The organism is Mucilaginibacter sp. PPCGB 2223 (assembly GCF_001705515.1).
Classification (GTDB): Bacteria; Bacteroidota; Bacteroidia; order Sphingobacteriales; family Sphingobacteriaceae; genus Mucilaginibacter.
Window position 1 is genome coordinate 288358 of the sequence record NZ_MDJS01000005.1, and the last position, 57671, is coordinate 346028.

62 protein-coding genes (2 of these 62 only partly in view) are annotated in these 57671 nt (G+C 46.4%); 20 read left to right on the forward strand and 42 right to left on the reverse strand.

Annotated elements, in window-relative coordinates; genetic code table 11:
* The 4 genes in view from pfkA to BEL04_RS22650 are tightly spaced (at most 9 nt apart) and all read right to left on the reverse strand, a layout consistent with a single transcriptional unit that may run on beyond the window.
* Nucleotides 1–395: the 5' portion of a 6-phosphofructokinase gene (pfkA, locus tag BEL04_RS22635; RefSeq protein ID WP_066007841.1), read on the reverse strand. The gene continues 583 nt to the left of window position 1, outside the view; only the first 395 of its 978 coding nucleotides appear in the window; it begins with the start codon at nt 393–395; the stop codon falls past the left edge of the window.
* The gene (locus tag BEL04_RS22640; protein ID WP_254659620.1) at nt 382–2163 is read right to left on the reverse strand and encodes a protein-disulfide reductase DsbD; all 1782 of its coding nucleotides are present in this window, start codon (nt 2161–2163) and stop codon (nt 382–384) included. The genes pfkA and BEL04_RS22640 overlap by 14 nt, the downstream gene beginning before the upstream one ends.
* Complete coding sequence (locus BEL04_RS22645) at nt 2163–2609, reverse strand: protein-disulfide reductase DsbD N-terminal domain-containing protein (protein ID WP_066007843.1); 447 nt, start codon at nt 2607–2609, stop codon at nt 2163–2165. Before BEL04_RS22645 ends, BEL04_RS22640 begins: the two co-directional genes overlap by 1 nt.
* 9 nt (nt 2610–2618) lie before the next feature.
* Nucleotides 2619–3458 (reverse strand): biotin--[acetyl-CoA-carboxylase] ligase, encoded by an 840-nt coding sequence (locus BEL04_RS22650; protein WP_254659621.1) that lies wholly within the window; start codon nt 3456–3458, stop codon nt 2619–2621.
* Between BEL04_RS22650 and rsfS the strand changes: the two genes are divergently transcribed.
* From rsfS to BEL04_RS22665, 3 genes are all read left to right on the forward strand, one after another.
* Nucleotides 3440–3814, forward strand: a complete 375-nt coding sequence (rsfS, locus tag BEL04_RS22655) for a ribosome silencing factor (protein WP_066007846.1) — start codon at nt 3440–3442, stop codon at nt 3812–3814. The two genes, BEL04_RS22650 and rsfS, sit on opposite strands and share 19 nt — an antisense overlap.
* Nucleotides 3815–3872: 58 nt before the next feature.
* Nucleotides 3873–5957, forward strand: a complete 2085-nt coding sequence (gene ftsH, locus BEL04_RS22660) for an ATP-dependent zinc metalloprotease FtsH (RefSeq protein ID WP_066007847.1) — start codon at nt 3873–3875, stop codon at nt 5955–5957.
* A gap of 92 nt (nt 5958–6049) precedes the next feature.
* The gene (locus BEL04_RS22665; protein WP_066007848.1) at nt 6050–6688 is read left to right on the forward strand and encodes an LUD domain-containing protein; all 639 of its coding nucleotides are present in this window, start codon (nt 6050–6052) and stop codon (nt 6686–6688) included.
* Nucleotides 6689–7057: 369 nt separating this feature from the next.
* On the opposite strand, the gene BEL04_RS22670 is transcribed toward BEL04_RS22665, so the two are convergent.
* Genes BEL04_RS22670 through BEL04_RS22685 form a run of 4 tightly spaced genes read right to left on the reverse strand, consistent with a single transcriptional unit; the run spans nt 7058 to nt 11079 of the window.
* Nucleotides 7058–7555, reverse strand: a complete 498-nt coding sequence (locus BEL04_RS22670) for a GNAT family N-acetyltransferase (RefSeq protein WP_066007849.1) — start codon at nt 7553–7555, stop codon at nt 7058–7060.
* 14 nt (nt 7556–7569) lie between these two features.
* Nucleotides 7570–8268 (reverse strand): ABC transporter ATP-binding protein, encoded by a 699-nt coding sequence (locus BEL04_RS22675; RefSeq protein WP_066007851.1) that lies wholly within the window; start codon nt 8266–8268, stop codon nt 7570–7572.
* 1 nt (nt 8269) lies between these two features.
* Entirely contained in the window at nt 8270–9751 is a 1482-nt protein-coding gene (locus BEL04_RS22680; protein ID WP_066007853.1) for a DUF5687 family protein, read from the reverse strand.
* A gap of 47 nt (nt 9752–9798) precedes the next feature.
* Nucleotides 9799–11079 carry a replication-associated recombination protein A gene (locus tag BEL04_RS22685; protein WP_066007855.1) on the reverse strand — a complete coding sequence of 427 codons (1281 nt, stop codon included), beginning with the start codon at nt 11077–11079 and terminating at the stop codon, nt 9799–9801.
* Nucleotides 11080–11219: 140 nt separating this feature from the next.
* Here BEL04_RS22685 and BEL04_RS22690 point away from each other — a divergent pair, with 140 nt between their 5' ends.
* From BEL04_RS22690 to BEL04_RS22735, 10 genes are all read left to right on the forward strand, one after another.
* Nucleotides 11220–11525 carry a type II toxin-antitoxin system HigB family toxin gene (locus BEL04_RS22690; RefSeq protein ID WP_066007857.1) on the forward strand — a complete coding sequence of 102 codons (306 nt, stop codon included), beginning with the start codon at nt 11220–11222 and terminating at the stop codon, nt 11523–11525.
* A 3-nt stretch (nt 11526–11528) separates the two neighbouring features.
* A complete protein-coding gene (locus tag BEL04_RS22695) occupies nt 11529–11906 on the forward strand; it encodes a helix-turn-helix domain-containing protein (protein ID WP_066007858.1) in 378 nt (125 codons plus the stop codon).
* Entirely contained in the window at nt 11907–12566 is a 660-nt protein-coding gene (locus BEL04_RS22700; protein ID WP_066007860.1) for a DNA-3-methyladenine glycosylase, read from the forward strand.
* A 96-nt stretch (nt 12567–12662) separates the two neighbouring features.
* A complete protein-coding gene (locus BEL04_RS22705; protein WP_139113151.1) occupies nt 12663–13268 on the forward strand; it encodes a hypothetical protein in 606 nt (201 codons plus the stop codon).
* Nucleotides 13269–13288: 20 nt separating this feature from the next.
* Entirely contained in the window at nt 13289–13912 is a 624-nt protein-coding gene (locus BEL04_RS22710; protein ID WP_066007864.1) for a response regulator transcription factor, read from the forward strand.
* Between the two features lie 159 nt (nt 13913–14071).
* Nucleotides 14072–16276, forward strand: a complete 2205-nt coding sequence (locus BEL04_RS22715) for a carboxy terminal-processing peptidase (protein ID WP_083228037.1) — start codon at nt 14072–14074, stop codon at nt 16274–16276.
* Between the two features lie 263 nt (nt 16277–16539).
* Complete coding sequence (locus BEL04_RS22720; RefSeq protein WP_139113152.1) at nt 16540–17196, forward strand: hypothetical protein; 657 nt, start codon at nt 16540–16542, stop codon at nt 17194–17196.
* A 77-nt stretch (nt 17197–17273) separates the two neighbouring features.
* Nucleotides 17274–18386, forward strand: a complete 1113-nt coding sequence (locus BEL04_RS22725; protein WP_066008052.1) for a ligase-associated DNA damage response exonuclease — start codon at nt 17274–17276, stop codon at nt 18384–18386.
* Complete coding sequence (locus BEL04_RS22730; RefSeq protein WP_066007869.1) at nt 18383–19993, forward strand: ATP-dependent DNA ligase; 1611 nt, start codon at nt 18383–18385, stop codon at nt 19991–19993. The genes BEL04_RS22725 and BEL04_RS22730 overlap by 4 nt, the downstream gene beginning before the upstream one ends.
* Before the next feature lie 84 nt (nt 19994–20077).
* Nucleotides 20078–20611: a YceI family protein gene (locus tag BEL04_RS22735; RefSeq protein ID WP_066007873.1), complete on the forward strand. Its 534-nt coding sequence runs from the start codon at nt 20078–20080 to the stop codon at nt 20609–20611.
* A 339-nt stretch (nt 20612–20950) separates the two neighbouring features.
* Here the strand turns inward: BEL04_RS22735 and BEL04_RS22740 are convergent, their stop codons facing one another.
* Nucleotides 20951–22066, reverse strand: a complete 1116-nt coding sequence (locus tag BEL04_RS22740; RefSeq protein ID WP_066007875.1) for a reverse transcriptase family protein — start codon at nt 22064–22066, stop codon at nt 20951–20953.
* A gap of 200 nt (nt 22067–22266) precedes the next feature.
* On the reverse strand, nt 22267–23541 hold the full coding sequence (locus BEL04_RS22745) for a hypothetical protein (protein WP_066007877.1): 1275 nt from the start codon (nt 23539–23541) through the stop codon (nt 22267–22269).
* Between the two features lie 382 nt (nt 23542–23923).
* On the opposite strand from BEL04_RS22745, the gene BEL04_RS22750 reads away from it, so the two are divergent.
* From BEL04_RS22750 to BEL04_RS22765, 4 genes are all read left to right on the forward strand, one after another.
* Nucleotides 23924–24907: a terminase small subunit gene (locus BEL04_RS22750; RefSeq protein WP_066007879.1), complete on the forward strand. Its 984-nt coding sequence runs from the start codon at nt 23924–23926 to the stop codon at nt 24905–24907.
* Between the two features lie 393 nt (nt 24908–25300).
* On the forward strand, nt 25301–26359 hold the full coding sequence (locus tag BEL04_RS22755; RefSeq protein ID WP_066007881.1) for a cell wall metabolism sensor histidine kinase WalK: 1059 nt from the start codon (nt 25301–25303) through the stop codon (nt 26357–26359).
* Between the two features lie 51 nt (nt 26360–26410).
* Entirely contained in the window at nt 26411–27061 is a 651-nt protein-coding gene (locus BEL04_RS22760; protein WP_066007883.1) for a DUF47 domain-containing protein, read from the forward strand.
* Nucleotides 27062–27175: 114 nt separating this feature from the next.
* Nucleotides 27176–27916, forward strand: coding sequence for a DUF4197 domain-containing protein (locus BEL04_RS22765; protein WP_066007885.1), 741 nt, complete (start codon nt 27176–27178; stop codon nt 27914–27916).
* 179 nt (nt 27917–28095) lie between these two features.
* Here the strand turns inward: BEL04_RS22765 and BEL04_RS22770 are convergent, their stop codons facing one another.
* The 29 genes from BEL04_RS22770 to BEL04_RS22915 form a co-directional block, all read right to left on the reverse strand.
* Nucleotides 28096–28596 (reverse strand): biotin/lipoyl-containing protein, encoded by a 501-nt coding sequence (locus BEL04_RS22770; protein WP_066007892.1) that lies wholly within the window; start codon nt 28594–28596, stop codon nt 28096–28098.
* Between the two features lie 3 nt (nt 28597–28599).
* Nucleotides 28600–29256: a DUF4159 domain-containing protein gene (locus BEL04_RS22775; RefSeq protein ID WP_066007894.1), complete on the reverse strand. Its 657-nt coding sequence runs from the start codon at nt 29254–29256 to the stop codon at nt 28600–28602.
* Nucleotides 29253–29960 carry a 16S rRNA (uracil(1498)-N(3))-methyltransferase gene (locus BEL04_RS22780; RefSeq protein WP_066007896.1) on the reverse strand — a complete coding sequence of 236 codons (708 nt, stop codon included), beginning with the start codon at nt 29958–29960 and terminating at the stop codon, nt 29253–29255. Before BEL04_RS22780 ends, BEL04_RS22775 begins: the two co-directional genes overlap by 4 nt.
* A gap of 10 nt (nt 29961–29970) precedes the next feature.
* A complete protein-coding gene (locus tag BEL04_RS22785) occupies nt 29971–31314 on the reverse strand; it encodes a hemolysin family protein (RefSeq protein WP_066007898.1) in 1344 nt (447 codons plus the stop codon).
* On the reverse strand, nt 31315–31863 hold the full coding sequence (locus BEL04_RS22790) for an inorganic diphosphatase (protein ID WP_066007900.1): 549 nt from the start codon (nt 31861–31863) through the stop codon (nt 31315–31317).
* A complete protein-coding gene (locus tag BEL04_RS22795; protein WP_066007902.1) occupies nt 31860–32528 on the reverse strand; it encodes a DedA family protein in 669 nt (222 codons plus the stop codon). Before BEL04_RS22795 ends, BEL04_RS22790 begins: the two co-directional genes overlap by 4 nt.
* A gap of 52 nt (nt 32529–32580) precedes the next feature.
* Nucleotides 32581–33969, reverse strand: a complete 1389-nt coding sequence (locus tag BEL04_RS22800; RefSeq protein WP_066007904.1) for an NADH-quinone oxidoreductase subunit N — start codon at nt 33967–33969, stop codon at nt 32581–32583.
* A 3-nt stretch (nt 33970–33972) separates the two neighbouring features.
* Entirely contained in the window at nt 33973–35436 is a 1464-nt protein-coding gene (locus BEL04_RS22805) for a NuoM family protein (protein WP_066007906.1), read from the reverse strand.
* Between the two features lie 22 nt (nt 35437–35458).
* A complete protein-coding gene (gene nuoL, locus BEL04_RS22810; RefSeq protein WP_066007908.1) occupies nt 35459–37378 on the reverse strand; it encodes an NADH-quinone oxidoreductase subunit L in 1920 nt (639 codons plus the stop codon).
* An 82-nt stretch (nt 37379–37460) separates the two neighbouring features.
* Entirely contained in the window at nt 37461–37790 is a 330-nt protein-coding gene (gene nuoK / locus BEL04_RS22815) for an NADH-quinone oxidoreductase subunit NuoK (protein ID WP_066007910.1), read from the reverse strand.
* A gap of 3 nt (nt 37791–37793) precedes the next feature.
* Nucleotides 37794–38291: an NADH-quinone oxidoreductase subunit J gene (locus tag BEL04_RS22820; RefSeq protein WP_066008056.1), complete on the reverse strand. Its 498-nt coding sequence runs from the start codon at nt 38289–38291 to the stop codon at nt 37794–37796.
* 60 nt (nt 38292–38351) lie between these two features.
* On the reverse strand, nt 38352–38849 hold the full coding sequence (locus BEL04_RS22825) for an NADH-quinone oxidoreductase subunit I (RefSeq protein ID WP_066007912.1): 498 nt from the start codon (nt 38847–38849) through the stop codon (nt 38352–38354).
* A 20-nt stretch (nt 38850–38869) separates the two neighbouring features.
* Complete coding sequence (nuoH, locus tag BEL04_RS22830) at nt 38870–39916, reverse strand: NADH-quinone oxidoreductase subunit NuoH (protein WP_066007914.1); 1047 nt, start codon at nt 39914–39916, stop codon at nt 38870–38872.
* A gap of 3 nt (nt 39917–39919) precedes the next feature.
* Nucleotides 39920–40918, reverse strand: coding sequence for a 2Fe-2S iron-sulfur cluster-binding protein (locus BEL04_RS22835; RefSeq protein WP_066007915.1), 999 nt, complete (start codon nt 40916–40918; stop codon nt 39920–39922).
* A 127-nt stretch (nt 40919–41045) separates the two neighbouring features.
* A complete protein-coding gene (gene nuoF, locus BEL04_RS22840; RefSeq protein ID WP_066007916.1) occupies nt 41046–42407 on the reverse strand; it encodes an NADH-quinone oxidoreductase subunit NuoF in 1362 nt (453 codons plus the stop codon).
* Nucleotides 42408–42412: 5 nt separating this feature from the next.
* Nucleotides 42413–42592: a hypothetical protein gene (locus BEL04_RS22845; protein ID WP_066007918.1), complete on the reverse strand. Its 180-nt coding sequence runs from the start codon at nt 42590–42592 to the stop codon at nt 42413–42415.
* A 4-nt stretch (nt 42593–42596) separates the two neighbouring features.
* Nucleotides 42597–43121, reverse strand: a complete 525-nt coding sequence (gene nuoE, locus BEL04_RS22850; protein WP_066007919.1) for an NAD(P)H-dependent oxidoreductase subunit E — start codon at nt 43119–43121, stop codon at nt 42597–42599.
* Nucleotides 43114–44325 (reverse strand): NADH-quinone oxidoreductase subunit D, encoded by a 1212-nt coding sequence (locus BEL04_RS22855; protein ID WP_066007920.1) that lies wholly within the window; start codon nt 44323–44325, stop codon nt 43114–43116. Before BEL04_RS22855 ends, nuoE begins: the two co-directional genes overlap by 8 nt.
* A gap of 15 nt (nt 44326–44340) precedes the next feature.
* The gene (locus tag BEL04_RS22860; RefSeq protein ID WP_066007924.1) at nt 44341–44838 is read right to left on the reverse strand and encodes an NADH-quinone oxidoreductase subunit C; all 498 of its coding nucleotides are present in this window, start codon (nt 44836–44838) and stop codon (nt 44341–44343) included.
* The gene (locus BEL04_RS22865) at nt 44838–45380 is read right to left on the reverse strand and encodes an NADH-quinone oxidoreductase subunit B (protein ID WP_066008057.1); all 543 of its coding nucleotides are present in this window, start codon (nt 45378–45380) and stop codon (nt 44838–44840) included. Before BEL04_RS22865 ends, BEL04_RS22860 begins: the two co-directional genes overlap by 1 nt.
* Before the next feature lie 105 nt (nt 45381–45485).
* Nucleotides 45486–45857: an NADH-quinone oxidoreductase subunit A gene (locus BEL04_RS22870; RefSeq protein ID WP_066007926.1), complete on the reverse strand. Its 372-nt coding sequence runs from the start codon at nt 45855–45857 to the stop codon at nt 45486–45488.
* A gap of 64 nt (nt 45858–45921) precedes the next feature.
* Complete coding sequence (locus tag BEL04_RS22875) at nt 45922–47673, reverse strand: tetratricopeptide repeat protein (protein ID WP_066007928.1); 1752 nt, start codon at nt 47671–47673, stop codon at nt 45922–45924.
* A 56-nt stretch (nt 47674–47729) separates the two neighbouring features.
* Nucleotides 47730–48638, reverse strand: a complete 909-nt coding sequence (locus tag BEL04_RS22880) for a PstS family phosphate ABC transporter substrate-binding protein (protein WP_066007930.1) — start codon at nt 48636–48638, stop codon at nt 47730–47732.
* Between the two features lie 224 nt (nt 48639–48862).
* Nucleotides 48863–49693 (reverse strand): energy transducer TonB, encoded by an 831-nt coding sequence (locus tag BEL04_RS22890; RefSeq protein ID WP_066007933.1) that lies wholly within the window; start codon nt 49691–49693, stop codon nt 48863–48865.
* A 51-nt stretch (nt 49694–49744) separates the two neighbouring features.
* A complete protein-coding gene (locus BEL04_RS22895; protein ID WP_066007935.1) occupies nt 49745–50284 on the reverse strand; it encodes a biopolymer transporter ExbD in 540 nt (179 codons plus the stop codon).
* Nucleotides 50285–50296: 12 nt separating this feature from the next.
* Nucleotides 50297–50911, reverse strand: coding sequence for a biopolymer transporter ExbD (locus tag BEL04_RS22900; RefSeq protein ID WP_066007937.1), 615 nt, complete (start codon nt 50909–50911; stop codon nt 50297–50299).
* A 73-nt stretch (nt 50912–50984) separates the two neighbouring features.
* Nucleotides 50985–51815: a MotA/TolQ/ExbB proton channel family protein gene (locus BEL04_RS22905; RefSeq protein ID WP_066007939.1), complete on the reverse strand. Its 831-nt coding sequence runs from the start codon at nt 51813–51815 to the stop codon at nt 50985–50987.
* A gap of 315 nt (nt 51816–52130) precedes the next feature.
* Nucleotides 52131–52472 (reverse strand): translation initiation factor, encoded by a 342-nt coding sequence (locus BEL04_RS22910; protein ID WP_066008058.1) that lies wholly within the window; start codon nt 52470–52472, stop codon nt 52131–52133.
* A 135-nt stretch (nt 52473–52607) separates the two neighbouring features.
* On the reverse strand, nt 52608–53495 hold the full coding sequence (locus tag BEL04_RS22915) for a diacylglycerol kinase family protein (RefSeq protein WP_066008059.1): 888 nt from the start codon (nt 53493–53495) through the stop codon (nt 52608–52610).
* A 221-nt stretch (nt 53496–53716) separates the two neighbouring features.
* On the opposite strand from BEL04_RS22915, the gene metK reads away from it, so the two are divergent.
* A complete protein-coding gene (metK, locus tag BEL04_RS22920; protein ID WP_066007940.1) occupies nt 53717–54967 on the forward strand; it encodes a methionine adenosyltransferase in 1251 nt (416 codons plus the stop codon).
* Between the two features lie 54 nt (nt 54968–55021).
* Here the strand turns inward: metK and BEL04_RS22925 are convergent, their stop codons facing one another.
* A complete protein-coding gene (locus BEL04_RS22925; protein WP_066007941.1) occupies nt 55022–55225 on the reverse strand; it encodes a YqaE/Pmp3 family membrane protein in 204 nt (67 codons plus the stop codon).
* Nucleotides 55226–55311: 86 nt separating this feature from the next.
* On the opposite strand from BEL04_RS22925, the gene BEL04_RS22930 reads away from it, so the two are divergent.
* Together BEL04_RS22930 and BEL04_RS22935 are read left to right on the forward strand one after the other, a co-directional pair.
* Nucleotides 55312–55875, forward strand: a complete 564-nt coding sequence (locus BEL04_RS22930; protein WP_066007942.1) for an NUDIX hydrolase — start codon at nt 55312–55314, stop codon at nt 55873–55875.
* Nucleotides 55876–55920: 45 nt separating this feature from the next.
* Nucleotides 55921–56658 carry a 1-acyl-sn-glycerol-3-phosphate acyltransferase gene (locus BEL04_RS22935; protein ID WP_066007943.1) on the forward strand — a complete coding sequence of 246 codons (738 nt, stop codon included), beginning with the start codon at nt 55921–55923 and terminating at the stop codon, nt 56656–56658.
* 219 nt (nt 56659–56877) lie between these two features.
* Here the strand turns inward: BEL04_RS22935 and BEL04_RS22940 are convergent, their stop codons facing one another.
* A complete protein-coding gene (locus tag BEL04_RS22940) occupies nt 56878–57093 on the reverse strand; it encodes a VF530 family DNA-binding protein (RefSeq protein ID WP_066007944.1) in 216 nt (71 codons plus the stop codon).
* 262 nt (nt 57094–57355) lie between these two features.
* Nucleotides 57356–57671: the 3' portion of an NADPH-dependent FMN reductase gene (locus BEL04_RS22945; protein WP_066007946.1), read on the reverse strand. 221 nt of this gene lie beyond the right edge of the window; the window shows 316 of its 537 coding nt (coding positions 222–537); the start codon falls outside the window, past its right edge; its stop codon occupies nt 57356–57358.

Below are 57671 nucleotides of genomic sequence, written 5' to 3' on the forward strand. Positions count from 1 at the left end.
TTATCGATAGTGCAGGGCAGGCCAACCATGGGTATGTCATACTCCTTACCGAAAACTTTAGCGCCGGTAAATGTGCCATCGCCGCCGATAGCGATCAAGGCATCAATTTTATGCTCAACTAAATGATCGTATGCTTTTTTACGGCCTTCGGGTGTTTTAAAGGCATCACTGCGGGCGGTTTTTAAAATAGTACCGCCCCGTTGGATAATGTTACCCACCGATTTACGGTCCATCGGTATCATTTCGCCGTTGATCATGCCTTCGTAACCGCGGCGGATGCCGGTAACCTGCAAATCGTAATATAATGCTGTACGTACCACTGCCCTAATGGCAGCGTTCATGCCCGGCGCATCTCCGCCGGAGGTAAAAACACCTATATTTTTAATTTGAGCCATTGTTCTTTTTGTATTCCGCTAATCCGGCCTGCAAAAATTTAATGTAATTATCCGGGTTATAATCCGCGCCTTGCCGCGGTATAATTAAAGCTCCGTTTTTGTCTTTAAACTCATTTCCGTTGCTATCTAATATGATGTAGTCGGGCTGTGAGTTCGAATTAAATCTTGCTGCCTGGATATCGCTCCATTTTGCGCCCAAAAGTGTGATTTTTTTCCCACTAAACGAAGAAATGTATTGCTGATCTTTTTCCAATTCCACTTTTTTATCATCAACATAAGCTTCAACAAGCACATATTCGTTCTTTAAAAGCTTGTGGACTTCGGCGTTGCTCCATACGTTGTTCTCCATTTTGCGGCAATTAACGCAGTTCCAGCCGGTAAAATCGAGCAATATAGGTTTGCGGGTGATCTTTGATACGGCCAGGGCCTGGTCGTAATCGTACCAGCCATCCAGGTCCATTACTTTGGCGCGTGTAAAACCCTCTTCATATTTTTTTGGGCCAATGCTGCTGATATCGGCAGTTGGCCTGGTATTGCCTCCGCTAAGCTGCAGGTTATACAGGTTAAAATCCTGTGTGGCGGGCGGAGGTAAAAATGCGCTGATGGATTTTAACGGCGCGCCCCACAGCCCCGGGATCATATAAACCACGAACGATAATACGATGATGGAGATGAATATGCGCGGAATGGATATGAACGGCACATCGCTATCGTGCGGGAACTTGAGCTTGCCTAATAAATAAAGCACCATTAATATGCCTATAGCTATCCAAAGCGACAGGAAGATCTCACGATCGAACCAGTTCCAGTGGTAGGCGAGATCGACATTGGATAAAAATTTTAATGCGAAGGCCAGTTCGATAAACCCTAAAAACACTTTGATGCTGTTTAACCAACCGCCTGATTTTGGCAATGATTTAAGTGCTGACGGGAACAAGGCAAATATGACGAACGGGATAGCCAAAGCGATTGAAAAGCCAAGCATACCGATGGCCGGGCCCGAACGCTCGCCCTTTGAGGCTGCCTCAACCAGCAAACTGCCGATGATTGGGCCGGTGCAGCTAAACGATACCACAACCAGGGTTGCAGCCATAAAGAAAATGCCGGTTAAACCGCCTTTGTCCGAATTGGCGTCGAGCTTATTGGCCAGCGAACTGGGCAGCGTGATTTCGAAAGCTCCCAAAAAGGAGATACCGAAAACAACCAACAGTAAAAAGAAGAACATATTGAAAATACCGTTGGTGGCCAGATCATTCAGGGCGCTGGCTCCGAAAAGGATGGAGATGAGCATCCCCAGGCCCACATAAATAGCAATAATGGATAACCCGTAAAGCAGCGATTGCGAAATGCCTTTGGCCCGGCTGCCCGCTTTCTTGGTAAAAAAGCTGACGGTAAGCGGCAATAATGGATAAATGCAGGGCATTGTTACTGCCAGTAAACCGCCTAAAAAGCCTTCGATAAATATTTGCCACAAAGTTTTGGGTATTTCTGCCTTAACAATGGTAACACCTGGTACGCTTTTGCCATTGGCAACGGCCTGGGTGATGGCCTGCGCGTGTTTGGCAGCCGAATCAGTGGCCAGCTTTGCCCTGCGCAGGGCTAAACTGTCGGCAGCGGTTGGTATGCTGGTAAACTGCACATCTTCGGTAGATACCGTGTCGGGTTTTTTGCTTTGTGCGATGCTTCTATCCGCCGAAAGGCAAAAAAAGGCGAGTAACAATAAAACGAGGCTTAATTGCTTTTTCATCATAGCTTGGGCTGTGGGCATTATTTAATAGCTACGGTAAAGTCGATATCCTCGGGGGGCAAACATTTCTGATCGTTACAGGTCATGAACTCTATTTTACCTTTAACGGTTGTCTGTTTAGCTTTTAATTTAACTTTTTGCTGAAAAACGACCGAGTTTTCAAAATAGCTTACATTCATGCCGAATGATTTTTCAAATTTGGTGACCGGCGTTGGCTCGGTTGTTTTGCCAACGGCGGCATAATCTTTCGAAGGGCTGATGGTAATGCTGGTTTTTATGGGGCCGCCGTCTTTTTGGTTAACCGAGTAAACATGCCAGCCTTCATCAATCGTGGCTTTAATCAGAATTACTGCTTCGGTTGCGCTCACTTTTTTAACACCTTCGGCCCATTTTACATGGCTTTCGATCTGTGCATAAGTGCTCGTGCTGAATAAAATGGCTGCACAGGCAGCAAATAGGTACTTCATGTTCTTTGTTTATGATTTATTTAAAAATTCAATTTCTTTAAAGCTGTATAGTCGCAATTCGCCGTCGATGCTTACAGCCAATTGTCCGGTCTGTGTCACATCTTTTATTATACCGTTAAAAACATGTTCGCCTGTTTTAAACGGCCGCAATTCATCCAGCCAATATAAATTCTGCATAAAAAACGCTTTTAATCGGGCAATATTACCGGCTTTAAGAATGAGATATGCAGCTTCAATACAAGCGCAAATGTCTGATAATAAAAGTTTCAGTTCATAATCTTTCTGTAAGATTTGCTTTACAGAGATCGGATTGGGTACCCAACCGGCAAATTCGGTTTGGTTAACGTTTAAACCGATGCCGACTATCGAGTTTTTAATGGATTGGCCCTGGATGATATTCTCAATTAAAACCCCGCCTAACTTTTTATCGTTAAAATAAACATCATTTGGCCATTTTATTTTCACGCCTGTACCTAAAACCTTTGTTAATGCGTTTATTATTCCAACACTAATAGCTAAATTTAAATTAAATTGTTGATTAACCGGTAAAAACGTGGGTTTAAGCAGTATACTGAAGGTAAGGTTTTTGCCAGGCTCGCTATGCCATTTGTTTTGCTGCTGGCCACGGCCGGCAAATTGGCTTTCTGCCATAATGACCGTTCCGTCGGTTAATGGCGTGGAATTTGCCAATGCTTGTTTAAGGAAATTGTTAGTTGAATCAACTTCGGTTAATGTCACCAAATTTTGTCCAACAAATAATCCTGAAAATGTGTTATTTTGCAATGTCGAATTATAATATTTGTCAGCTCGTCCAAAACTAAATCTTTTTGATGGTAAAAAATAAATCAATTAACGAATCGTCTCAAATTTCGGAAATGGCCGTTTACGGCATCCAGGAAAAAAAAGGAAATGATATTATCAGGCTCGATCTCAGAAATATCCACAGCTCAGTAGCCGATTATTTTGTAATATGTCATGCCGATTCGGCCACACAGGTTAGGGCAATTGCCAATAGTGTTGAAGAAGAGATTTATAAGGCCCTCGGTACGGAGCCCATACGTAAAGAAGGTTTGGAGAACTGCGAATGGATATTGCTGGACTACTTTGACGTGGTGGTGCACATTTTCAGGACAGATAAACGCGAATATTATGGCGTTGAAGATTTGTGGGGCGATGCGGAAATTAAATTTTACAAAAGCGCTTAACCGCTCATTTTCCCCTACCTGAAAATTCACAAAGAATGATGTTTGAGCTCGTAAAAAAATGAAAGAAACTAAAGCAGATAAACCGAGAATTACCCGGAAAAACCCGAATAAAAAACTTAACCCCAAAGCGCCTAAGTTTAATATTGTATGGATATATGGTTTAATAGTACTGGCGCTGGTGGTAGCTTCTACCATTTTCAATACATCCAACGTTAAAGAAACCACCATGCAAAACTTCAGCAAAATGCTGAGGGCGCACGATGTTGAAAAACTGGTTGCCTATAAAGGCGGCGACCTGATCTACGTTGAAGTTTACATTAAAAAAGAGAGCCTTCAAAAACCCGAATATGCAGATGTGAAAGACAAAAACACGTTTGGCGTTTCGCAGGCCTCGGCACCACAATATATTTTTACCGCAGGCTCGTTTGATAGCCTGCAAACTTTTATAGCCGGAATCGAGAAAGATTGGGATGCGAAGGACCAGATAACCCCGGTACTTGAACCGCGCGAAAGCATCTGGTCGAACTGGCTGGTGCAATGTGTGATCATGATCGTGCTGTTTGCCGGTATGTGGATATTTATTATGCGCCGCATGTCGGGCGGTTCGGGCGGCGGCCCGGGAGGCCAGATATTCAACATCGGTAAATCAAAAGCTACTTTGTTTGATAAAGAAGCCCAGGTAACCGTTACCTTTAACGATGTTGCCGGATTGGAGGAAGCCAAAACCGAGGTGATGGAGATCGTCGATTTCCTGAAAAACCCTAAAAAATACACTAACCTGGGTGGTAAAATACCCAAAGGCGCGTTGCTGGTTGGTTCGCCGGGTACCGGTAAAACCCTGTTAGCAAAAGCAGTTGCAGGCGAAGCCCATGTACCGTTCTTCTCGTTATCAGGTTCTGATTTCGTGGAAATGTTTGTCGGTGTGGGCGCGTCGCGTGTGCGCGACCTGTTCCGCCAGGCAAAAGATAAGGCCCCATGTATCATCTTTATCGATGAGATTGACGCTATCGGCCGCGCCCGTGGTAAAAACAACATGATCGGCGGTAACGATGAGCGCGAAAACACCCTGAACCAGTTATTGGTTGAGATGGATGGCTTTGGTACCGATTCGGGTATCATCATCCTGGCAGCAACAAACCGCCCCGACGTATTAGACTCGGCCCTGCTGCGCCCCGGACGGTTTGACAGGCAGATATCGATCGATAAACCCGACCTGAACGGGCGCGAGCAAATATTTAAAGTTCACCTGGCGCCTGTTAAAACAGCACCCGATGTGGATGCGAAAAAACTATCGGCACAAACACCAGGTTTTGCCGGTGCCGAGATAGCTAACGTTTGTAACGAAGCTGCCCTGATAGCCGCCCGTAAAGATAAAGAGTCGGTTGATATGCAGGATTTCCAGGATGCTATCGACCGGGTGATCGGTGGTTTGGAAAAGAAAAATACGCTGATATCGCCTGAAGAAAAACGGGTGGTTGCTTACCACGAAGCGGGCCACGCCATTGCAGGCTGGTTTTTGGAACATACCGACCCGCTGGTTAAAGTATCCATCGTTCCGCGCGGCGTTGCAGCTTTGGGATATGCACAATACCTGCCAAACGAAAGGTTTTTAGTGGCCAAAGAAGAGCTCATGGATGATATGATCTTATCGATGGGCGGCCGTGCTGCTGAAGATATTGTGTTCGGTAAGATAACCACCGGCGCTTTGAGCGACCTGGAGCGTATTACGCGCCTGGCCTACGGCATGGTGAAGATATATGGCATGAATGATAAAGTGGGTAACCTTTCGTTCTACGATCCGCATGGCGAGAACCAGTTCAGTAAGCCATACTCCGACACGACAGCCGAACTGATCGACTCGGAAGTACGTAACCTGGTCGACCAGGTTTATATTAAAACCAAGGCGCTGATCAATGAGCATCGCGATGGCTTAGAGAAAGTTGCGGCCAAGCTGCTCGAAAAAGAAGTATTGTTCCAGAGCGACCTGGAAGACCTGTTAGGCAAACGCCCGTTCGAGACGCGGACCAACTACGATAAGTTTGTTAACGGCGAAGCGCCGGCAAATGCAACGCCTGATACGAACGCCATACCCGAAACACTCACGGATCCGGCGAACGACCCGATGGCGGGAGATGTAGCATAAAACAACGAAATATATTTTGAAGGCTGCTGTGAAAAACATAGCGGCCTTTTTTATGCAATTTTTATTCATATTTGCCTACCGGGTTTTGACAGATGAAGAACAGCACCACCAGTAAAGAAAAACTGCTCAAAAAAATACGTAAGGCTTTGCTCGAAAGGCGCGACAACCCCTATCCGAACCTCGAGGATTTGCCGTTATACCACCCTGCGGAAGATTTGCCCGAAGTTTTATTTGCCGAACAATATACTAAAGTTAATGGTCAGTTTGTTTTTTGTGAGGATGAGGTGCAGTTTATCGAAAACCTGCTTACCCTTGCCGAAGAGCGTAACTGGCGCAAAATTTATTGTTGGGAAAAATCGCTGCAGGATATACTGACAAAATACGAATACCCGTTTTTTGAAACCGATAAAGATTTCGAACAGGCTGAAGTAGGCCTTACGTTATGCGAGGCGCTTATTGCGCGCAACGGCAGCATCCTGATATCAAACGGAAATGCAGCAGGGCGGCGGTTAAGCATTTATCCGGGCGTGCACATTGTATTGGCATACGCATCGCAATTGGTTATGGATCTGAGCGATGGGTTTAAATTGATCAAACAAAAATACGGGAATAATTTACCATCATTAATATCAACAGTAACGGGCCCAAGCCGTACTGCTGATATTGAAAAAACTTTAGTTTTAGGTGCGCATGGCCCTAAAGAGCTTTTTGTTTTTTTGTTAGATGGTTAATTAACCATTAACATATTAAAATGGCTTTACCTATCCCTTTTGGGGAGTAACTGGATAGCGATAAATGTCATAACAATTCCTGGAATTGCCGAGACAATAACTTGTAGTATCAACATGTTAGTTAGTTAAAGGGGTTAAAAAAAGTTTATAAAAAGGGTTTTACTATTTTATACGATACACTCGTTAAAATAGTTTTTCAAGCTAATAAAATTGCAATCAAATTACACGACGGGTTTATAAAAATAATGTTACACGCTAATTTTTAATTTTATACGAATAACAGAGGGTATTTGTAAGAGGGTTTGTAATTTTAATGCAAGTATTTTAATAGATTGTTATCGGCAGGTGCTATACCGCATCATCAAACAGCTAAACAAGCTGTTTTCTCATCACAAAATCGTTCATCCAATAAGGGCCGATGGGGATATCTTCTTCGTAAACTACCTCAAAGCCCATTTTTTCATAAAAACTCCGGGCTTTATTAAAGCGGTTTACATTGAGGTCGAGCGTTGATTTACCGGCAAGCCTGACTTTATCAGCTACGGTTTCGATCAATATCTTACCAAAGCCTTTACCCTGGGTTTTCGGCAAACAGTATAGTTTGTGGAGCTTGTATATTTCGGGATCTTCATCGCGGGGCGAATAGGCGGCGAAGGCTACCGGCTCATCGTTCTCGGTCAACAGCAAAAAGGTTTGCTCGTTATGATCTATTTGCTGATGTATCTTTTCGGAACTGTAAAGTAAGCCCAACATGTAAGTTATTTGTTCTGGGCTTAAAATAGGCCCGTAAGTTGGCCACCAGGTTTCATGAGCTATCCGGCGTATGGTTTCGGTATCTGCGATGACGGCTTCGCGAATAATATACATGATAATAGAATCGCTTAAACAACAGCAAAATAATCTTCCAGTTCTTTCAAGGTGCCGGAGCTGGTTGCGATATCTTTAATGATCTTCCCCTTTTCCATCAGCAGGATGCGGTCGCAAACCTCGGTTATGTGGTTCAGATCATGGCTGGATACAATGGTCGTTATCCCGCGCCCGCGGTTCAGATCTTTTAGCAGGTTCTTGAGCCTGATCTGGGTGCTGGGGTCGATATTGGCAAAAGGTTCGTCGAGCATCAGCAGCTCCGGGTTTTGCAGCATACATGCAGCTACGCCTACCTTGCATTGGTTACCCTTGCTCAAATCGCGGATATATTTGCCGCGTTTCAATATCTCACCGTTAAAAAAATCGGCGAACGAAGCCATGAATTCATCAACCTGCGCGCGGGTTTGCTGGTGCAGGCCGCCGATGAAATAAAAATATTCCTCAGGTGTCAAATGGTCGATCAGGAAGCTTTCGTCGAGATAGGCGGCGGTATAATTCTTCCAGTTTTCGCTTTGAGCAACATTTTCGCCGTTAGACAGCACTTCGCCTTTTTCGGGGCGGATCAGATCCAGGATAGCGCGAAAAAGCGTAGTTTTACCCGCGCCGTTATTACCAACAAGGCCAATGCTTTCGCCTTTGCTGATATTTAAATGCGGCACATCTACAACGATCACTCCGCCATAAACCTTTTTAAGCTCTTTAATCTCTATCATTTTATTTAGCTCTGAAGCCTTCGGCTATTTTATATTTCTTTTCGTAAAAATCGGTTTCGAGTAATTTAATCCAGTAGTTGCGGGTTATCACAAACACAAGGCCGACAATAAACAAAACGGCCAGGCCCATATCGGCGTGTTTAAAAAGCGCGAACGGGCCATAAATAACGAACGGCAGGATAAACAACGGGAAACCCAGCAGCAGTTGCGTAGCTCCCACACCCTCCCAGTTGAATGAGGCCCCTTTGCTCAGGTCGATGCGTTTGTAATTGCGATTGGCAAAAAACAATACGATGGTTGTATTAACGCCGATGTTCCATACGAGCATTACAAAATGCACCAGGATAATATGCCAGCCAAAATAGGCGTAAGGCGTGGTGAGTAAAAAGGCAACAAATGAAACGGCCGTAAACAAAAGATATTTAGCCTTCAAAAAATCGCGGAAGCGGGTTTTGCTCACCAGGATGCCGTCGAAATGCCCGGCCTGCCAGCCATACATAAACTGCCCGTAGTTAATGATGAAGATGCCCGTCATAAACATGCCGCAGAATACCTTCCAGCCATCGCCGTTATAGGCCGCTATTTTACCGGTATAAAACAACAAACCGTAAAACATAAACATCAAGGTCATCACCAGTGCCGACCGGGGTCGTTTATTGCGGAGGATGAGCTTCACCTCGTTAGCCGCCAGGTCGCCAATCTGCCCGAATTTATCCAGCAGCGGGATCTCGGTACTGCTTTTGTAACTGACTTTGCGCGTAGTTAACTCTTCGAGATACAGGTTTTGTTTAAGATATAAAAAGTTGATATAAAACATGGCCACAGCCATTGCGATGGGGATGAGCACCCAGGCAGGCTGGGTTAGCAGGTGGCCGAAATACAAAAAGGATATTTTGCTGAACGATAGGATATGCCAGGCAAAATCGGAAGCGCCGAGCAGGATAAGGAGCGCTAAAAAACCAAGCGATACCCAACCGTTTAAATTTGATTTGCGTTTAATGTACAGGCTTAAATAGTTGTTAAACACCGTTAAACCTAATATAGCTGCAATAAATAACCAGGCAATACCGGCGCCGTGCTCCGGCCGTATAACCTTGACAATAAACGGTGTAAAAAGGATTAAAGGTGTAAGATTGAAAAAGGACTGCAGCGACACAAACGACAAATACCTTACAATGGTATTTTTACGAACAGGCAGCATTAAATAAGGTTGCACCCGCAGCGTAGGTAATTCCTGAAGTTGGAAACGCATCAACAGATCGATTAAAAAATAAAAAAGCAGTATCCCGCAAAATGAGGTTACCGGATCCTGTGTGGGGAAGGATTTTTCAAGAATCTTATTTAAAGCAAAAGCAACTAACAGAACACAGGCCAGCAGGTATAAAATCAATAAACCCATTACAATGCGGATGGTGAGGGTTTTACCCGCATTTTTTGACCTCCAGAATGATTTGAGCTCGTGACTGATAAAGGTACGCGTCATGGATCAGTGTTAAGTTACAGATACTTGTTTGCTTAAGCGGATGTAAGTTAATACTTATATCTATCGCCCCAAAGCTTTTTCAGTTTCTCTTTAGATTCGTTTTCGCGCGGATTGTTACCCGGATCGTACAATTTTGTTCCGCGTACGGCATCGGGTAAAAAATCCAGATCAACAAAATTGCCTTCAAAACTGTGGGCATATTTGTAATCCTTACCATAGCCGATATTTTTCATCAGTTTGGTCGGCGCGTTGCGCAGGTGCAGGGGTACAGGCAGATCGCCGGTTTCGCGCACCAGGGCCATTGCCGCGCCGATAGCCGTAGTGGCCGAGTTGCTTTTGGCCGATGTGGCCAAGTAGATCACCGTTTGCGACAGGATGAGCTGCGACTCGGGCATGCCGATAACCTGCACCGCGTTAAAACAGCTTTGCGCCAGCAGCAAGGCGTTAGGGTTAGCGTTACCGATATCTTCGGAAGCGAGGATAAGCATACGCCGGGCGATGAACAAAGGGTCTTCGCCGCCGGCTATCATCCGCGCAAGCCAGTAAACGGCGCCGTTCGGGTCGCTGCCGCGCATGGATTTGATGAAGGCCGAAATGATATCGTAATGCTGTTCGCCGGCCTTATCGTACAGGGCCATGTTTTGCTGTACGTTTTCGAGCACAACCTCGTTGGTAATGTTGATGTTATCCGAATCGATAGCGTTGACCAGCAGTTCGAATATGTTGAGCAGCTTGCGCGCATCGCCGCCCGAAAGGCGGATAAGCGCTTCGTAATCTTCGATGCTGATGTTGCGCTTCTGCAACACTTCGTCGCGCTCGCGGGCTGTTTGCAGCAAATGGATGAGGTCGTCTTCGCTCAACGGTTTTAAGATATAAACCTGGCATCGCGACAGCAAAGCCGAAATGACCTCGAACGAAGGGTTTTCGGTAGTAGCGCCGATTAAGGTAACAATGCCGCGTTCAACGGCGCCCAGCAGTGAGTCCTGCTGCGATTTGGAGAAGCGGTGAATCTCATCGATAAACAGCACCGGTAAATTTTGCCCGCTTTGGCGCAGCAGCGATGCCCTGTCGATCACCTCGCGCACATCTTTCACGCCGGAGTTGATTGCGCTGAGCGAAAAAAAGGGCCTGTCGAGCGATTGCGAAATGATATAGGCCAACGTGGTTTTACCCACACCGGGCGGCCCCCAGAAGATCATGGAGGGTAAATTGCCCGATTCGATGGCCTTGCGTAAAACCGCCCCCGGGCCGACCAGGTGTTTCTGGCCGACATATTCATCCAGGTTTTTGGGGCGCATGCGCTCGGCCAGTGGTGGTAACGTACTCATCGAACGTAAAATTAGGAAAATAAGCGGAGTTGATCCTAAAAAAATTAGTAATTTTAGCTTTGAAGAGTATAAGACACACACAAGGAGCATTTCATTTTTTGAAACAATGTTTTTAAAATTAAAATTGTATATTTGAATAAATGGTTATCATTTCAAAAAGTATCATTAAAGATTTTATTGAAGTCCATCATGAAGCCGAAACCCAATTGGAAAATTGGTATGATGTTACCAAAGTTGCTGAATGGCGTAATTTTAGTGATGTTAAGAACAGCTTTAATAGTGTTGATGCGGTTGGAAATGACAGGTATGTATTTAACATCAAAGGAAACAAGTACCGGCTGATAGCCTTGATAATTTTTAAGGTAAGAACGGTGTTTATTCTATTTATCGGGACACATAGTGATTACGATAAAATCGATGCTTCAAACGTTAAGTTTAAAAAGTAATAAATGAAAGATCTGACAATAACGGATAAAAACTATCATGAAACAATGATAGCCATATATGAACTGATGGATAAGGGTGAACAAAACCTGACAGAAGACGATATTGCCAGGTTACGGCAAATGACTATCGCAGCCGAAAAATATGAAGACGAAGTTTTACTGCTGAAGCCAACAAAAAAGCCCAATACTTTGGCAGAGGCTGTCGAGTTGTTTATGTTCGAAAACAAGTTATCACAAGCCAAACTGGCTGATAAATTAGGGATCGGTAAGCCCAAACTATCGCAAATTCTTAGCGGAAAACGACAACCGGATGTGTATTTCTTAAAATCGCTTTACGATAAGCTGAACATCGATCCTAAATTTATTTTAGAGCATGTTTAAATGAGCCGGCACTTCGATCGATCTAACCTGCGCCAACTTTGCGATAACATCGCAGCCATAGATACCGATCTCCATCAAATCATCCAAACCTATGGATACCCGCCTTTATGGCAACGGCCCAATACGTTCGAATCGCTGGTGCATATTATTTTGGAGCAGCAGGTATCGCTGGCCTCGGCACTATCTGCATTGAATAAACTCCGGAAAAAAATACAGGAGATAACACCCGCACGCGTGCTGCTTTTAACCGATGAGGAACTGAAAGCCTGTTATTTCAGCAGGCAAAAAACAATTTATGTAAGGCACCTGGCCGAATGCATAGCGGAGGGAAAGTTATCTTTACCGGCACTCGAATTCGTGCCGGATGACGAAGTGCGCCGCCAATTGACAGCCGTTAAAGGCATCGGCAACTGGACAGTGGATATCTACCTGATCTTTATTTTACACAGGGCAGACATTTTCCCGGCGGGCGACCTGGCCGCGGTTAACGCACTGAAAAAGATCAAAAAACTGCCTGCAGATGCGTCGACGCAAGATATTTTACCGATTGCCGAAAGCTGGGTACCATACCGTACGCTGGCAACCATGCTGTTATGGCATTTTTACCTCGAAGAAAGGAAACCTGTTAATAAATTAAAGCGTAATAAACAGCAGGTTTAATCTATCCGAAATTTTTACAAGCCCCGGTTAAAGCCAATGGTTTTAAATGTATATTTGTAACATACCGAAAAAATAGTGTTTAAAAAGACGAGAGTATTGATACTCGCCCCCCTATGTTTGTTTTTTGCTTTATCTGCCGATGCACAATGGTGGAAAAAGAAAACCGTTGTACGCTTGCCTTTGCTGGAAAGCGCGAAACGTTTGTCGTTTAATTTTAATAAAACGCAAAAAACCGCTGTAACCATCATAAGCGATAATGTTAAATTTGAGCTAAGCCAGTTTGGCTACGAAATTGCAGAGGCCGCCATCATGAAATCGCTTTACCATACGCTGAGGTTTCATATGTACTCGGAGAGCATTGACAATTTTAATATCCTGATAGGCTTATACATGGGGCAGCAGCGCTACTCGGAAGCCAAATGGTATTTTTTGCAGATCAATAATTTGGCGCGCCAAAAAGGCGATGACACAAACATCATCGCATCGCTGGTGGGTTTGGGGATGGTAAAATCGGAGATCGGGGATTTTGCGCAAGCTAAAGATGACCTGAATGCCGCCGTTGATTTTGCAGCAGGCAGGGGCCGGTTAAACGATGTGGGCGAGATCAGAAAAAAACTTGCCATTGTTGAACATAAGCGCAGCCTGAACATCAAAAGCGATATCAAGTATGCCGAACTCCTCCCCGAAGACAAAAAGAACTAAACACACCAAACAGATAATCTATGTCTTCCTCGCATAAACGCAGGATATTTATTGTCGACGATCATTTCCTGATACCGCAGGGGCTAACCGCCCTGCTTTCGGACCTGGACGGATTCGAGATAAGCGGCGCCAGTAACAACCCCAACGAGGTGATGGCCCTGCTGAACAGGAACCCGACCGATATTTTGATCACCGATATCAGTATGCCGCAAATGTCGGGCATCGACCTTACCCGGCTTGTGCTGGAAAAATATCCAAAAATGCGCGTACTGGCCCTGTCTATGCACTGCGAGCCGGCCACGGTAAAGCAAATGATCGATGCAGGCGTTAGCGGATATTTAATGAAAGATACAACCAAGGAAGAGATGGTATCGGCGCTGAATGCCATAGCTAACGGCGAACAATACTTTTCGGCCGAAGTGCAGATGGCTATAGCCAGGATAAACAGCATGATCAGGTTTACCGAGCGCGAAACCGAGATCATTAAACTGATAGCAAAAAATTACAGCAGCCGCGAAATTGCCGATAAGCTGGCGATAAGCGAACGTACCGTCGAAACCCATCGCAGCAACATCTTACGTAAAACTTCGTCGACCAATACGGTTGGCCTGTTGCAATATGCCTATCAAAACAACATTATTTAAGCAGCAGCGCAGCGGGCATTTGTAATCTGAATTTAAAAAAGCTGCCGGGCCATAAACAAATAAAACATTTTTGTAATATTGTTATTGTTATTTAGGAAACAGCTGCAGGGCTGTTTCTTTTTTATATATAGATTAGCAATTAATTACGTTATAAAATAAATGTTCAGTCGAAAAGTTGATGTAAACTCTGTTAAGGATATGTTTAAAAAGATATATATGTTACTGCTGCTTGGTGCAACCCTGGCCTGTACAGCAGCCCCAAGAAAACCCATGGTTAAGGTTCCGGGATCTACCGATATTACGCCCGACGAAAGACAAAGCGTAGTAGTACACCTTGTTTCGGAGATGTTGCAGATCAATTATAAAAAGATCCCGCTGGACGACTCGCTTTCGGTGGTGATTTATAACCGCTACCTGAAGAGCCTGGACGAAAATCATAATTACCTGCTGGCGTCGGATGTAAAAAGCTTTGAGCAGTTTAAAACCAAGCTCGATGACGATATTAAGGCGGGCGACCTGGCCGATGTGTTCTATATGTTCAACGTTTATCAGAAACGCTACCTCGAGCATGTAAAATACTCGCTGGCGCAACTCGATAAAACCTACGATTTTACCAAAAACGAAACTTTCACCTTCGACAGGGACAATTTACCGTACATCGGTACCCAGGCCGAGATGGACGATCTGTGGAGCAAACGGGTTAAATACGACCTGCTGAACCTGAAACTGGCCAACCCCGATATGGCCAAAAACAAAGAGACGCTGAAAAAACGTTACGAAAACCTGCTGAGCAACGCCAATAAGCTATCTAATAAAGATGTTTTTCAGCAGTTTATGGATGCTTTTACCGGTGCGGTCGACCCGCATACCAGTTACTTCACGCCGTTCAACGCATCGCAGTTTAATATGGAGATGTCGCGTTCGCTGGAAGGGATAGGCGCAACACTGGCTACCGAAAATGATTACGTGACCATTAAAACCATCGTACCAGGCGGGCCGGCGTATAAAACCAAGGAGGTAAACGTTGACGACCGCATCGTAGCGGTAGCTCAAGGTAAGGACGGCGAATTTAAAGATATTGTGGGCTGGCGCATTGATGATGCCATATCGCTCATCCGCGGCCCGAAAGGCACGACCGTAAAGCTGAAATTACTGCCAAAAGGCGCCAAAGCTTCCGATCAGCCGAAAGAGATCGATATTGTGCGCGAAAAAATCGTGCTCGAAGACCGTTCGGCTAAGTCGGAGATCAAAACGTACAATACCAATGGCAAGATCACCAGGATCGGTATCATCAACATCCCCGATTTTTACATGAACTTTGCCGATTACCGGGCCGGTAATCCCAACTACAAAAGTGTTACCCGCGATGTGAAGCGGATATTGGACACCTTAAAGCAGAAAGGGGTTGACGGTGTGGTGATAGACCTGCGCGAGAACGGCGGCGGATCGTTGCCCGAAGCCATTAATCTGACCGGTTTGTTCATCAAATCAGGCCCGGTTGTTCAGGTTCGCGACAGCCGTAACCGTGTTGAAGTTGAGCGCGACGAGGACCAGGGCGTAGCTTACTCCGGTCCGCTGGCTGTAATGGTCGACCGTTTCAGCGCCTCGGCATCCGAAATTTTTGCCGGCGCCATACAGGACTATGGCCGTGGCCTGATCATCGGGACACAAACCTATGGCAAAGGCACCGTGCAAAACGAGATCGACCTTGACCAGCAGATAGAGCCAGGCAAGATGGAAGAGTTGAAAGCCCTGTTCGCTAAAACCAAAACACCAGTGCCCGATGGATCAGGTAACCAAAGCATATTTGGCCAGCTGAACCTGACTGTTGCCAAATTTTACCGCATCAACGGTACATCGACACAGCATAAAGGCGTTACCCCTGATATCAAATTCCCGTCGCTTATCCCGATGGATAAATATGGCGAAGATACCGAACCATCGGCCCTGCCTTACGATATCATCGCGAAAAGCAACTATGTTAAAGCCGGCGATTTTAGCGCCGTTATACCGAAACTGAACCAGATGTTTGCCGAGCGCATGGCCAATAACCCGGCATACAAATACCTGGTAAATGCCATGAACGATTACCGTAAGCACGATGCCGAAAAAAGCATTTCGCTGAACGAAGAGCAGCTGAAAAAACAGCGCGACCAGGACGAGGCCAAAACTGCCGAAGGCGAAAACGCAGAGCGTGTTGCCCTGGGCTTACCGGTATTGAAAAAAGGGCAGAAAAAGCCAAGGAACGAAGACCTCGACTTTTTGAAATATGCAGGCGGCCAGATACTGACCGATTATATTTTGATGGATAATAAGCTCACCAAAAATACCACGGTAACACCTGTGCCCGCAAATAAGCTGTAAGTAATATTACGGCGATTATATATCTTGACCCTGTACGACGTTCGTACGGGGTTTTTTGTTTTAATAGCTTGTCTGGCGACTATATTTTCAACAATACCTGCGCCGTTACAGAAATTCACTTATTTTAATAACTTCAAAACCTTAATCTATTCACAATTAATTTTATGAAAAAAACACTACTTAATTTATTCCTTATCTCTGCTGTTTTATTAATGCTTAGTTCATGCGGTTCGGTCAAGAGCTATAATTTTAAAACGAGCGGTATGAGAGGCTCCGATTCGAGCTACCTGATAACCACATCCGGAAAACGTATTGATGCAGCAACTATCGATGTAAAGCCAGGCCAGCTAACTGTAGATGGCAAACCGTATCCCCTCAATGATGTATCTTCCATCCGGTCGAAAAAAATGTATTTTGGTGTAAGTAATGGAATGCTCTATCAGGGAGAAAGCGTTGGCAGGATAAACGTTCTGTACGATGTGATGGAAGTGCCGACTTATACGCCAACCTATGGCACGCCTGGATACGGATACGGGGCAACATCTTCAGCTTTACCAACAGGGCATACAACCACGCGGAAATATTATATACAAAAACGTGGTTCGAGCCGGATTGATAAAATGACAGTTGGGATTGTAGCAGACTATGTTGCCGATAACCCGGAAGCTTTAGCTATAGCGAAGGGTGCCAAACGTTGGAAAGCGGGCTATTTAGCTTCTTTCGGCGGAATTGGAGTGGGTGCCGTGGCTGCTTTTGCGTCGATATTTGGTTCGGGAGGTACAGATGCGAGCGGACGCGTAAAAGAACCTTCAATTGTTGGCCCGGGCATTGTTTGTACCGTATCGCTGGTGGCGGCAGAAGTAAGCTATGTTACTTACAACGTTCGAATGATAAAAGCAATTGAAGTTTACAACCGATAAGACACTTCGCAATAAAACATTGCTAATTGCTTTACGTTATCCAAAAGGCTTAGCTTTATGCTAAGCTTTTTATGTTTATGGCCAAAAAACCGCTCCTCGAATTTACAGACCGCGGCATATACTGCCCCGTCGGCCGGTTTTATATCGACCCCTGGCTGCCTGTGGATGATGCGGTGATCACCCATGCGCACAGCGACCACGCACGCGTTGGGCACAGGCGCTACCTTGCTCACGAGTATTCGGAGCAGGTACTGCGCTACCGTTTAGGCGAAATACAACTGCAAACCGTACCTTATGGCGAAACCCTGATGAAGAACGGCGTGCAGATCGGCCTGTACCCCGCCGGGCATGTTATCGGCTCGGCGCAGGTTCGGGTTTGTTATCAGGATGAGGTTTGGGTAGTAAGCGGCGATTATAAAGTGGATGATGACGGTATATCAACCCCGTTTGAGCCGGTACGTTGCCATCATTTCATCTCCGAATGTACCTTCGGCATGCCGGTTTACAGGTGGAAGCCCCAGGCCGAAACTTTTGCCGAGATCAACAACTGGTGGCGGAAAAACGTTGAAAATGGCCTGGCGACGGTAATTGTGGGCTATAGCCTGGGCAAAGCGCAGCGCGTTTTACAAAACCTCGATCTTTCTATCGGTAAGGTATATACCCATGGGGTGATCGAAAATACCAACGAAGCTTTGCGGCGGAATGGCATCGCCCTCAACCCGACGCACCGCATCACGACTGATTTGGCTAAAGAAGAAATCCGCAAAGGGATCGTTATAGCTCCGCCTTCGGCAGTCGGCTCGCCCTGGATGCGGCGCTTTAACCCCTACGATTTCGGGTATTGCTCGGGCTGGATGAGCATACGCGGCGCCAAGCGCCGCCGCGCTGCCGACCGTGGTTTTGTGCTGAGCGACCATGCCGACTGGGACGGCCTGATCAGCGCTATTGACGCTACGGGCTGCGAGAAAGTATATCTTACACACGGCTATACCGCAAGTTTTGCCCGGTATCTCAACGAGATCGGTTTTGATGCGCACGAAGTACATACACTTTATGGGGGCGACGAGTTGACGGCGGCAGATGAGGAAATAGCGCCCACTCAACCTCCCCCGGAAGGGGAGGCTTTAGTGCCGGACGATGAATCAAAAGTCCTCCCTTCCGGGGAGGATTTAGGAGGGGCTGGTTTATGAAAGCCTTCGCCCAACTTTTCCTCTCGCTTGACGAAACCAACAAGACCAACGAAAAGGTACGTGTGCTGAAAGATTATTTTCTTTCGGTACCCGATAGCGATAAGATGCATATGCTGGCCCTGTTTACCGGCCGCCGGCCAAAACGGCCCATCAACGCTACATTGGTGCGCACCTGGGCCATGGAAATGGCGCATATCCCCGTATGGCTGTTTGAAGAGAGTTACCAGGTGGTGGGCGACCTGGCCGAAACCATTACCTTGCTCCTGCCTAAAAGTACCAGCAGCAGCAATAAAACCCTGACCGAGTGGATAGCCGAGATCAACGCCATCGCAACCCAAACCGAAGAAGGGCGCAAACAATGGCTGCTCTCATCGTGGGAAACGCTGGATACACAGGAAAGATTCGTATTCAACAAGCTGCTGACCGGGGGTTTCCGTATCGGGGTATCGCAAAACCTGGTAGTGAAAGCTTTGGCCGATATTTCGGGGTTGGATGCGGCTACGGTCACGCACCGCATCATGGGTAACTGGATGCCCGAAAACTACCAGTTTGCCGACCTGGTGGCCGCCGAGGGCTTGTCGGACGATGTATCGCGCCCTTACCCTTTCTTCCTGGCTTACCCGATACAGGAAACCTCCGAAAAGCAAAAAACTGCCGGCGAATTGCAGGTAGCTTTAGGCGATGCTGCCGAATGGCAGGCCGAGTGGAAGTGGGACGGCATCCGCGCACAGCTGATCAACCGCAACGGGCAGATCTTTATCTGGAGCCGGGGCGAAGACCTGGCTACCGAAAAGTTCCCGGAGCTGCACCCTTTTTTAAAAGCCCTGCCGCACGGTACGGTGCTTGATGGTGAGATACTATCGTTTAAAGATGGGCTGCCGATGCCTTTCAACGTTTTACAAACCCGTATCGGGCGGAAGAATTTAAGCAAAAAGATACTGGAAGAAAGTCCGGTAGCGTTGATCGCCTACGACTGCCTGGAGCATAACGGCGAAGACATCAGGCATAAACCCCAGGCCGAACGACGGCTATTGCTGGAGCAATTGCAGGCCGCAACCGCACACCCGGATATTTTCCGTATCTCGGTGCTCATTGGTTTTAACAGCTGGGGCGAGCTGGCCGAAATACGCGGGCAATCGCGCAGTATGATTGCCGAGGGGGTAATGCTGAAACGCAAAAACGCCGCTTACCAGGTTGGCCGCCGCCGGGGCGACTGGTGGAAGTGGAAGATCGACCCGCTATCCGTCGACGCGGTGATGATCTACGCGCAAAAAGGACATGGCCGCCGGGCCGACCTGTATACCGACTATACCTTTGCCGTTTGGGACGGCGATAAGCTGGTGCCGTTTGCAAAAGCCTATTCGGGGCTGAGCGACGAGGAGATCCGCAAGGTGGATAATTTTGTGAAACGCAACACCCTGGAAAAATTCGGGCCGGTGCGCACCGTGAAACCCGAACTGGTCTTCGAGATCGGGTTTGAAGGCATCAATTATTCAACGCGGCATAAATCGGGCGTGGCGCTGCGTTTCCCGCGGATACTGCGCTGGCGCACCGATAAACCGATGGAAGAAGCCGATACACTGGAAACCCTGAAGGCCCTGCTTTAAACCTGCGGGCAAATCCATCGTCTTAAATTGTAAAATAGCGTGCAAAAGACTATACTTGTTTGTTTCGCGTTTACTTATACAATAATGAAAAAGCTATCCCTGATTATATTGTTGCTCGGCACAACCCTGGCTGCCGCAGCGCAAACCAAAAACACGGTTACCAGGTCATCCGTTACCTACCAGATCAAAAACATGGGTTTTACTACCGACGGCAAGTTTGGCCCTGTTGAAGCTACCATCCTGTTCGATAAGGCGCACCTGGCTACCAGCAGTATCGATGCCTTGGTTGCGGTAAAAACGCTCGACTCTGACAATGAGGGCCGCGACGAGCACCTGCGCAAGCCCGATTTTTTCGACGTGGACCATTACCCCAATATGACCATGAAATCGGTATCGCTTAAACCAAAGGGCGGCAATAACTTCACCGGCGATTTCGATCTCACCATCAAAGGCAAAACCAAACGCATTACCGTGCCTTTTACCTACGTGGTAAAAGGCAATACCGCAACCTTTGCCGGCACGTTCAAGATCAACCGCCTCGACTTTGGCGTGGGCGATACCAGCGTGGTATTAAGCAACGAGGTGACGGTGTTTTTGAATGTTGAGGTGAGTATCTGATTTCGAATTTTTCGCTGTTGTTTGTTCTTAATGGTGCTCATGAGGGCTGCACCGTTTAGGATTTCGGAATTTCGATTTTTCGCTTGTGTTTGCTTTTTACTGGTGCTCAAGAAGGCTGCGCCGTTTCGGATCTATTCTTTTTACTGGCGCAAGTTTAAGCGCTGGGTGGTGTTATGAGTTAACTTTTGACTGTGCGTACCACAAGCCGAGGACGCTTGCGGTAGCGGAGGGGATGAGGATTGTTTTGATGTGCAGATACGTGGATGTGCAGATGTGCAATTGCTATTGAAGCGGCTTTTACTGTGTACCACAAGCCGAGGACGTTGCGGTAGCGGGGGGTTAATTTGAGTTCTCAAAACTCCAATTAATTTTGTCAAACTCCTTGAACATCTTTGTTCCAATGATCTTATCAATAGAATAGATAAACGAAATTTTTCCGAGTAACCAATCTTGAAATCCATAAGGTTCTCTGTTTAAGCCATTTTTTTTACTCCAGTTTTTTAAATGTTCATTTGGCCCCAATTTTTTACAAAAATGCAAATGCATAAAAATATCTTTACGGTCTTTTTTTGAAACATGAACACCGTGTGTAACAGTTAATCCAGTTACATATTGCTTCATCCCTCGAGAAAAAATTTTGGTTTTTGAATCGTTCATGAAAAACCCCTCTTCCTCGATAATCTTCTTAATTACACGTGTAAATGGTAACTGCCCTTCTTCTGTAATGGAAAAAGTCAAATCGTCTGCATACCTCGAATATCTAAAATTTAATTTTTGGGACAATATGATAAATCTTTCATCCATTCTCGACGCAAGCAGATTGGCTAACATTGGACTTGTTGGCGCACCCTGTGGTAAAACAGGAGAATTGCTATTAGCGATATCTGCTAATTGAGGACAGTTGTCTTTTGAGACAAAATCCCAATAACTTTTTTTATGCCGTGCAGTTACTAATTTAGCTAAATCATATGAAAGCGGCTTTAAGTATCCTAATGATTTAAAATACCCATATACTCGTCGATCAGTAATGGTATCAAAAAAACGCAATAAATCCACTTTCAATACCATCTTGGAATTCGCGTGAATATTAGCATTTGTTAGTATTGAATAATTTGGTCTAAAGCCAGTACAGACTTTTTCAAGAGGTAACTTTTGTAGAATATTAAAATTAATCCATCGCTGCACATATTTTAATTTTTCATTGGGTACCATTATTTCACGAAACCCTCCGCTTCTTTTGTGTAAATTAAAAAAAGTGTAGTTGTATGATTTCAATAAAGAATTGAGAATGTTTGAGGGAATCTTTAGCTCAATTGCAAGATGAACAGTTGAAAATATTACTGGCAAATCTTTTTTATTTAATTTTTCAGCATACTTTATTGTCTCAAATATATATTCCTCGGAATGATTATTTGATTTGGCAATTTTCCTAAATTCTTCAAAGTCAAAGGGCATAATGGATTACTTTTTGTATGCAGAGCATTTAAATACATGTCTGTTAAACTGTAGTGTATTATATAAGCTTGATTTTTGTTGACTTCCTTAAAAAAATAAATCAACGGAAACAAAAATTAAGCTTATATAATATTGTTAAGTAACTTTAGCATATCTCGACCAAATTGCCCGAGATTTAATAGATTAATACAGCTAATCCATTATACGACCCCTTTAAAACTATTAGGCACGTAAATTAAGTTATTTCGTTCAAAGTTTCTAATAGCTTTAGAACGAAATTTTTGTTTTTTTGCCTTATTTATTAATTCAGATATGAATGATGAACCGGATAATGTTAAAGTATTTTTTGAATCCAATAACCGTCTCTGTTTTCCGTATTGATAAATCGCCGTTAATTCTTTGATTGTGATGCCCAGTATTTGACAGATGATTATTTCATTATATTTTTTATTCAATAAAAACATAACTGTCACTAACGAATGATCTAACCTTGAATCATACTTATAAGTCGCACCAGAAATTAGTACATTGTAATCCGTGTATAGGCTTAAGCCTAACATTTTCATAATGCCAATATAGAAAGCAACACTTTTTTTTATTGCTGAGGATTGCGCAATTTTATCATCTGCGATTCTCGGAAATATTGGATGCCAACTACTAGCAGAGCTCCAAAAAATCGGCAAAGTATTGTTAGGTGGACCGTAATCAAAGGAAATAAGCGCTTCACAGTTTCCATAACCAAGAGGATAATATATATCTTGCTCACCTCTCCGCAGCACGCGTAAGCCAGTCCCGTACTTAAGAGCGAGTGCTTTCATTTTTTTTGCTCCTTGGGAAATTAAAAAAGGTGAATTTTGTGTGCAAAAACAGTTGAATCTTTTTTCGGCAAAAATTACTAATTCAGGGATTTTATATTTTAGATATTCACTCCCTTTATTCATTATAATAGCTGCTAATAAATAAATATCATTGTTTATTAACTCATCATTGTTTCCAATGAATTGACCAATTTTTCTATTGCGGTAACTTTTTAAGAATGAATCACCTGTTCCAATAAAATCATCTATAAACAATAAAGAAGTTTTCTTAGAGTATTTATATGATTCAAAATCCCTTGTTATATCCATTCTCCCGGATGCCTGCATATGAGAATAACTTCTAAGTTTGCTAATCAAATATGCTATAATATCATTGCTTTTAGGGTAGCTGGTAAATGGGATGAGTAAGATCAAATGCTCTCTGGGAATATTTGAATTAGCATTTGATATTTGTTCTTCTAAACGGGATTGAAGTTCATTTAATGGAATATATTCAAAGAACATTAAAAAGTCTATTGCTAACTCTATTTCTGCTGTCTCAAAATTTTCCAACCACTTTATTACGTTTCCGATGTAGCTTGAATATTTAATTTTAGGAAGGATATATTCGATTTTGCGAATATTTTCTGGGGTAAATTTAAACGCGTGTCTCTTCATTAAGAATATGGGGTATAATCAAAGTTATTATTTATTCATTTAATATTTATACTCGAAGACTGTTTATCCTTGTAGTATCGCTCCACGGGGAATCAATTATTAATGAGCAGAGCGGCTCAGTAAGTCAAGGATTGCTTCGTTCCTCGCAATGACGCGGGATGACGCGTTTGTAATAACTAAAACTTGGTTTTCTGCAAAAATTTCACTATTTTTATATCTAAACATTACTACTGTAATTTTAATATTAAGTAGTTAGTATATCGTATTTAGACAGCGCGCTGACTATTTCCTGACCCGTGTTGTAGCCGTTTCTCTTTTTCGCCGTGCTTCGGCGGACGGGCGGCTGATCCTTTTCTTTAAACCTTTTAAACCCCATACCCAAATGGAAAACACCACCACCGGGCTGCTTACGCCCAAGCAACAGAAATTTTGTGACGAGTATTTAATTGACATGAACGCTACCCGGGCCGCGCTGCGGGCGGGGTACAGCAGCAGTACGGCGCTGAGCGGCGCGCTGATGCGGATACCTAAAATTGCTTATTATTTACAGGAGCGCACCAACGCCGCGGCACGGCAAGCGCAGGTGACGCATCAAATGATACTGACCGAGCTGAGCAAGATCGCCTTTGGCAATATGCGCAATTACTACCGCAGCGACGGCACTTTAAAGGGCGTGCACGAACTGGCCGACGATGAGGGCGCGGCTTTATGGAGCATGCGCATAACCGAAACGGCCGAAGGTAAAACAACTTTTATACGCCTGAACAGCAAGCTTGGCGCTTTGGAAAAAATGGCGAAGCACCTGAGGTTTTATACCGAACCGGAAGAGGCGCCGAAAAACGTTGTTTACGTAGATACGGCAAGGCTGACGGAGGAGGATAAGTTTGAGGACGATAGTTTTGATGAGCCGGAGGAAGATGATGATTACAAGGATGAATATGACGAATTTGAAGATGAAAAGGAACGGGAGCGCATTTGGCGGATGGAAAGCGAACGCAACAGCTTAGTGTATTTTTACCCGAAACTTGAAAAGATATTGCCACCGGCTAAATTTATGACGGACGAGATGATCGTACATTGCCTTAAACAACTAACCGCCAAAAGGGCAGACGAACCGGGCTGGATAACCCAAAGAAGGAGCGGCACGGACGAGCATCAGCCGGTGTTCGACCCGGACGCGCCCAGGCTGTTTGAACGGGATGAAGAGGAAGCGGGAAGCGAAAGTACGGAAGATGCGGCGGCGGGGGTTAGCCAGGCGGGTGCGCCCGGGCAGCTTGGTGGGACGATTGACTTTGGATCGGCTAAAAAGGGAACCTGCCGGGTGCCGCTCATGATGGGGAACAGCAGGGAGTACCGTAGCTGGTAGCAAGGATTGAATAGGCACAAGTAAAAAGGAATGGAAACAAGAATGAAAATACCGAAGAATACCGATGTTTTACGGAACCGCGTTAGGGATGGGAGTGGATACCGGCCGGGTGCTGGCTTGGGAATAGGCCGCGGCTAATGCCTGAAGGCGTATGAACGGACAGCCCGGGCCGCAGGCAACGCCCTTATTGAGCTTGAAGCATAAAGCTTCTGCAATGCCAGGCACAAGTTAGCCCATCACATCACCAGCCCTTAAACCTGCGCCGGTAAAAAGGAAAATCAAAAAACCCGAATGACCACATCCGGATTCCGAAATCCCCCCCCACATTATCTTTATGTTAAATGCTTAACAAATACGTGCTTATCGGCTGCATAAACGTATATTTACGTTGAAATGAAACTTCGTGTACTTGTTTTTATCAATGCGCTTGCCGTATCCATCACCATATCGGCGGTAAACTATTATTTCAGGCATAGCTGGTACGATGTGGCCATCACCTTTTCGGTAAGCATGGCATCGAGCTTTGTGTTTATTTATTATATGATAGAGCGGTACATTGTGGCCAAGATCAAGATCATTTACAAGCTTATCCATAACCTGAAGCTGGGTAAGGACCTGAAGGACGCCATTGGCGACCACGTAAGCTCCGACCCGATAAACGATGTGGAGGCCGAGGTGAAAGAGTGGGCGCGCGAAAAAAAGACCGAAATTGAGGAGCTGAAAAAGCAGGAGCAGTTCCGCCGCGATTTTTTATCGAACGTTTCGCACGAGTTTAAAACACCTTTGTTTGCCATACAGGGATACATTGAAGCCTTGCAGGACGATATGGACGACCCCGAAATGGCAAAGCAGTTTTTGGATAAGGCTGCAAAAAATGTCGACAGGCTGAGCTACCTGGTGAAAGACCTGGACGAGATATCCAAACTGGAGTCGGGCGAGATACCGATCAATTACTCCAAGTTCAGGATCAATGAGCTGATCAAGGAAGTGATAGAATCGCTGGAGCTAAAGGCTAAGCAATACAAAATAAAGCTCGAGTTTAAGGATAAATACGACGAACACATTATGGTAAATGCCGACCGTGAAAAGATACGCCAGGTATTGGTAAACCTGATTGACAACTCGTTTAAATATGGTAAAGAAGGTGGCTGCACATCGATAAGGCTGTATGATCTGCACGAACAGGTTTTGGTTGAAGTTACCGATGACGGCATAGGGATTGAAGAAAAATACCTGCCCCGTTTGTTCGAGCGCTTTTTCCGCACGGATAGCAGCCGCTCGCGGCAGATAGGCGGTTCGGGCCTGGGTTTAGCGATTGTGAAACACATCATCGAGTCGCACCAGCAAACCATCAACGTGCGCAGCACCGAGGGTATAGGCTCGACATTTGGTTTTACGCTGCAAAAAGTTCGTCAGTCGCCGTTTCCGGCGTTACCGGTATTAAAAAATTAACAATTGTTTAATAATGCTCAAGTAAATTTGTATAAATCAAACAATCCCGCCATGTCATTAAACAGCATTTTCCAGTATTTTGTCCCGAAGGATAAAAAAGTGTTTTTTCCTTTGTTTGAACAGGCCGCCGGCAACGTGGTTGCCATGTCGAAACTATTGGTTGAGGCTGTAGCTATTGACGGGGCGGCCGAGCGCGTTGGCTTGTTTAACCAGATAGATAAGCTGGAGAACCTGGGCGATGAGATTACCCACCAGATATACCTCGAACTAAGCAAAAACTTCATCACCCCGTTCGACAGGGAAGACATCGCCTCGCTGACGGGCGCTATCGATAACGTAGCCGATTATATACAGGGCTCGGTAAACCGGATGAACCTGTACAATATGGAGGAGATGACGCCGGCGATTAAAAAACTATCCGAACTGATATTGAGCGGGGCTATTGAAATGGAAAAAGCCATCAAGGAGCTGAAGGATATGAACAACGTACGCAGCATTGCCGATTCGTGCATCCGTATCAACAGTATCGAAAACCAGGCCGATGACGTTTTTGACCGTGCCGTGGCCGATCTGTTTCTGTATGAGAAGGACGCCGTTAAACTCATCAAATACAAGGAGATATTGGCAGGCCTCGAAACCGCCACCGATATGTGCGAAGATGTGGCCAACGTAATGGAAACCATTTTGGTGAAGAACGCGTAACAATACACCGCCGGGCCGGTATTCCGGCCTGACGTTTAGGTATGATCGCGTTTATTTATTAGTTTCGTACAGACTAAATATTTATCATTGCCGTTTTAGAGCAAATAGCACATTATGACCAAAGCATTCCGTATACCTGTATTCGCCTTACTTTTATTATCATCAGCTGCTTCGGCACAAATAAAGCTGCCTGCGTCGATCAAGTCGCTAACCGGCGGGTCGTCAGGCTCGGGTACGCCGACAACCCTGGAGATCGGTACCGCGCTTAAAGATGCGCTGACGCAGGGTACTACCAAAAGCTCGGATAAACTATCGGCCGTCGACGGGTTTTTTGGTGATGCCGCCGTGAAGATATTGTTCCCACCCGAGGCGCAAAAGGTTGAGAGCCGCTTGAGGCAATTAGGCCAGGGGGCGCTTTGCGATAAGATCATCCTGTCGCTAAACCGTGCCGCCGAGGATGCTGCCGGGCAGGCCAAGCCGATATTTATCGACGCGATCAAGCAAATGACTTTGGATGATGTGCAAAAGATATTACTGGGGAGCAACGATTCGGCAACGCAGTATTTCAGGCGCACTACTACAACGGCCCTTGTTGCCGCCTTTAAACCTGTTATTGAAAAAAGCCTGGGTAAAACCGGCGCTACCCAATATTACAGCCAGGGTGCAACCATCTACAACAAAATACCATTTGTAAGCAAGGTTAACCCGGATATTGTGGATTATGCCTGCCAGAAAACGGTCGACGGCCTGTTCATCAAAATAGCGGCCGAAGAGCTGAATATCCGCACCAACATCGGCGCCCGCCCGAACCCGGTAATGCAAAAAGTATTCGGCTTTGCGGCAACGAAGATGTGATTGTGTTTACTACCGTGTCATTTCGATAGGGCAAGGGTAGGAATGTGTGCAGGTGCGAGAGAGAAATCTTCTGCTATTAGTAAAATTTCGCGCATATCGCTGTAGGTTTCCCCTCATCCCATTCCCTGATCCCTAACTATATTCGTCGAAATGTCAGGGGGTAATTAGAGGGAACTATCTTAGCTGAACAAAATCAGCAACTGCCCTTTCTCAACTTTATCAGCAGGTTTTATTTTAATGCTTTTGATGATAGCGTCGGCAGGGGCTTTGATGATGTTTTCCATTTTCATGGCTTCGAGCACGAACAGGTTATCGCCTTTTTTCACCTCAGCGCCTTCGGCAACTAAAACTTTCAATACCAGGCCCGGCATCGGAGCTTTGATATCGGCCACCTTATTGCTGTTGAGGTTGCTCATGCCGAGCTGCTCGAGCAGGGCGTCGAACTGGTCCTTGGCTTTTACCTGGTAAGTATTGCCGTTTACTTTGATCTCGGCTGTCTTGACCGCGCGATCCAGGCTAACCACCTCAACCCTGTACGATTGGTTTTTGCTGATGATATGGTACATACCGGCGCCAAGCTTGCTGATATCGGCTTTTACCTCATTATTGTTGATGCTGAGCACGTCTTTTTTCAGGGTGGTTTCGAAGCTGAAACTATCGTTTACTTTGATGCTGTACATGGTTTATTGGGTTAGTACGTACTGAACTAAATTAGCGCCCATTTTTAAGGCTTTTAAGCGCGATTCCTGCGTATCGTTAGGGTAAGTGCCGAAATCTTCCCAGCCGTTGCCTAAATCGCATTCGTAAGTGTAAAAGCAAACCAGCCGGCCTTTATAGATCAGCCCGAAACCCTGGGCGCGTTTGCCGTCGTGCTCGTGTATTTTGGGAAGGCCGTTCGGGAAATCGAACTTTTGGTGATAGATGGGATGGTTGACGGGTAGTTCGGCAAACTCCAGTTCGGGGAATACCTTTTTCATTTCGCGGCGGATAAATTTATCGAGGCCGTAGTTATCGTCGATATGCAGAAAGCCGCCGCCGATCAGATACTTGCGCAGGTTGGCTGCCTCCTGGTTGGAGAAGATGACGTTTCCGTGCCCCGTGAGAAAAATGAAAGGATAGTTGAACAGCTCGGCGCTGCCTACCTCAACTGTTTCATCCTGCTGCTGAAAATTGGTTTTGAGGTTTTCGTTGCAAAAGGCGATGAGGTTGGGCAGCGCGGTACGGTCGCCATACCAATCGCCGCCGCCATTGTATTTTACCTTGGCCATTTTATAGGTAGGCACGCTGAAGCCGCTGAACAGCAACAGGCAAACTATAGCGATGACCGGGTATATCCTCATGGGCGGTTTAAAAAATTGATCTCGAAGCAGGCCTCCAGTGCGGCCGTTTCAGTACGTAAACGACTTTCGCCTAAAGTTATTGGTTCAAATCCATTTTGCAAAGCATCGCCGATCTCTTTTTGGGTAAAATCGCCTTCGGGGCCAATCATCACCAAATAGTTACCATTGGGTTTGATGAGTTTTCGGATGCCGGCTTTTTCGCCCGGCTCGCAATGCGCAATAAACTTCTGTTCGTTTTTGCTTTGCGCGATGAATTTTTGAAAGGCGACAGGTTCGTTTAAAAGCGGATGATAAGCTTTGAGCGATTGCTTGATGGCCGCAGTGATGATCTTGTTCAAACGTTCGGCCTTGGCTTCTTTGCGCTCTGAGCGCTGGCAGATGATGAGCGATATCTCGTCGATGCCGATCTCGGTCGCTTTTTCTAAAAACCACTCCAGGCGTTCGATGTTTTTGGTTGGCGCTACGGCAATGTGCAGGTAATGATTGCGTTTGCCGAATTCCTGTTGCTGTGATAATAATTTCAGGGCAACTTTTTTGGGGTGCGGGTCGGCGATCTCGGCTTCGTATAAACCGCCCTTACCGTCGATCAATTGAACATGCTCGCCGTTTTGCAGGCGCAATACCCGTATGGCGTGTTTGCTTTCCTCTTCGCTCAGGTAATACAGGGGCGAATCGGCAATATCGGGTGTGTAAAATAGCTGCATGGCGGTAGGTTTAATGCAGGTCTATCGCGTCCGACTCGTTGATTAACAGTTCGAGCTTGACCGATTCGATGTTCTGATCGGATTTTTTGAGCACGGTGATGTTGTAACCGTTCGATTCCTTTTGCTCGCCGACCTCGGGTATCTTACCAAAAATTTCGCCCAGCCAGCCCGATACGGTATCAAAATCGCCGTCTTCGGGTAAGTCGTGCGGCAGGTGCCCGTTTACATCGTATATCGGTGCAAGCGCATTTACGACGAACTCGCGCTCGTTCAGTTTTTCTACGATCGGTTTTTCTTCATCGTATTCGTCCTGTATCTCACCTACCAGCTCTTCCACAATATCTTCGAGCGTAACCATGCCGGCGGTACCGCCAAACTCGTCGGATACGATAGCGATCTGGATGCGTTTTTGCTGCAGCTCGGCCATCAGGTCGTTGATCTTTTTGGTTTCGGGCACAAAGTACGGCTTGCGGATAATTTCCCGCAAAACTATATCCTGGTTGCGTGCAAGCAGGGCCAGGATATCCTTGGCATGAACGATGCCGACTATCTTATCGATCACATCATCGTACACCGGCATACGCGAATAGCCTTCGGTAATGATACTTTCGAGCAGTTCTTCCTTGGTGGTATTGATGTCTACGCCCGAAATTTTGGTACGCGGCACCATGATGTTTTTTACCACGCGCTCGTTGAAATCAAAAACATTTTGGATCAGTTCGTGCTCGCTCGAATCCAAAGCGCCGGTTTCTTTGCCTTGTTCCAGCAGGTATTGCAACTCTTCCGAACTGTGGTGCGCCTCGCCTCCGGGCACGGTATTGATGCCCAATATCCGCAAAATAAAAGTGGCGAAGGTATTGAGCGTCCAGATAAAGGGTTTGAATACCGCAAAGAAGATACGTAACGGAACCGACACGGCCATTACGGTACGTACCGAGCGTTGTATGGCTACGGATTTTGGCGCCAGCTCGCCAAATACGATATGAAAAACGGTAATGAGAGTAAACGCCGCAACATGGCTGATGTTGACAACTACGTTAGAGGTGATATTCAACCCGACAAGATTGAAGAGATTGAGCATAATGGCGCTTACCACGCCTTCGCCCACCACACCTAAACCAAGCGAAGCGATGGTGATACCCAATTGCGTAGCAGCCAGGTAACCATCCAGGTTGAACAGGATGGCTTTGGCAACTTTGGCCACTGCGCTGCCTGTTTTGGCCTGCAGTTCGATCTGTGAGCCTCGTACCCTGACCATGGCAAACTCGGCAGCAACAAAAAAGCCGTTCAGGGCAACCAGTGCCAGCGTGGCAAATATGTAAAAACCGCTTATGTTGAGGTCGGGAGGGGCCATTTATAGGTTTTGAGTTGGAAAAGTAGACTTGTACAAGTCCAGTGCTTCGGTAATTACCTTATAGGCATACCGTTGCCCCATCAAATGCTCGATGGTTACGTTTTTGCCTTCCAGTTTTTTGTAATCCTGGAAAAAACGCACGATCTCTTTCATGGCGTGCGGCGGCAATTCAGTCAGTTCGTTGATGTAGTTGACCGACATATCGTTTTTGGCTACCGCGATGATCTTATCATCCTGCTCGCCGTTATCAACCATGTGCATCACACCGATAACCTGTGCCTCGATGATCGACATCGGGTAAACATCGACAGAGCATAAAACCAGGATATCCAGCGGGTCCTTATCGTCGCAATAGGTTTGCGGTATGAAGCCGTAGTTTGCCGGGTACATTACCGATGAAAACAGCACGCGATCTAACTTTAAAAGGCCCGAATCTTTATCTATTTCGTATTTGGCTTTTGAGCCCTTGGGTATTTCGATGATCGCGTTAACGATGTTTGGTATATTTTCGCCAGGCGATACCTGGTGCCATGGGTGTTGTGTACTCATTTATTAATTTCTGTATGTGTGTTATCGTCAATATTGCTGTTAGTTAACCGCTTTCTTACTAAAGCTACAATAAGCGGAATTGTTGTAACTATTATTAAACCAATTACAATATATTGTAAATAGTCTTGTATCTGATCGGGATATTTGCGTCCTAAAAAATAACCTGTTAAGGTTAGTATGGTTACCCAGGCAATGCTGCCTATCAGATTGTAAAAAGTAAACCGTTTAAAATCAACCCGTACAATTCCCGCAAAGATAGGGGCAAAAGTTCTAATTATGGGGAGAAATCTTCCAATTATCAGCGCTTTTCCACCATGCTTGGTATAAAACTCTTCGGCCGTGCGCACGTAACGCTTTTTAAAGAACCAGGAGTCGTTGCGGGTAAACAACACATCGCCTGTCCGGTAACCAAACCAATATCCTACGTAATTACCCAGAAATCCTGCCATCACCAGGCTGACTATCAAAAAATAAACAGAGGTATGCAGCATCCCGTTTGCGCAAAATATACCTGCCAGAACTAAGAGATAATCGCCGGGGAGAAAGAAACCGAAAAATAAACCGGTTTCGGCAAAAACAACCACAAGCAGCAGATAAAGCCCACCGTGTTCAATAATCTCCTGCGCCCTGGTTAAATGCCTTAGGTGTTCCCAGAAATTTTCCATTCAGATGGTTATAAAACTACGAATATTAACCGGTTTGTTACACCGGAAAATATTATATTAAGGTAGTTAAAAAAACCGGGTATACACCAATAACTATAGTTATTAATGCTGATAGTCCTAAAACAAGGGTGAAATAAGCCGGGACGGAAAGTTCGGTACGTTCGGCCGGGTTAAAATACATGGCAACAATTACCCTGAAATAATAGTAAATGCTGACAATGGCGTTAATAACGGCGATAATAACCAGGACATACTGATATTGCGACAAGGCACCCGAAAACATGAAGAATTTGCCGATGAAGCCTGCGGTTAGCGGAATGCCGGCCAACGATAACATCGAAATGGTTAGCATCAGCGCCAGGAAAGGGTTCTTTTTGGCGAGCCCGTCGAAAGCTTCGAAACGATCGCTGCCCGATTGCTGCTGTACCAGTATCAATACCGCGAAAGCGATGATCGAAGCGATTGAATATGCCGTGGCATACAAAAATACCGAGTTATTGGAGCTGGCACCCAAAGCCACGATAGCAAACAGCAAATAGCCCGCGTGCGAAATACTCGAGAATGCCAGCATACGTTTAAAGCTTTGCTGATATAGCGCTGTGATATTGCCTACGAACAGGGTGATAATGGTAATGATGAGCAGGGTCGGCGTCCACAGGTTGGCTACCGGGACAAAACACGTTGAGAACAAACGCAGGAAAGCCGCGAAGCCGGCAGTTTTTACTACGGTCGACATGAAAGCGGTGATCAGCGTAGGCGAGCCTTCGTACACGTCGGGTGTCCAGAAGTGGAACGGGGCCGCACCGACTTTAAAGCACAGGCCAACGATCATCAATAAGATACCGCTGTAAAACAGGTAAAAGAACGGTTCGCTTGAGCGCGGGTGCAGGATAGCCCAATCGCGTATGCCATCCAGGTTAAACGAACCAGTGGCGCCGTAAATGAGCGTTATGCCTAACAGCAAAAAGCCGGTCGAAAACGCGCCCATTAAAAAATATTTTAACGAAGCCTCATTCGAAGCAAAATCCTGCTTTTTGATACCGGCAAGGATATATAAACTTACCGACATGATTTCGACACCGATAAACAGCATCACCATATTGTGGTACGACAGCATAACGATGATGCCTGCAAGCGCGAACAGGATGATGGAATAATATTCGGCAACGTGATCGCTGATGCGTTCGAAATAATCTTTGGAGAGCATCAGGATCAATATGGTAGAAAGGATAGTAATACCCGAAAAAGCGATCGCATAATTGTCGAACAGCATCATCCCGTTGAAAATAGGATGATTGTACTGGCTCCAGTCGGCCACAGCAAAACCTAAAGCCGCCAGCAGGCCAATAATAGTTACCGGGAGTAAAGCTTTTTTAAACTTATACAATCCCAGGTATAAAAGAATGATTGGTAAAACAGAAATGATGATTAAAGTATTCATGATTTACTTAGCTGAGAATGTTTTAACGTTTACCTGCTGGATAAGAGTTTTTACGCTTGCCTCGGACAGGTGCAGGACAGATTGCGGGTACACACCCAGGAAAATAATAAGCGCGCAGATGATCAGCAGAACTGCTTTTTCAGAACCGTCGATATCGGTAAATAAAGCAGTAAGGCTATTGGTTTCGCCCTGCATCACCTTTTTGTACATGCGCAGCATATATACCGCGCCAAAGATGATGGTTAAGCCGGCCACGACAGATAGCCAGATGTTATATTGATAAACACCGTCGAGCAATAAAAACTCGCCGATAAAGCCGTTGGTTAGCGGTAGCGCCACGGTACCCAGCAAAATGATGAGGAACTTGACAGCAAATTGCGGTGCCACTTTTGAAATACCGCCCAACTGATCGATATCACGGGTGTTTAAACGGCGGCTGATGATATCCATCACAAAAAATAAACCCACTACGTTGATACCGTGATTAAGCATCTGGATGATGGCGCCTTGTACGCCCTGGATGTTCCAGGCAAATATACCGGCAGCGATAAGCCCAACGTGCGCAATGGATGAATAGGCTATTAAACGCTTGCCGTCTTTTTGGTTAAAGGCGATTAACGAAGCATAAACAATGCCGATAACAGCCAGGACGATAACGTACGGGCCGCTGTTTTCTAAACCGGCAGGCGCGATCGGGATCAGCCAGCGGATAGCGCCGTAAACGCCCATTTTAAGCATGATGCCGCTCAACAACATAGTACCAGCCGTTGGCGATTCGGTATAGGTATCGGGCTGCCAGGTATGAAACGGGAATATTGGCATCTTAATGGCAAAGGCTAAAAAGAATGCCCAGAACACCATGTTTTGCTGGCCGCTGCTTAAATGCAGATCGTAAAATGCCTGCAGGTCGTAGCTCTTATAGGGTGTTTGCAGGTACAGGTAAATGATGCCCAGCAGCATAAACAGCGAGCCTGCAAAAGTGTAGATAAAAAATTTGAGCGTAATGCGGATACGATCGGCGCCACCCCACAGTGCGCAGATAAAATAGATGGGTATTAAGGCAACTTCCCAGCCTACGTAAAACAAAAAGCCATCTAACGCGGTGAATACCGTGAGCAAACCTGCCTGCATAAACAGGATGAGCGCATAAAAAACGCCCGGTTTATTATACTGGTGTTTAAAGGTGCTTAAAGTAATAATGGGCACAAGCAGGGTTGTAAGCAATACCAATACCATGCTGATGCCATCGATACCGGCGTGGAAACGGATACCGAACTGATCGATCCACGGAGAATCGACCAGGAACTGGACACTCGAATCGGGAACGAACTGGGTTAAAAAGCCCACCGCCACCGCCAGCTCGGCCAGGCCGAAAAACAACGCCGCGGTTTTAGCCGCCGACCCTTTAAAGAACAAGGTGACAAGCGCGCCGATCAGTGGTAAAAAAAGGAGTATAGAAACCGTCATTATAATATCTTATAAATGCCCTTTAAAATCTGAATAAGTTATAAACCAGTACGGCAATAATGCCTGCAACCATGATGAAAATATAGAAACCCACGTTACCGTTTTGCACCAGGCGAAGGTCCTTACTTGCTTCCATCGAACCCTTACCAAGGCCGTTCACAAAACCGTCGATACCCAGCAGGTCGACAATTTTGTAGAAGAATACAGATAATGCATCCAGCGGCTTGCGAATGATGGCATCGTAAATTTCGTCGATATAAAATTTATTGTACGACAGGTTGGTGAATGCCGGGCGCTCTTCGGTATCGGCAACCGGCAACTCGCCTTTACTAACGTATTTGCCGTATGCCCATGCCATTGCAACAAGTGCGATAACTACGGAAACAATCATCAGGCCCCATTCGGTTGATGATGAGACTTCCAGCTTGGAGGTACGTTCAATAGCGGTTGAAGCTTTAAACACCGGGGCCAGGAAGTTTTGTAACCAGTGGCCGCCACCCATAATTTCGGGGACGTTGATAAAACCGCCCACAACGGATAATACGGCCAGAACAATTAATGGGATGGTGATGGAGGAAGGCGATTCGTGCAGGTGATGCTCCTGTTCGTGCGTGCCGCGGAACTTACCCCAGAAGGTTAAGAACATCATGCGGAACATATAGAAAGAAGTGAGCATAGCCCCCAAAACACCAATTATCCAAAGAACAGGAAAGCCTGGGTTATGTGCATAAACATGTGCCAGGATCTCATCTTTTGAGAAGAAGCCCGCAAATGGCGGGATACCCGCTATGGCGATGGTGCCGATGAGCATCGTTGCAAAAGTTACCGGAAGTTTACCGCGCAAACCGCCCATGTTACGCATATCCTGCTCGCCGCTAACGGCGTGGATAACCGAACCTGCGCCTAAGAACAATAAAGCTTTGAAAAAAGCGTGGGTTAATACGTGGAAGAAAGCGCCGGTATAAGCGCCAACGCCCAGGCCCAAAAACATATAACCCAGTTGCGATACGGTTGAATAAGCCAGTACCTTTTTAATATCGGTTTGGGTGAGGGCGATTAAAGCTGCCAAAACCAGCGTCATTAAACCGATAACGGCAATGATGTGCATGGTTACAGGCGCCAGGGTGAACAAAATGTTCGAGCGGGCTATCATATACACACCGGCGGTTACCATAGTTGCGGCATGTATTAAAGCCGAAACAGGCGTGGGGCCGGCCATCGCGTCGGGCAGCCAGGTGAATAGGGGTATCTGTGCCGATTTACCGGTTGCACCGATAAACAGCAGGATAGTGATCAGTAAGACTGTAGTATTGCCGCTGTGCAGCGATTCGGCTTTGTGGAACACATCGGCGAAAGCCACCGAACCAAAAGCGTTAAAGATAACGAAGATGCCAATCAGGAAACCAAGGTCGCCTATACGGTTCATCACGAAAGCTTTTTTGGCAGCATCTGCGTAAGCGCCGTTGCTGTACCAGAAACCGATGAGCAGGTAAGAGCATAAGCCCACACCTTCCCAACCAATGAACATCACCACATAGTTCGAGCCCAGCACCAGGAGCAACATGAAAAACACGAACAGGTTAAGGTATGAGAAGAATTTGCCAAAGCCGGCATCATCGTGCATATAGCCTGCCGAATAAACATGGATCAAAAAGCCTACGCCGGTGATGATGAGCAGCATGATGGCGCTCAGCTGATCGACCAGGAAGGAAAACTGGATATCGAGTTTTCCAACTCTGATCCAGTCGAACAGGTTTACTGTGAAACCGCCTGTTTTGTTCACCTGCATAAAAGCGGCTACGCTGATACAGAATGATGCAAAAACAACCGCGCTGCCAATAAAGCCGATAAGGCCTTTCGACAAGGTATTGCGGCCAAGTCCGTTAATCAAAAACCCGATTAACGGAAGTACGGGAATAAGCCAGATGTAGTTAGTTACCATTTATATATCGCTTTAGAGGTTAAAGCCCTCTTGATTATTTCATGAGCTCGCTTTGCTCGGTTCTTGACTCTTGATTCTATTCCTAATGTTTCAGCCTGTTCAGTACGTTAATATCCAGCGAGTTGGTGTTTCGATAGATCATGACGATGATGGATAAACCAACCGCTACCTCGGCAGCGGCGAGCGCCATAATAAAAAACACGAATACCTGGCCCGTGGCATCGCCGCGGTAGGCCGAAAATACGGTGAGCAACAGGTTAACCGCGTTCAGCATCAGCTCGACCGACATAAAGATGACGATGGCGTTGCGGCGGATCAATACACCGGTTACGCCGATAGCAAAAATGATGGCGCATAAAATGATGTAATGATTGAGCGGTATGGTTTGTATATTTTGCGTTAGCGTATTCATAGCTTAAGCGTTTGATTTATCTTTAGTGGCCAGTAAAACAGCACCTACCATTGCCGAAAACAACAGGAGCGACGATACCTCGAAAGGCAATAAAAACTCGCCGAACAATACTTTGCCTAAATGTTTAACCAGGCCCAGGTCGGCAGTTTTTAATACCACCGGCTCAGAAATGCCCAGCGCCTTTACCGATGCCACAATGGTTGCCAGCAAGCAGCCGCCGCCAACAACCGAGGCAATTTTAACCACGGCTTTTTTAACAGGCTCGGTATCTTTATTGAGGTTGAGAAGCATGATGACGAACAGGAAAAGTACCATGATGGCGCCCATATAGACAATGAAATTCACCACGGCCAGGAACTGTGCGTTCAGCAAAATGTAATGGATGGTAAAGGTGAAGAATGTCAATATCAGATACAGCACACTGTGTACCGGGTTTTTTGAGAAAATAACCAGCAGTGCGAACAGTATGGATAAAAATGCGATAAAGTAAAATAAACTCATCTGTATAATTACAAAATCCTTTGCCCGCATTTTGAGGACGGGCAAAGGTATAAAACTTCCTTATTGATTTAGAGGCTTCTCCACTAATTTGTCTTTGCCGTAAATAAAGTCTTTACGTGTAAAGCTCGACGGAACGATGTCGCCATCCAGGTAAATAGCTTCTTTAGGACAGGCCTCTTCGCACAAGCCGCAAAAAATGCAGCGCAGCATATTGATCTCGTATACAGCGGCGTACTTCTCTTCGCGGTACAAATGTTCTTCGCCTTTCTGGCGCTCGGCGGCTATCATCGTGATGGCTTCGGCCGGGCAACTCAGGGCGCACAAACCACAGGCAGTGCAACGCTCACGGCCTTCCTCATCGCGCTTAAGCGAATGCTGGCCACGGAAGTTTTCGGAAAACTCGCGTTTTTGCTCGGGGTATTGAATGGTTACGCTTTTGCGGAAGAAGTGCTTCCCGGTAATGCGCAAACCGCTCAAAATGGCAGGCAGGTATGCCCGCTCTAAAAAATTGAGTGGTTTTGATTCGATTACCTTACGGCGATTAGTTAATTGTTCCATATTTAAATAGCGCTAATCTCTCACTTAAAATTATAAATCAACCCGGTTATCACGATGTTGACGATGGCCAGCGGGATGAGGATCTTCCAGCCCAGGTCCATCAGCTGATCGTAGCGGAAACGGGGGATGGTCCATCGTACCCACATAAAGAAGAAGATGAAGGCCACGATCTTGATAAACAGTACCAGTGTACCAACCAGCGGCCCCCAGGTTAAGCCTAAATGGGCATTAACCACATCCATAAACGGATAGTTATAACCTCCAAAGTACAGGGTTGCCATTACTGCCGACGATACAAACATATTGATGTACTCGGCAAACAGGTAAAAGCCCAGTTTCATGGATGAATATTCGGTATGATAACCGCCAACCAGCTCGGTTTCGCACTCGGGCAGGTCAAAAGGCGAACGGTTAGTTTCCGCGAAAGCGCAAACCATAAACAGCAGGAAGCCTAAAGGCTGTTTAAATACGTTCCAGGTGAACCAGTGGCCGTTCCAGAAACCGTGTTGCTGTGCAGTGATATCGCGTAAGCTGAGGGTGCCGGTGATCATCAATAAAGCGATGATAGAGAGGCCCATGGCAATTTCGTAACTGATATTTTGCGACGCCGCGCGGATTGCTCCCAACAGCGAGTATTTGTTATTGGATGCCCAGCCGCCGATCATGATGCCGTAAACGCCTAATGATACTACGCCGAAGATATACAGAACGCCAACGTTGATATCGGTAACCTGCAGATCGACCACAGTTGAACCGATAACCATTTGCTGGCCCCATGGAATAACCGCGGAACCGATACAGGCCGTCATGATAGCCAGCGATGGCCCGACGATGAACAGAAAGGGATTTGCCCGGGTTGGGATGATCTCCTCCTTCATAAACATTTTAGCGCCATCGGCTAAAGGCTGCAGAATACCCAGCGGGCCCGCGCGGTTAGGGCCAACCCTATCCTGAAAAAAAGCCGCCACCTTACGCTCGGCATAGGTTGAATACATGGCCGCCAACAGGCTTATGCCGAAGATTACGACAATGAGGATAAATTTTTGAGCGATTAGAGCAAATTCCATTGATTATAAGCGTGTTTGACGTTCAAATTGTTCTTTATTGGCTTCAACCAGCAGCGGGTTTGTTTTAACAACGGGCAGCGGTATCAGCGTTTCGTAATGGTTTGAACTGATAACCGAGTGGTGCGAAATTTTTCGCGGGCCTTCGATCACCCAGTCGCTGGTTTTCTTTTTATCAAAACGGCAGGTGTTGCAGATGAACTCTTCCACCTCGCCGTAAACATCTTTACGTGCGGTAACGCGTAAAACATCTTCGCCCTTGTACCAGAGTGTTACCTTACCGTTGCACTTTTCGTGATCGCAATCGCGGTGTGCGTCGACCGGTTTAGTGAACCATACGCGGTTTTTAAAGCGGAAAGTTTTATCGGTTAAAGCGCCTACCGGGCACACATCGATCACGTTACCCGAAAAATCGTTATCTACCGCAGCATGGATATAAGTTGATATTTCGGAATGATCGCCCCGGTTTAAAATACCGTGGATACGGTGATCGGTGATCTGATCGGCTGTGAACACGCAGCGGTAGCAAAGGATGCAGCGCGTCATGTGCAGCTGTATCTTATCGCCGATATCGATCTTCTCGAAGGTGCGGCGGTCGAACTCGTAACGGGTTTTAGCCGCGCCGTGCTCGAAGCCCAGGTTTTGCAGGTCGCACTCGCCCGCCTGGTCGCAAATAGGGCAATCCAGCGGGTGGTTAAGGAGCAGCATCTCTACAATACCCTTGCGCGCTTCCACAACTTCGGGCGAAGTGATGTTCTGCACTTCCATACCATCCATTACCGTGGTGCGGCATGATGCTACCAGTTTGGGCATAGGGCGAGGGTCTTTTTCGGATCCTTTGCTCACCTTTACCAAACAGGTACGGCATTTACCGCCGCTGCCCTGCAGCTTTGAATAATAGCACATCGCCGGCGGAACGATATCGCCACCTATCATCCTTGCGGCGTTAAGGATGCTTGTCCCGTCGGGCACTTCAATGCTAATTCCGTCTATAGTTACTTTCATAAGCCCCCTCTAAATCTCCCCCTAAAAGGGGAGACTTTTGAATTTTATGTTTCTTATATATCTTTTATAATCAATTCCTCTTTGCCTTTCTCAAAGTCCTCCCTTCCGGGGAGGATTTAGGAGTGGCTTATGCTACCGGCTCCGGTGCCGGTAACGGATCGGCGTAATGGGCCAAGCCAAAGTTACCGGCCAGCGCTGCCGATGGGTTAGTTACATGCCATTCAAACTCGTCGCGAAAATGGCGGATGGCGCTGGCTACCGGCCAGGCTGCCGCATCGCCCAACGGGCAAATGGTATTACCTTCAATTTTTTTCGACACGTCGACCAGCAGGTCCATATCGCTCATTTTGCCGTGGCCGTACTCTAAACGGTGCAGCACTTTTTCCATCCAGCCGGTACCTTCGCGGCAAGGCGAACATTGGCCGCAGCTTTCGTGGTGATAGAAACGGGTAAAGTTCCAGGTGTTGCGAACAATACACTGGTCTTCATCAAAAGCGATAAAACCGCCCGAACCCATCATGGTGCCGGTAGCAAAGCCACCGTCGGACAGGGATTCGTAGCTCATTAAGCGCGGCGCTAAGGCTGCGGTTTTGAGGAACAGGTTAGCCGGTAAAATAGGCACCGATGAACCACCGGCGACTACCGCTTTTAAACGTTTGCCATTGGCGATACCACCGCAATATTCGTCGGAATATAAAAACTCTTCGACAGGCAGGCCTAAGTCGATCTCATAAATGCCGGGTTTAACCAGGTTGCCGCCGGCCGAGATCAGTTTGGTGCCGGTACTGCGGCCGATACCGATCTTGGCGTATTCTTCGCCGCCATCGCGGATGATGGGTACTACCGCCGCGATCGACTCGACATTGTTTACCACCGTAGGGCAACCCCACAAACCGGCAATAGCCGGGAATGGCGGTTTAATGCGCGGGTTACCGCGTTTACCTTCGAGCGATTCGATCAGCGCGGTTTCTTCGCCGCAGATGTAGGCGCCGCCGCCGGGTTGTACGTACAACTCAAGGTCGTAACCGGTGCCTAAAATATTTTTACCCAAAAAACCTTTTGCTTTTGCTTCGGCGATGGCCTTTTCGAGGATGCGGATCTGCGGCATCATTTCGCCGCGAACGTAGATGTACGATACGTTAGCGCCCAATGCAAAGCTCGAGATGATCATCCCCTCGATCAATAAATGCGGGATATAGGTCATCAGGTAACGGTCTTTAAACGTTCCGGGTTCCGATTCGTCGCCATTGCAAACCAGATAACGTGCTTTGCCTTCGGGTTTAGCCAGGAAGCTCCACTTCATACCGGTTGGGAAACCCGCACCACCGCGGCCGCGTAAGCCCGATTTCTTCACCTCCTCGACGATCTCGTCGGGCGTTAATGTTTTTAAAGCTTTTTCGACAGCAGCATAGCCGCCTTTTGAGCGGTAAACATCAAAGGTATTGATGCCGGGTACATTGATATGTTCTAATAAAAGTTTGCGTCCCATGGTTGCTAATAGATCCTTTTAGTAAGCTTATAATAATTAATATGCCTTATTATACAGGTTGCCAGCGCTACGCCGAGCAAGGGGTAAAAAATTACCGGGTATGTTTTCAAATCGCCGGTAGCTACAATGGTAGCCGACGCTGCCGCAAACAAAACATCAGATAATATTAAGGTTGCGGCCGTCATCGCATCAATTTTTTGCCTTTGCTGTTAAATCCGCTATTAAAGTGTCCACCTTTTCGGCTGTTAAATTTTCGTAAAAAGTATATTCGGGGCCAATCTGCAGTACCGGGCCGAAACCGCAGGCTGCCAGGCACTCCACACCCCGCCAGCTGAATAAGCCGTCGGGTGTAACTTCGCCTTCTTTAACCCCTAATTTTTGTTCGATATAATCCATGATCTTTTCGGCGCCGACCAGGCAGCAGGGGCCGGTACGGCAAACTTCCAGCAGGTATTTACCCTGTGGGCGCATTAAAAACATGGTATAAAAAGTAGCCACCTCGTAAACTTCGATGGGCTGTATGCTCAAATAATCGGCAACGGCATCCATAGCTGGGGCGCTTACCCAGCCGTATTCGGCCTGTACCAAATGTAAAATGGGCAGCAGGCCGGCTTTTTGTTTTCCTTCCGGATAGCGGCTCACCACATCGGCCATTTTAGCGGTTAATTCAGCTGAAAAAGTAACCGGCTCTTGTTTTTCCTCAACTCTAAGCATCTAATTCTCCTGCTATAATATTTAAACTACTCATGTTTATAATGGCATCCGATAAGAGCATGCCGCGGCTCATGGGCGCATACATCTGGTAATTGATGAAGCTTGGCCTGCGGAAATGCAGCCTGTACGGCGTACGGCCGCCATCGCTTAACAGGTAAAAACCTAATTCGCCGTTAGCGCCTTCAACCGAGTGGTATACCTCGGTTTTTGGTGTATCGATCTCGCCCATCACGATCTTGAAGTGATAGATGAGCGCTTCCATATTGTTGTAAACTTCTTCTTTTGGCGGCAGGTAAAACTCGGGCACATCGGCGTGGAAAATGCTTGAGTCTTCTTTCTCTAATTTAGCCATGGCCTGCTCAATAATGCGCAGGCTTTGCCACATTTCTTCATTACGCACCAGAAAGCGGTTGTAAACATCGCCGTTGCTGCCAACCGGCACCTCGAAATCGAAGTCCTCGTAAGAGCTGTATGGCTCCTGGGCGCGTACATCGTAATCAACGCCGGCAGCGCGCAAAAGCGGGCCGCTCCAGCTGTAGCTTAAAGCGGTCTCGGCAGTTACCGCGGCAACATCTTTGGTACGGTCGATAAAGATACGGTTACGGGTAAACAGCGCTTCGAACTCTTTTAACACGGGCGGGAAGCCGGTTAAGAATGATTTTATTTTGGCGAATGCGATATCGTTAAAATTACGCTCGAAACCGCCTATGCGGCCAATGTTGGTGGTTAAACGCGAACCGCATATCTCTTCGTAAATTTCGTATACATGCTCGCGCCATTGCATCATGTATAAAAAGCCGGTAAAGGCGCCGGTATCCACACCCAATACGCCGTTACACACGATGTGATCGGTAATGCGGGCCAGTTCCATGATGATAACGCGCAGATATTCGACGCGTTTAGGCAATTGGATGCCCAACAATTTCTCAACCGTCATGTGCCAGCCCATGTTGTTGATCGGCGATGAACAGTAGTTCAAACGGTCGGTCAGCGGGGTGATCTGGTAAAACGGGCGGTGCTCGGCGATCTTTTCGAACGCGCGGTGAATATAGCCTATAGTTGATACGCCGCTAACAATGCGCTCGCCATCCAGCTCGAGCACGTTCTGGAACACGCCGTGCGTGGCCGGGTGTGTTGGCCCGAGGTTTAAGGTCGAGGTTTCGTTTTGCGGGTCGTTGTCTGTAAAAACAGGATGATTCTGCATTCTTTATATGAAATATTATCTTCCAAAGAAATAATCTCTTTTATCTACTCGGTTCGGGTCTTCCAATGGGTATTCTTTACGCATTGGGAAAGCCGTCATATCGTCGACATTTAAAATACGGCGCAGGTCGGGGTGCCCGTCGAACAGGATCCCGAACAGGTCGTATGTTTCGCGCTCCATCCAGTTGGCGCCTTCCCAAATGTTAACTGCAGTTGGGATATGCACATCATCGGTAGTTAAAGCAACCTTTACCCGGATACGTACGCCGCCGGCCAGGTTGTGTACGTGGTATACAACAGCAAACTGCTTTTCCTTTTCGGGATAATGGATTGCGGTAATATCGGTAAGGTGGATGAAGTTCAGATCGGATTTGAGATAGCCTAATACGGCGATGATGTTTTCGCGGGCAGTTTCAACGGTTAAAAGGCCAAAAGGCTCGCCTTCGGGTATAATTTGATCGCCGAATTTAGCGGTCAGTTGCTGAAGCAGTTCTTCGTTAGATACTTTGGCCATTATTGAATTCCGTATTTAGCTAACAGATCGCGGTACGATGGGTCGTTACGGCGGCGGCCCGACTCGGTTTGTACCAGTTTTTGTATATTCATAAAACCATCGATAATGGCTTCGGGGCGCGGCGGGCAGCCCGGAACGTAAACGTCGACCGGGATGATCTCGTCGATACCCTGTAAAACCGAATAAGTATCAAATATGCCACCGCTTGATGCGCAGGCGCCGACAGCCATTACCCAGCGGGGTTCGGCCATTTGCAGGTATACCTGGCGCAGTACCGGTGCCATTTTTTTGGCGATGGTGCCCATTACCATCAGCAGATCGGCCTGGCGCGGCGAAAAGCTTAAACGCTCGGCGCCGAAACGCGACAGGTCGTAATGCGAGCCCATGGTTGCCATAAACTCGATGCCGCAGCACGAGGTGGCAAATGGCAGGGGCCACAACGAGTATGAACGGGCGAGACCCACGGCCTGATCGAGCCTTGTGGCAAAAAAACCGGAACCTTCAATACCAGGAGGGGCTTCAACTATCTGAATATCACTCATAGTTATAACATAAAAACTCATCCAAAAAGGATGAGTACAAATTTAGTAATTATATCGGCAACAGTGTTAAAAAAACACTAAGCCGTGTATTTGGAATGGTTCTAATTAATCCCAGTCTAACGCCTTCTTTTTTAGCACATAGATGAAGCCAAGCAGCAAAGTGCCCATAAAGATGAACATCTCGACCATGCCGGTGCCTTTCAGATCGCGGAAATTTACGGCCCAGGGGTACATAAAGATCACCTCGACATCGAACAGCACGAACAGGATAGCCACCAAAAAGTATTTGATGGAGATTGGCGTACGGGCGTTGCCGATAACTTCGATACCCGATTCGAACGTGCTGAGCTTATCGTCGGTTTTGCGTTTGGGGCCAAGCTTATGCGTGGCGAACATTGTTAACACAACGAAGCCTACAGCAACCACCATCTGGAAGATGATGGGCAGATAATTAACGGGAAAACTTTGTGGTTCCATGTGGCAAATATATAACCTTTGATTTTAAATTAAAAAGCCTCCCGAAGTACCGGGAGGCTTTATTTTATTTTCCTTTACCAGGGGTTGGCGGGGTTGACGGCGGTGCCGCCGGACCGCCGTGGCGTGCGTAATATTGCATCACCTGTTTGTTGGCAGGGTCGAGCTCTTTGGCCTTGCCCCAGTTTTCGGCAGCTTTGGCCTCATCTTTAGCAGTTAACTCGTAATAGAAACCTAAATAGATATAGGCTTCCAGTAAGCCTTTTTTGTTATTTACCGGGTCGCCGCCGGCTTCGGCTATGTATTCTTCATAAAAAGGTTTGGCCAGACCTTTAAATTTCGAACGGTCTTCAGATTCGCGATCGTCGGCAACTTCGGCACGTAACAACGTTACTGTTGCATTAGGCTTAGCCAGGTGGTGGTTTACATAGCTTAATGCAGTATCAGCTTTTACCAATAAGCTGGTATCAGGAGCAACTTTTGTTTTGGCATAGTTTCTTTGTTGGTCCTCAAAAGCATACTCGTAGCTGCGGCCCATGGTTAAGTAATCGCTCAGCTTGTGGTTTTTTGATTTTTTAATAAACAGATCATAGTTATCGGCGGCTGCGGCATATTTATGTTGTGAGTATAATGACCGGGCAATTTCGCCATAAATATCTGATTGGGTGGTATCTAAAGCTATCGCTTTTTTAAGGTTGACGATACCGAGCGAATCCTGGCCATTGGTTTTTAACGCAACCTGTGTACGACCCAAATAAACATAATCGCCGGGGATGATACGTTTAGGCGCTGCTTTTGATAACCAGGTATTTAAAGCCTGCAACGCGGCCGGGTAGTTGCCGTTTTCGTAAGCAGCATAACCCAGGTAACGGTAAACGCGCAAATCGGTATTGCCGGCTTTGGCCAGGTCGTTCGCTTCCTGCTCCAGGGTTTTCCAGTCTTTGGCGTACACCAAAAAGTCGGTGTAACGGAAACGCGACTCCAGCGAGCGGTCGGTCAGGTCTAAATATTTTTTGTAGAAATCAACCGCTTCTTTGTTTTTGGCGGCAGTTTGTTTCGGGTCGGCATTGGCGATCAGCAGATCGGTTTCGGCCATTTCGCGGTAAGCAGGGCCATAGTTCGGATCGAGTTTGATGGCTTCCTGGTAACCTTTAATAGCGTCGTCGAAGTTGCCAGCACCTTTGATCAATACAGCTTTGGCTACTTTAATGTTCGGGGCGTTGGGGTCTAAGGTTTCGGCATCGGCATAGCTGGTGTAAGCATGGTTGGCATCACCAAAAGCCTGATAGGCATCCCCGAGAGTTAGGAATAACTCGGGATCTTTAGACGGGTTTTTGCCGCCTAAGGTTTTTGCTTTCTCTAAAACTGCAATGGCAGCTTCGGCGCGTTTTTGTGCAATGGGCTTTTTGCCCAACAGGTATGCTTTGCCTATGTAAACATAGGGTTTGGTATCTTTACCGGCAAGCAGCATGGCTTTGTCAAAATTGGCCGACGCCGAAGACGCGTTGTTATCGGTCAGATCGACAGCGCCTAAGCCCACAATGTTTAATGCAGATTTTGGGTTAACTGCCAAGCCTTTATCAAATAAGATCTTGGCAGAGTCGGCATAATCCTGTTTAAGGTACACCCAACCGAGGTAAAAAAAGTTCTCGTCTTTAGTAGGTTGAGTAACCGTAAGGTTTTTCAACATGGATTTAGCCTTTTGATATTGTTCAGCATCGATGGCTTTTTTAGCGTCGGGCAGACTTTGCGCAAAAACTGATGAACCTATCAATATCAGGCCTAATGATGTGGTAACTAACTTGCTTGTTATTTTCATGGCTCAATTATTAATACTCTATATGTTTATTTTAGTTTGGATGTTTACTATGTTAATTATTTACCGAAGCTAACTTCGCGGGTCGGTATCGAATCGGGCAGCAACCCCGACCGTAAAACGATGCGCTGGCCGCGCTCGCTTTCGAGGAAGGTTGCAAACCCGGTTGCCAGGCCGCGCCTGCCGGTACTGTTTATAATATATAAAGAACGCTGCAACGGATACTGCCTCATAGCCAAACTATTTTGCGATGGCGTAAAATAGCTTTTCGGATCATCCTTGTTGCTCTCATCTTTAACCCCGACCATTTTAATCTTATCAACTAAAGCGGCATAGTATTTATCGGGCTCCAGCAGCCAGGTATAGCTTATAAAGCCTATGGCCTGCGGGTGTTCGCCAACGTATTTTATAACATCAACGTTTGATTTGAGCGCATAGATATTGTTTTGATTAAACTGATCTACGCCTGACAAATCTTTCAAATATCTTGTAATGCTGGAGTTTGGGTTATCAAACACGATGGTTTTATTGGTTTTAACCTCTCCCCTGAGCATTTTTTTTATTTCGGCAACCGAAGTTAATGTATCGGTCGACGCTTTATTGACGATCAGTGCCACGGCATCTATTGCAAAGCAATTGATCTCGGGCGGTAAAGTACGTTTACGCAGCAGGGCTAACTCGTCTGGCTTTAAATTACGGGCCAATATAGCTACCCTGATGCTATCATTTAAAAAAAGCCGTAACGCTTCGTTTTCGGTTTTGTAGATCATCTGAGGATCGGCCTCTTTGTTAGTGGCTTTAAAAATATAAAGCTCCTGATCTAATATCGGCGAAAAAGATTCGTCGGCAACAAACTGCGCTTTTCCGGTTATAAAGGTATCGTTATGCTCTTTTACCCCGGAGCTGCAACCGCTAAACAGCAATAATGAAGCCAAAAAAGAAAATAAAACCTGCGAACTATTTTTCATTTGGCTGTTTTTTAAACAAACGCGAAATGCGGATAACATCGTACACAATTATTAGCGAGCCAAATAAAACTCTTTGATACTTCGGCATATCAAGCGGGAACTTATCCCAAAAGATGATCATCAGCCCAAGTACGAGGAAAGCAATAAAAGTGATGATTCCTAAAATGAGGAGAAATCGCCTTGTGAGCGATTTCTCCCTATTGTTAAACTGTTGTAACATCGAATTAGTTCGCGTCGCCTAAACTAAAGTTTACAGGCAGGGTAAACTGTACACGTACCGGTTTACCGTTTTGTACGCCTGGTTTCCAGTGAGGCGACATTTTTAACACGCGTACGGCTTCGTCGCCGGTTCCGCTTCCTGGCTCGCGGATAACTTTGATGTCGGTAAGGCTGCCGTCGCGTTCAACAACAAACTGGATGTATACTTTACCCTGGATGTTGTTTTCTTTGGCGATAGACGGGTAACGGATGTTTTTTTGCAAAAACTTACCCAATGCTGCCTCACCACCCGGATACTCCGGGTTAATTTCTACCGCGGTGAATACCTGGTTATCCGTTGCCTCGGTTACGTTTTTAACGTCGGCATTACCTACCGGCTCGTCGATACGAACTTCCTGGTTAGGATCACCTTTTTGCTCTTTCTGACCCGGGTCGGCAACTTCTAATTGCTTTTCGGTTGGCGGATCTTTCTCGCGCACCTCGTTATCCGGCTTTACTACCGGAGGTGGGAAACGCACCTGGTCAACCTTGGGTTTAGGTGGTTCTTTGGGTGGTGGCGGTGGTGGTTTCTGTTTATCAAGCGGTGGTGGCGGCATGAGCACAACGTCGGTGACCTTCACCTTTTGATCCGCTTTTGGAATGAAGCCCTGAATTTTGTTCCAAATGGTTGGCGAAGCCAGCACAAACACGAAGCACAGGATAGCGATAACAAGAGCCTTGTTTGTATTACGAGGGTTCTCTTTCCGCAGTTCGTATGCACCATAAGCCTGGTTACGACCTTTGAAAACTACATTCAGCCATTCCGGATTAAAAATATCTACTTTTGATCCTATCATTTCTTTGGACTGTTGTATTAATTAACGGTTAATTTTTTTAATTATTGTTGCTTAGTAATTACCATCGCGCTTAAGCAGTTCCAGCTCAACAGGTGTGATATCAACTATCGCATGACGCTCGATACCTGTGATGCTTAACTCATCAAGGGCCGATACCAGGTTTTCATAATTCGAGTGGTCGCTTGGTTTCACGATCACGATCATATCCTGGCCGCCATGTGTTTGCTTGATCTTATCTGAGTTTTCAACCAACGCTTTGCGCAAACCATCTTTACCAAAATGGTCGGTGGTCGGCGGTGTTTTGCCCGGCTCGCCTACAAACCATTCTACTTTATCGCGTGCGCCTAAAAGTATTGTCATGGTACGTGTAGCAGGCACAGGCAACTGATCGGGGTGCTTATCGTCCTTATCTGGCATTGCCAGGTCCATCGCTTTTGGCTTTAACAGGGTAGTGGTTAACATAAAGAAGGTGATGAGCAAGAAAGCCAAATCCACCATCGCCGTTAAATCGACGCGGGTTGAGGCTTTTTTCGACCTTACCTTGCCACCTTTATGTCCGCCGCCACCCCCGCCGGTATTTAATTCTGCCATTTTTTTATGTTTTTACATCCCTCGGGATGCAGTAATTAAACTGAATTTGTTAACTTTTTGCTTCTGCAGTATGGCAATGATCTTACCAATGGTAGGATACTCTTCTTTTTTATCGCCTTTGATGCAGATAAGTAAAGACTTGCCATTAAGCGCCGCATCGGCTTTACGTGCCTCCCTTACCCAATTGAAAAGTTCGTTACTTACCGAATCGGTAGGTATACCCGGCTGTTGTATTGATTTGGCTTTTTCGGGCTCGTTGATCAACTGGTCAAGGTATCCTTTCAAACTGCCGATAGGCATACCGAAAGTAGGCAGGGTAATAAACATTGCTTTTTCCTGTGGGGTAAAAGTAACGTTGTACAATTGCCCAACCTGCTCGAGCATAGAGGCGCGGATCTTGTCGCCCTCAACGCTAAAGAAAACCTTACCATGGCCAACTGTTAGCGTGGCAGTATTCTCTTCGGGCAATACTATGGTGTGGGTGTATGAAGGAATAGCCACGGGTACCGGATCGTCGGCTTTAAATTTCGACGTCATGATGAAAAACGTAAGCAGCAGGAACGCCACATCGCACATGGCGGTCATGTCGGTTGCTGTACTTTTTCTCGCTATTTTAACTCTGGGCATATTTTTAATTTAAATATAAGTTCGTAAATATCAATTATAGCTGGTACTATAATTAACGCTTCGTTACATCAGATTATTTTGATTTGTGCGATGCAGCGAATGTTTGAACTATACTGAAGCCGGTTTCGTCGATTGCGTAAGTTAAAGTATCGATTTTTGAGGTAAACACGTTGTACATGATGATCGAGATAGCCGAAGTACTGATACCCAACGCTGTATTGATCAGGGCCTCAGAGATGTGAGACGATAACTCAGAAGCGTTTGGAGCACCTGCGGCGCCCATCGTACGGAACGCACCGATCATACCTAATACTGTACCTAACAGACCCATCAGTGTACCGATTGATACCAGGGTAGCGATGATGGTTAAGTTTTGCTCTAACATCGGCATTTCAAGCGAAGTTGCTTCTTCGATGTCTTTTTGGATAGCCAATGTTTTTTGATCAACATCCATGCCTGTTTCAGCTTCCATTTCGCGGTATTTTTTCAAACCCGATTTGATTACGTTAGCAACCGAACCTTTTTGTTTGTCGCACTCGGCCGAAGCAGCATCAATGTTGCCCGAGTTTAAGAACGCCTGTACTTTTTTAACAAAAGCATCAACACTGCCACTGCCAGAAGCTTTGCTGATCACTACGAAACGCTCGATAGAGAACGTGATCACCATTAATAAACAGCTCATGATAATTGGTACCACATAACCACCTTTGTGTACAAGGCCAAATACGTCTGTAGCTTCGGCAGAAGGGTCACCACCTTTATAATGGCTTCCGTCACCCAGGAAGAAGAAGAATACTAATATGGATACGATAATGCAAATTGGAATTGCAAAGGATGCGAACATGCTACCTGCTGAACTTGAGCTTTCTTTTTTAACAGGAGTTGGTTTTGGTGCGTTTGCCATTACTTTAATTTTAGTTTTTTAGTTTTATAAATGTAAGTTAATTAATGTGCTACTTGTAAAACAGAATAACAAATTTAAAATATAAATGAATAAAAAAAACCTTTTTTAGTATTCTTTATAATAAATTAACATTGACTGTTAATTTGTTTAATTGGTTATTCAATAACGTACTTAAATAAAAAAATTGCCTGTTATCGAGACAATTTTTTACAATACAAACCATTTTTTTTTATAAACGCAAGCGGTTACATTAATTTTTTTTGTAACTAAAACGATACTCGTGTGTCAAACGTACACCCAGGCTTTGCAAAATTTTTAACCGCCGGCCTTTTTGGCTTTGTAGCCTTCGGCCTGCAGCAGCGCTAAAATTTTATCGCGGAAATCGCCCTGTATCAATATCTCGCCATCTTTTACCGAACCGCCCACGCCGCATTTAGTTTTAAGTTTTTTGCCCAGCGCTTCCAGATCATCGGTTGCACCAATAAAACCGGCTATGGCAGTAACCATTTTGCCGCCGCCTTTGCGGTCGAGAAATATCCGGAGGCTTTGCTGCTGGGGGGGTAAGGTGCCCGTTTCCTTTTGCTCTTCGGCAGGGTATTGAAAGTCGGGATTGGTGGAGTACATGATGCCCGACATGTTCTTATTTCTTTTAGACATGGCTTTTTGCTTTGGGGCATAAAGGTAGGAAAAGGCTGGGAAGTCAAAATTCAAAATTAAAAAGCAAAAAACTTTGGAGGGACTTGCCCGGGGAAGAATTATTTTGCCATCGGTGAAGATGCTTTAAAAATCCAATTAACCTTTGTAGCCGGGGCCCACAATTACATTCAATGAATCGGGGATAACATCTATTTGTACAGTGGCGCCAATAATGCTGGGCTCGCCATCGAGATGTACGGGGCCGGGGGTGGCGCGCTCGACCCTGATATGCCTGCCGCGGATGATCTCGACAAACTTTGAGCTTTCGGATGTTTTGGTCAGCATGCGCAGGCCCATTTCGGGTAAACGGTAGGGCGGGAAGGGTTTGATGACACAAACATCCAGCAAGCCGTCATGAAGTGAAGCATGCGGCGATACGTGTGCGTTGTTGCCGTATTGCGATGAGTTGGCAAAGCTGAGCATAAAGGCCGTGCGATCGTAAACGTTGCCATCTATCTCCAGGTGGTACTCCTGTGCTTTGTATTTTGATATTTCTTCGATAGATGATCTGAGGTATGAGCTGAAGCCGCGGCGGGTGGTGTGCGAGAACACTTCGCTGATGTGGGCGTCGAAACCCATGCCGGCCATGTTAAAAAACCAGCGGCCGTTAAGCTGTGCCGAATCGATAGAACGAATACTACCTGTGCTTAGCAGTTGAATGGATTTAACGGGGTCCATCGGTATTTGCAGGAAACGCGAAAGACCATTGCCCGAGCCATAAGGGATGATGCCTAACAGTTTGTCGGTTCCGGCTATGGCCGATGCAGTTTCGTTCACGGTGCCATCGCCGCCTACTGCTACAATGATATCGTAATGTTTGGCAGCCTCCACCGCTATCGCCCTGATCTCTTTATCGAGCGTGCTGAACTCGATTTGATACTCGTAGGCGTTATGATCGAGGTGTTTATGAATGAGTTGCGGAACCTGATCCTTTTTTTTGCCTCCCGAAACCGGGTTTATAATAAATAATGCTTTCCGTTTCAAATAATTGATGTGTTTCGGGGGCCAAAAGTACTTGTATTTTTGAGTTATATAAAATTGTTTTAACTTCGCCAGCCGAAAGTGGACTGATTTTAAGTTGCCTGTAGAATGGCAACGCCGGATTGCAACCACGTAAAAAAGTGCTAAAACCCTGCTTCTTTTTTTACCCAATCCCTTCTGAAAGCCACAATTTAGCGGATTAACAAAAAAACTAAGGAATTTTTATGTCGTATTTATTTACTTCAGAGTCGGTATCAGAAGGACACCCCGACAAAGTTGCCGACCAGATCTCGGACGCACTAATTGACAATTTTCTGGCATTTGACCCTGAATCGAAAGTAGCCTGCGAAACGCTGGTGACCACCGGGCAGGTAATTTTGGCGGGCGAAGTGAACTCGAAAACCTACCTCGATGTGCAAAAGATCGCCCGCGACGTGATCAATAAAATCGGCTATACCAAGGCCGAATATATGTTTGATGGCAGCTCCTGCGGTGTGCTTTCGGCTATACACGAGCAATCGCCTGATATTAACCAGGGCGTTGACCGTAAAAAGAAAGAAGACCAGGGCGCCGGCGACCAGGGTATGATGTTCGGTTACGCTACTGTTGAAACCGAAAACTATATGCCCCTGGCATTGGATATTGCTCATGCGATACTGATCACGCTGGCCGAGATCCGCCGCGAAAACAGCGAGGTAAAATACCTGCGCCCGGATGCCAAAAGCCAGGTGACTTTAGAGTACGACGATAATAACAAACCGGTACGTATCGACGCGATTGTGGTATCGACCCAACACGACGATTTTGATACCGAAGAGGCCATGCTGGCCAAGATCCGTAAGGACATCGTGGAGATACTGATCCCGCGTGTAAAAAGCAAGTACCCTAAATACAGCCACTTCTTTAACGATAACATCAAATACCATATTAACCCTACCGGTAAGTTTGTGATCGGTGGCCCGCACGGCGATACCGGCTTAACCGGCCGCAAAATCATTGTGGATACCTACGGTGGCAAAGGTGCCCACGGTGGTGGTGCTTTCTCGGGTAAAGATCCTTCGAAGGTCGACCGCTCGGCGGCTTACGCAACCCGCCACATTGCCAAAAACCTGGTTGCTGCCGGCGTTTGCGATGAGGTGCTGGTACAGGTATCGTACGCTATCGGTGTGGCGCAGCCTATGGGGATCTATGTAAATACTTATGGCACTGCCAAAGTTAAACTGACAGACGGTGAGATTGCGGCCAAGGTTGAGTCGATATTCCCGATGACGCCATACGCAATCGAAACCCGATTTAAACTGCGCAACCCTATTTATTTAGAGACCGCCGCTTACGGCCACTTCGGTAAACCGGCCCAAACCGTAACCAAAACGTTCACCTCGCCCGACGGTACCAGGAAAGAAGTTGAGGTCGAGCTGTTCACCTGGGAAAAATTAGACTATGTAGACAAGGTTAAAGCTGCCTTTGGCATCTAAGAGCCCAAACTATAAATTTTGAAGCCTTTCGAGTTTATCGGGAGGCTTTTTTGTTTAGCGATAGCCGTGGCGCCGTACCTCGCGGATTAGCCTGCGGTGGCGCTTGGCCTCGTAATAATCCTGCGTAACCAGCACGGCGTGAATGATACCCGGGATCCAGAAACAAATGGTCAATATAATACTCAGTATAAAGGCGCCGATACGGCCGGTTGTTAACACAGCCAGCGGCGGGAACAGGAAGCAAAGGAAGTATCTCATCACAGTAAGTTTTATAGCTTTTAGATTACCGGCTTTTTAACTTGTTACAAGTTGTTTTTTAACCCCGATACCCTTATTTTGCAGCCATGCAACACAGCGAAGATAACCCCTGGAAGATAACCGGCGAACGCGAGGTTTACGATAACCCCTGGATACACCTTACCGAGTACCAGGTCATCAACCCATCGGGCAAGCCGGGCATCTACGGCAAGGTGCATTTTAAAAACCTGGCCCTGGGCGTTATCGCGCTCGACGACGACCTCAACACCTACCTCGTTGGTCAGTACCGCTTTACCATCGACCAATACACATGGGAAATGCCCGAGGGTGGCGGCCTCCACGCCATCGAACCATTGGAATCCATCAGGCGCGAGCTGCTCGAGGAAACCGGCCTTAAAGCTTCGCACTGGACGGAACTTCAACGCATCCACCTCTCCAACTCGGTAAGCGATGAGCTGGGCATCTGCTACCTGGCACGCGGGCTGGAGCAGTTTGAGGCCCAACCGGAGGAAACCGAACAGCTCGCCGTACGTAAACTCCCTTTCGAGGAGGTTTACCAGATGGTCATCGGCGGACAGATAACCGACTCGCTTACCGTGGCCGCCGTGCTGCGCGTAAAGCTCATGATCATCGAAAACCGGTTGCCTTAAACAACCGTTTGTACAATTTAGCCGATAAGTATTACTTTTGCGCCCATGCACAAGTTAGGGGGATACATACTCACGCCTGTTTATTACCTGTTCTTCTGGTTCTGGCTGGGGATATTTCACCCCTTGCAATGGCTGGCCTACAATCTGGGCGGTTATAAGGCGCACAAAAAGGTGGTCGATATCATGAACTTTTTCCTGTTGTACAACGGTTACCTGCTCGGGCACCGCATCAGCTTTAAAAATCCATATAACCTGCCGGCAGACAGGCCCATCATTTTTTTGGCCAACCACCAAAGCATGTATGATATACCGCCCATCATCTGGTTTATGCGTAAGCACCACGCCAAGTTTATCTCCAAGATCGAGCTCGCCAAAGGCATACCCAGCATCAGCTATAACCTGCGCAAGGGCGGCGGTGCCAATATCGACCGTAAGGACACCAAGCAATCCATCATGGAAATTGTGAAGCTTGCCCAGCGCATGCGCGAGAACAAATGGTCGGCAGCCATCTTCCCCGAAGGTACCCGCTCAAAAGACGGCGTGGTGCGCAACTTCCAGGTAGGCGGGGTAGCCACCATCCTCAAAAAATGCCCCGAAGCCCTGCTCGTGCCGCTGGCTATTAACAACAGCTGGCGGATGGTGCAGTACGGCTTTTTCCCGCTCAGCGCTTTCGAGCATATCAGCCTCGAAGTGCTCAAGCCGATAGAACCAAGCACCGGCACCCCCGAAGAGGTAGTGCAACGATCGGAAGATGCGATACGGAAGGCGTTGGGGCAGGCCTAAGTCAAAATTCAAAAGTAACAGGTCAAAAATTTCCATCGAACGGCCGGTAACTACTGCCTAACGTAAAATCACCAGTCATACATCTTGACTCTTGGTTCCTGATTCTCTTCTCAGGGGGGAAATAGTAAGAAATTTTCGCAGCATTTCTGCCCCGGCTTCCCGCTTCAGTGCCTTTCGCTTAGTCATCTAATATACCAAAAATCAAGCAATTACGCAAATTCAGGCCATAAAAGTATCCAGGTACAACAGTTCAACCTTACGCCTTGCCCATTCGGTTTTACGTAAAAACTTCAGGCTCGATTTTATGCCTGGCTCATGTGTAAAGCTGTTTATTTTGATGAGTTGACCCAGCCGCTCCCAGCCATAATGTTCAACCAGTTCGGTTACGATGGCTTCGAGTGTTTTACCGTGTAATGGGTTGTTCGGTTGGGACATATTGCAAAGATAGGCGTTTTGCAATGTGCAAACGTGAAAATGTGCAAATGAAGACAGTTCTCTCAAAAACTCTTGTCGATAATCAGTTCAGCAAGTCAATCATTTGCACATTTACTCATCTGTACATTCACACATCCATCATGGCTTTCGACTTAACTTCCGGAATTAGCTCTCAGTCGCTTCCAAACCAATATAATCAGATATGATATGATTCGATCGTTTGCCGGTGCGGCCTTGTATGAGGGTGATCGTAGTATTTTTACTACGATTGGTTGATCGTACCGATAAGCGCCTGTAAAACCGATTGCAGCGAGGCTAACACTTCGGCATCGGTAACTTTGCCTTCGGCGTTTATCCTGGTTCGGATAAAGGGGATCAGCAATTTGGCTTCTTCGGGCAGTTTCGCCGAAATTGCCCCTAACACCAGTTGCAAAGCCGCGTGCCCATGCTGCCCCTGGCTGGATGCCGTGATCAGCGCCGTAGGCTTATCCACAAACTCGCCCGATGATACCGTCCACTCCAAAGCGTTTTTTAAAGCAGCAGGGATACCGAACGCATATTCGGGTGTGCAGATCAAT

Coding starts and splice junctions, on each gene's coding strand:
- BEL04_RS22640 (WP_254659620.1), bottom strand. CDS start 2,163: ATGCCCACAGCCCAAGCTATGATGAAAAAGCAATTAAGCCTCGTTTTA.
- BEL04_RS22645 (WP_066007843.1), bottom strand. CDS start 2,609: ATGAAGTACCTATTTGCTGCCTGTGCAGCCATTTTATTCAGCACGAGC.
- rsfS (WP_066007846.1), top strand. CDS start 3,440: ATGGTAAAAAATAAATCAATTAACGAATCGTCTCAAATTTCGGAAATG.
- ftsH (WP_066007847.1), top strand. CDS start 3,873: ATGAAAGAAACTAAAGCAGATAAACCGAGAATTACCCGGAAAAACCCG.
- BEL04_RS22665 (WP_066007848.1), top strand. CDS start 6,050: ATGAAGAACAGCACCACCAGTAAAGAAAAACTGCTCAAAAAAATACGT.
- BEL04_RS22670 (WP_066007849.1), bottom strand. CDS start 7,555: ATGTATATTATTCGCGAAGCCGTCATCGCAGATACCGAAACCATACGC.
- BEL04_RS22675 (WP_066007851.1), bottom strand. CDS start 8,268: ATGATAGAGATTAAAGAGCTTAAAAAGGTTTATGGCGGAGTGATCGTT.
- BEL04_RS22680 (WP_066007853.1), bottom strand. CDS start 9,751: ATGACGCGTACCTTTATCAGTCACGAGCTCAAATCATTCTGGAGGTCA.
- BEL04_RS22685 (WP_066007855.1), bottom strand. CDS start 11,079: ATGAGTACGTTACCACCACTGGCCGAGCGCATGCGCCCCAAAAACCTG.
- BEL04_RS22690 (WP_066007857.1), top strand. CDS start 11,220: ATGGTTATCATTTCAAAAAGTATCATTAAAGATTTTATTGAAGTCCAT.
- BEL04_RS22695 (WP_066007858.1), top strand. CDS start 11,529: ATGAAAGATCTGACAATAACGGATAAAAACTATCATGAAACAATGATA.
- BEL04_RS22700 (WP_066007860.1), top strand. CDS start 11,907: ATGAGCCGGCACTTCGATCGATCTAACCTGCGCCAACTTTGCGATAAC.
- BEL04_RS22710 (WP_066007864.1), top strand. CDS start 13,289: ATGTCTTCCTCGCATAAACGCAGGATATTTATTGTCGACGATCATTTC.
- BEL04_RS22715 (WP_083228037.1), top strand. CDS start 14,072: ATGTTCAGTCGAAAAGTTGATGTAAACTCTGTTAAGGATATGTTTAAA.
- BEL04_RS22720 (WP_139113152.1), top strand. CDS start 16,540: ATGAGAGGCTCCGATTCGAGCTACCTGATAACCACATCCGGAAAACGT.
- BEL04_RS22725 (WP_066008052.1), top strand. CDS start 17,274: ATGGCCAAAAAACCGCTCCTCGAATTTACAGACCGCGGCATATACTGC.
- BEL04_RS22730 (WP_066007869.1), top strand. CDS start 18,383: ATGAAAGCCTTCGCCCAACTTTTCCTCTCGCTTGACGAAACCAACAAG.
- BEL04_RS22735 (WP_066007873.1), top strand. CDS start 20,078: ATGAAAAAGCTATCCCTGATTATATTGTTGCTCGGCACAACCCTGGCT.
- BEL04_RS22740 (WP_066007875.1), bottom strand. CDS start 22,066: ATGCCCTTTGACTTTGAAGAATTTAGGAAAATTGCCAAATCAAATAAT.
- BEL04_RS22745 (WP_066007877.1), bottom strand. CDS start 23,541: ATGAAGAGACACGCGTTTAAATTTACCCCAGAAAATATTCGCAAAATC.
- BEL04_RS22750 (WP_066007879.1), top strand. CDS start 23,924: ATGGAAAACACCACCACCGGGCTGCTTACGCCCAAGCAACAGAAATTT.
- BEL04_RS22755 (WP_066007881.1), top strand. CDS start 25,301: ATGAAACTTCGTGTACTTGTTTTTATCAATGCGCTTGCCGTATCCATC.
- BEL04_RS22760 (WP_066007883.1), top strand. CDS start 26,411: ATGTCATTAAACAGCATTTTCCAGTATTTTGTCCCGAAGGATAAAAAA.
- BEL04_RS22765 (WP_066007885.1), top strand. CDS start 27,176: ATGACCAAAGCATTCCGTATACCTGTATTCGCCTTACTTTTATTATCA.
- BEL04_RS22770 (WP_066007892.1), bottom strand. CDS start 28,596: ATGTACAGCATCAAAGTAAACGATAGTTTCAGCTTCGAAACCACCCTG.
- BEL04_RS22775 (WP_066007894.1), bottom strand. CDS start 29,256: ATGAGGATATACCCGGTCATCGCTATAGTTTGCCTGTTGCTGTTCAGC.
- BEL04_RS22780 (WP_066007896.1), bottom strand. CDS start 29,960: ATGCAGCTATTTTACACACCCGATATTGCCGATTCGCCCCTGTATTAC.
- BEL04_RS22785 (WP_066007898.1), bottom strand. CDS start 31,314: ATGGCCCCTCCCGACCTCAACATAAGCGGTTTTTACATATTTGCCACG.
- BEL04_RS22790 (WP_066007900.1), bottom strand. CDS start 31,863: ATGAGTACACAACACCCATGGCACCAGGTATCGCCTGGCGAAAATATA.
- BEL04_RS22795 (WP_066007902.1), bottom strand. CDS start 32,528: ATGGAAAATTTCTGGGAACACCTAAGGCATTTAACCAGGGCGCAGGAG.
- BEL04_RS22800 (WP_066007904.1), bottom strand. CDS start 33,969: ATGAATACTTTAATCATCATTTCTGTTTTACCAATCATTCTTTTATAC.
- BEL04_RS22805 (WP_066007906.1), bottom strand. CDS start 35,436: ATGACGGTTTCTATACTCCTTTTTTTACCACTGATCGGCGCGCTTGTC.
- nuoL (WP_066007908.1), bottom strand. CDS start 37,378: ATGGTAACTAACTACATCTGGCTTATTCCCGTACTTCCGTTAATCGGG.
- nuoK (WP_066007910.1), bottom strand. CDS start 37,790: ATGAATACGCTAACGCAAAATATACAAACCATACCGCTCAATCATTAC.
- BEL04_RS22820 (WP_066008056.1), bottom strand. CDS start 38,291: ATGAGTTTATTTTACTTTATCGCATTTTTATCCATACTGTTCGCACTG.
- BEL04_RS22825 (WP_066007912.1), bottom strand. CDS start 38,849: ATGGAACAATTAACTAATCGCCGTAAGGTAATCGAATCAAAACCACTC.
- nuoH (WP_066007914.1), bottom strand. CDS start 39,916: ATGGAATTTGCTCTAATCGCTCAAAAATTTATCCTCATTGTCGTAATC.
- BEL04_RS22835 (WP_066007915.1), bottom strand. CDS start 40,918: ATGAAAGTAACTATAGACGGAATTAGCATTGAAGTGCCCGACGGGACA.
- nuoF (WP_066007916.1), bottom strand. CDS start 42,407: ATGGGACGCAAACTTTTATTAGAACATATCAATGTACCCGGCATCAAT.
- BEL04_RS22845 (WP_066007918.1), bottom strand. CDS start 42,592: ATGACGGCCGCAACCTTAATATTATCTGATGTTTTGTTTGCGGCAGCG.
- nuoE (WP_066007919.1), bottom strand. CDS start 43,121: ATGCTTAGAGTTGAGGAAAAACAAGAGCCGGTTACTTTTTCAGCTGAA.
- BEL04_RS22855 (WP_066007920.1), bottom strand. CDS start 44,325: ATGCAGAATCATCCTGTTTTTACAGACAACGACCCGCAAAACGAAACC.
- BEL04_RS22860 (WP_066007924.1), bottom strand. CDS start 44,838: ATGGCCAAAGTATCTAACGAAGAACTGCTTCAGCAACTGACCGCTAAA.
- BEL04_RS22865 (WP_066008057.1), bottom strand. CDS start 45,380: ATGAGTGATATTCAGATAGTTGAAGCCCCTCCTGGTATTGAAGGTTCC.
- BEL04_RS22870 (WP_066007926.1), bottom strand. CDS start 45,857: ATGGAACCACAAAGTTTTCCCGTTAATTATCTGCCCATCATCTTCCAG.
- BEL04_RS22875 (WP_066007928.1), bottom strand. CDS start 47,673: ATGAAAATAACAAGCAAGTTAGTTACCACATCATTAGGCCTGATATTG.
- BEL04_RS22880 (WP_066007930.1), bottom strand. CDS start 48,638: ATGAAAAATAGTTCGCAGGTTTTATTTTCTTTTTTGGCTTCATTATTG.
- BEL04_RS22890 (WP_066007933.1), bottom strand. CDS start 49,693: ATGATAGGATCAAAAGTAGATATTTTTAATCCGGAATGGCTGAATGTA.
- BEL04_RS22895 (WP_066007935.1), bottom strand. CDS start 50,284: ATGGCAGAATTAAATACCGGCGGGGGTGGCGGCGGACATAAAGGTGGC.
- BEL04_RS22900 (WP_066007937.1), bottom strand. CDS start 50,911: ATGCCCAGAGTTAAAATAGCGAGAAAAAGTACAGCAACCGACATGACC.
- BEL04_RS22905 (WP_066007939.1), bottom strand. CDS start 51,815: ATGGCAAACGCACCAAAACCAACTCCTGTTAAAAAAGAAAGCTCAAGT.
- BEL04_RS22910 (WP_066008058.1), bottom strand. CDS start 52,472: ATGTCTAAAAGAAATAAGAACATGTCGGGCATCATGTACTCCACCAAT.
- metK (WP_066007940.1), top strand. CDS start 53,717: ATGTCGTATTTATTTACTTCAGAGTCGGTATCAGAAGGACACCCCGAC.
- BEL04_RS22925 (WP_066007941.1), bottom strand. CDS start 55,225: ATGAGATACTTCCTTTGCTTCCTGTTCCCGCCGCTGGCTGTGTTAACA.
- BEL04_RS22930 (WP_066007942.1), top strand. CDS start 55,312: ATGCAACACAGCGAAGATAACCCCTGGAAGATAACCGGCGAACGCGAG.
- BEL04_RS22935 (WP_066007943.1), top strand. CDS start 55,921: ATGCACAAGTTAGGGGGATACATACTCACGCCTGTTTATTACCTGTTC.
- BEL04_RS22940 (WP_066007944.1), bottom strand. CDS start 57,093: ATGTCCCAACCGAACAACCCATTACACGGTAAAACACTCGAAGCCATC.